This window comes from Paenibacillus solanacearum (assembly GCF_910593845.1).
Lineage (GTDB): Bacteria > Bacillota > Bacilli > Paenibacillales > NBRC-103111 > Paenibacillus_G > Paenibacillus_G solanacearum.
Window position 1 is genome coordinate 1 of record NZ_CAJVAS010000016.1, and the last position, 55,889, is coordinate 55,889.

The 55,889-nt window shown below is 55.7% G+C and carries 60 protein-coding genes and 1 rRNA gene (1 of these 61 running past the window's edge); 25 read left to right on the forward strand and 36 right to left on the reverse strand.

All coding sequences use genetic code 11. From position 1 onward, the window contains the following. The 7 genes from KXG62_RS17750 to KXG62_RS17780 all read right to left on the reverse strand — a co-directional run. Positions 1-71, reverse strand: a 16S ribosomal RNA gene (locus KXG62_RS17750); the annotation flags it as partial. Positions 72-633: 562 nt separating this feature from the next. Then, on the reverse strand, positions 634-1,494 hold the full coding sequence (locus tag KXG62_RS17755) for an inositol monophosphatase family protein (protein WP_218093340.1): 861 nt from the start codon (positions 1,492-1,494) through the stop codon (positions 634-636). Positions 1,495-1,885: 391 nt separating this feature from the next. Further along, positions 1,886-2,653, reverse strand: coding sequence for an enoyl-ACP reductase FabI (gene fabI, locus KXG62_RS17760; protein WP_218093341.1), 768 nt, complete (start codon positions 2,651-2,653; stop codon positions 1,886-1,888). A 123-nt stretch (positions 2,654-2,776) separates the two neighbouring features. Next, the gene (gene uvsE / locus KXG62_RS17765; protein ID WP_218093342.1) at positions 2,777-3,781 is read right to left on the reverse strand and encodes a UV DNA damage repair endonuclease UvsE; all 1,005 of its coding nucleotides are present in this window, start codon (positions 3,779-3,781) and stop codon (positions 2,777-2,779) included. 145 nt (positions 3,782-3,926) lie between these two features. Further along, entirely contained in the window at positions 3,927-4,244 is a 318-nt protein-coding gene (locus tag KXG62_RS17770; protein ID WP_218093343.1) for a hypothetical protein, read from the reverse strand. A 79-nt stretch (positions 4,245-4,323) separates the two neighbouring features. Further along, a complete protein-coding gene (locus KXG62_RS17775) occupies positions 4,324-5,448 on the reverse strand; it encodes a D-alanine--D-alanine ligase (protein WP_218093344.1) in 1,125 nt (374 codons plus the stop codon). 84 nt (positions 5,449-5,532) lie between these two features. Then, positions 5,533-6,552, reverse strand: coding sequence for an amidase domain-containing protein (locus tag KXG62_RS17780; protein ID WP_218093345.1), 1,020 nt, complete (start codon positions 6,550-6,552; stop codon positions 5,533-5,535). Positions 6,553-6,791: 239 nt separating this feature from the next. Here KXG62_RS17780 and acnA point away from each other — a divergent pair, with 239 nt between their 5' ends. Continuing rightward, positions 6,792-9,500 carry an aconitate hydratase AcnA gene (gene acnA, locus KXG62_RS17785; RefSeq protein WP_218093346.1) on the forward strand — a complete coding sequence of 903 codons (2,709 nt, stop codon included), beginning with the start codon at positions 6,792-6,794 and terminating at the stop codon, positions 9,498-9,500. A gap of 248 nt (positions 9,501-9,748) precedes the next feature. Here acnA and KXG62_RS17790 read toward each other — a convergent pair whose 3' ends face one another. Then, entirely contained in the window at positions 9,749-10,492 is a 744-nt protein-coding gene (locus KXG62_RS17790; protein WP_218093347.1) for an IclR family transcriptional regulator, read from the reverse strand. 348 nt (positions 10,493-10,840) lie between these two features. Between KXG62_RS17790 and KXG62_RS17795 the strand changes: the two genes are divergently transcribed. Together KXG62_RS17795 and KXG62_RS17800 are read left to right on the forward strand one after the other, a co-directional pair. Continuing rightward, entirely contained in the window at positions 10,841-11,872 is a 1,032-nt protein-coding gene (locus KXG62_RS17795; protein ID WP_218093348.1) for an alpha/beta hydrolase, read from the forward strand. Between the two features lie 82 nt (positions 11,873-11,954). Then, positions 11,955-13,229, forward strand: a complete 1,275-nt coding sequence (locus tag KXG62_RS17800; RefSeq protein WP_218093349.1) for a Fe-Mn family superoxide dismutase — start codon at positions 11,955-11,957, stop codon at positions 13,227-13,229. A 283-nt stretch (positions 13,230-13,512) separates the two neighbouring features. On the opposite strand, the gene folE is transcribed toward KXG62_RS17800, so the two are convergent. From folE to KXG62_RS17840, 8 genes are all read right to left on the reverse strand, one after another. Further along, complete coding sequence (gene folE, locus KXG62_RS17805) at positions 13,513-14,103, reverse strand: GTP cyclohydrolase I FolE (protein WP_218093350.1); 591 nt, start codon at positions 14,101-14,103, stop codon at positions 13,513-13,515. Positions 14,104-14,163: 60 nt separating this feature from the next. Next, positions 14,164-14,376 (reverse strand): YneF family protein, encoded by a 213-nt coding sequence (locus KXG62_RS17810; protein WP_218093351.1) that lies wholly within the window; start codon positions 14,374-14,376, stop codon positions 14,164-14,166. Positions 14,377-14,490: 114 nt separating this feature from the next. After that, positions 14,491-15,522, reverse strand: a complete 1,032-nt coding sequence (locus KXG62_RS17815) for an HD-GYP domain-containing protein (protein ID WP_218093352.1) — start codon at positions 15,520-15,522, stop codon at positions 14,491-14,493. Beyond that, entirely contained in the window at positions 15,519-16,052 is a 534-nt protein-coding gene (locus tag KXG62_RS17820) for a methylated-DNA--[protein]-cysteine S-methyltransferase (protein ID WP_246627504.1), read from the reverse strand. Before KXG62_RS17820 ends, KXG62_RS17815 begins: the two co-directional genes overlap by 4 nt. Beyond that, positions 16,033-17,259, reverse strand: coding sequence for a tRNA epoxyqueuosine(34) reductase QueG (queG, locus tag KXG62_RS17825; protein ID WP_218093470.1), 1,227 nt, complete (start codon positions 17,257-17,259; stop codon positions 16,033-16,035). The genes KXG62_RS17820 and queG overlap by 20 nt, the downstream gene beginning before the upstream one ends. A 17-nt stretch (positions 17,260-17,276) precedes the next feature. After that, the gene (lepB, locus tag KXG62_RS17830; RefSeq protein WP_218093353.1) at positions 17,277-17,873 is read right to left on the reverse strand and encodes a signal peptidase I; all 597 of its coding nucleotides are present in this window, start codon (positions 17,871-17,873) and stop codon (positions 17,277-17,279) included. A 1-nt stretch (position 17,874) separates the two neighbouring features. Next, positions 17,875-18,426: a DUF402 domain-containing protein gene (locus KXG62_RS17835; RefSeq protein ID WP_218093354.1), complete on the reverse strand. Its 552-nt coding sequence runs from the start codon at positions 18,424-18,426 to the stop codon at positions 17,875-17,877. Between the two features lie 219 nt (positions 18,427-18,645). Further along, a complete protein-coding gene (locus KXG62_RS17840) occupies positions 18,646-19,083 on the reverse strand; it encodes a GNAT family N-acetyltransferase (protein WP_218093355.1) in 438 nt (145 codons plus the stop codon). Between the two features lie 397 nt (positions 19,084-19,480). Here KXG62_RS17840 and KXG62_RS17845 point away from each other — a divergent pair, with 397 nt between their 5' ends. Both KXG62_RS17845 and KXG62_RS17850 read left to right on the forward strand, forming a co-directional pair. Then, positions 19,481-19,693 carry a hypothetical protein gene (locus tag KXG62_RS17845; RefSeq protein ID WP_218093356.1) on the forward strand — a complete coding sequence of 71 codons (213 nt, stop codon included), beginning with the start codon at positions 19,481-19,483 and terminating at the stop codon, positions 19,691-19,693. An 80-nt stretch (positions 19,694-19,773) separates the two neighbouring features. Then, entirely contained in the window at positions 19,774-20,388 is a 615-nt protein-coding gene (locus KXG62_RS17850; RefSeq protein WP_218093357.1) for a superoxide dismutase, read from the forward strand. 169 nt (positions 20,389-20,557) lie between these two features. On the opposite strand, the gene mutY is transcribed toward KXG62_RS17850, so the two are convergent. Beyond that, positions 20,558-21,694 carry an A/G-specific adenine glycosylase gene (gene mutY / locus KXG62_RS17855; RefSeq protein ID WP_218093358.1) on the reverse strand — a complete coding sequence of 379 codons (1,137 nt, stop codon included), beginning with the start codon at positions 21,692-21,694 and terminating at the stop codon, positions 20,558-20,560. Positions 21,695-21,775: 81 nt separating this feature from the next. On the opposite strand from mutY, the gene KXG62_RS17860 reads away from it, so the two are divergent. The 3 genes from KXG62_RS17860 to KXG62_RS17870 all read left to right on the forward strand — a co-directional run bounded on the left by KXG62_RS17860 (position 21,776) and on the right by KXG62_RS17870 (position 23,797). Next, complete coding sequence (locus KXG62_RS17860; protein ID WP_218093359.1) at positions 21,776-22,630, forward strand: AraC family transcriptional regulator; 855 nt, start codon at positions 21,776-21,778, stop codon at positions 22,628-22,630. A 162-nt stretch (positions 22,631-22,792) separates the two neighbouring features. Next, a complete protein-coding gene (locus tag KXG62_RS17865) occupies positions 22,793-23,407 on the forward strand; it encodes a hypothetical protein (protein WP_218093360.1) in 615 nt (204 codons plus the stop codon). Next, positions 23,408-23,797, forward strand: coding sequence for a c-type cytochrome (locus KXG62_RS17870; protein ID WP_218093361.1), 390 nt, complete (start codon positions 23,408-23,410; stop codon positions 23,795-23,797). Between the two features lie 159 nt (positions 23,798-23,956). Here the strand turns inward: KXG62_RS17870 and tatC are convergent, their stop codons facing one another. The 10 genes from tatC to KXG62_RS17920 all read right to left on the reverse strand — a co-directional run bounded on the left by tatC (position 23,957) and on the right by KXG62_RS17920 (position 31,116). Continuing rightward, on the reverse strand, positions 23,957-24,682 hold the full coding sequence (tatC, locus tag KXG62_RS17875; RefSeq protein WP_218093362.1) for a twin-arginine translocase subunit TatC: 726 nt from the start codon (positions 24,680-24,682) through the stop codon (positions 23,957-23,959). After that, complete coding sequence (tatA, locus tag KXG62_RS17880; protein ID WP_218093363.1) at positions 24,679-24,927, reverse strand: twin-arginine translocase TatA/TatE family subunit; 249 nt, start codon at positions 24,925-24,927, stop codon at positions 24,679-24,681. Before tatA ends, tatC begins: the two co-directional genes overlap by 4 nt. A gap of 23 nt (positions 24,928-24,950) precedes the next feature. Further along, a complete protein-coding gene (locus KXG62_RS17885) occupies positions 24,951-26,612 on the reverse strand; it encodes a PhoX family protein (protein ID WP_218093471.1) in 1,662 nt (553 codons plus the stop codon). A 215-nt stretch (positions 26,613-26,827) separates the two neighbouring features. Beyond that, a complete protein-coding gene (acpS, locus tag KXG62_RS17890) occupies positions 26,828-27,253 on the reverse strand; it encodes a holo-ACP synthase (protein ID WP_218093364.1) in 426 nt (141 codons plus the stop codon). 20 nt (positions 27,254-27,273) lie between these two features. Continuing rightward, positions 27,274-28,083, reverse strand: a complete 810-nt coding sequence (gene nadE / locus KXG62_RS17895; protein ID WP_218093365.1) for an ammonia-dependent NAD(+) synthetase — start codon at positions 28,081-28,083, stop codon at positions 27,274-27,276. A 119-nt stretch (positions 28,084-28,202) separates the two neighbouring features. Continuing rightward, entirely contained in the window at positions 28,203-28,637 is a 435-nt protein-coding gene (locus KXG62_RS17900; protein ID WP_218093366.1) for a BrxA/BrxB family bacilliredoxin, read from the reverse strand. Between the two features lie 84 nt (positions 28,638-28,721). Then, entirely contained in the window at positions 28,722-29,186 is a 465-nt protein-coding gene (locus tag KXG62_RS17905) for a DUF3905 domain-containing protein (protein WP_218093367.1), read from the reverse strand. A gap of 33 nt (positions 29,187-29,219) precedes the next feature. After that, on the reverse strand, positions 29,220-29,363 hold the full coding sequence (locus KXG62_RS17910) for a hypothetical protein (RefSeq protein WP_218093368.1): 144 nt from the start codon (positions 29,361-29,363) through the stop codon (positions 29,220-29,222). A gap of 174 nt (positions 29,364-29,537) precedes the next feature. Then, positions 29,538-30,785 (reverse strand): DUF445 domain-containing protein, encoded by a 1,248-nt coding sequence (locus tag KXG62_RS17915; protein WP_218093369.1) that lies wholly within the window; start codon positions 30,783-30,785, stop codon positions 29,538-29,540. A gap of 160 nt (positions 30,786-30,945) precedes the next feature. Further along, on the reverse strand, positions 30,946-31,116 hold the full coding sequence (locus KXG62_RS17920) for a hypothetical protein (RefSeq protein WP_218093370.1): 171 nt from the start codon (positions 31,114-31,116) through the stop codon (positions 30,946-30,948). A gap of 774 nt (positions 31,117-31,890) precedes the next feature. On the opposite strand from KXG62_RS17920, the gene KXG62_RS17925 reads away from it, so the two are divergent. Both KXG62_RS17925 and KXG62_RS17930 read left to right on the forward strand, forming a co-directional pair. Beyond that, positions 31,891-33,216, forward strand: coding sequence for a hemolysin family protein (locus tag KXG62_RS17925; protein WP_218093371.1), 1,326 nt, complete (start codon positions 31,891-31,893; stop codon positions 33,214-33,216). Positions 33,217-33,377: 161 nt separating this feature from the next. Continuing rightward, the gene (locus KXG62_RS17930; protein ID WP_218093372.1) at positions 33,378-34,646 is read left to right on the forward strand and encodes a BaiN/RdsA family NAD(P)/FAD-dependent oxidoreductase; all 1,269 of its coding nucleotides are present in this window, start codon (positions 33,378-33,380) and stop codon (positions 34,644-34,646) included. A gap of 37 nt (positions 34,647-34,683) precedes the next feature. On the opposite strand, the gene KXG62_RS17935 is transcribed toward KXG62_RS17930, so the two are convergent. Next, positions 34,684-36,378 (reverse strand): ankyrin repeat domain-containing protein, encoded by a 1,695-nt coding sequence (locus tag KXG62_RS17935; protein ID WP_218093373.1) that lies wholly within the window; start codon positions 36,376-36,378, stop codon positions 34,684-34,686. Between the two features lie 285 nt (positions 36,379-36,663). On the opposite strand from KXG62_RS17935, the gene KXG62_RS17940 reads away from it, so the two are divergent. The 4 genes from KXG62_RS17940 (at position 36,664) to KXG62_RS17955 (ending at position 38,517) form a co-directional block, all read left to right on the forward strand. Next, positions 36,664-36,888 carry a PspC domain-containing protein gene (locus KXG62_RS17940; RefSeq protein ID WP_218093374.1) on the forward strand — a complete coding sequence of 75 codons (225 nt, stop codon included), beginning with the start codon at positions 36,664-36,666 and terminating at the stop codon, positions 36,886-36,888. 44 nt (positions 36,889-36,932) lie between these two features. Beyond that, positions 36,933-37,631 carry a PspA/IM30 family protein gene (locus tag KXG62_RS17945; RefSeq protein WP_218093375.1) on the forward strand — a complete coding sequence of 233 codons (699 nt, stop codon included), beginning with the start codon at positions 36,933-36,935 and terminating at the stop codon, positions 37,629-37,631. Positions 37,632-37,851: 220 nt separating this feature from the next. Next, positions 37,852-38,154 carry a ferritin-like domain-containing protein gene (locus KXG62_RS17950; protein WP_218093376.1) on the forward strand — a complete coding sequence of 101 codons (303 nt, stop codon included), beginning with the start codon at positions 37,852-37,854 and terminating at the stop codon, positions 38,152-38,154. A 12-nt stretch (positions 38,155-38,166) separates the two neighbouring features. Beyond that, a complete protein-coding gene (locus KXG62_RS17955; RefSeq protein ID WP_218093377.1) occupies positions 38,167-38,517 on the forward strand; it encodes a spore coat protein in 351 nt (116 codons plus the stop codon). Between the two features lie 107 nt (positions 38,518-38,624). On the opposite strand, the gene KXG62_RS17960 is transcribed toward KXG62_RS17955, so the two are convergent. After that, positions 38,625-39,053 (reverse strand): SgcJ/EcaC family oxidoreductase, encoded by a 429-nt coding sequence (locus KXG62_RS17960; protein WP_218093378.1) that lies wholly within the window; start codon positions 39,051-39,053, stop codon positions 38,625-38,627. A gap of 145 nt (positions 39,054-39,198) precedes the next feature. Between KXG62_RS17960 and KXG62_RS17965 the strand changes: the two genes are divergently transcribed. Next, positions 39,199-39,690, forward strand: coding sequence for a MarR family winged helix-turn-helix transcriptional regulator (locus KXG62_RS17965; protein ID WP_218093379.1), 492 nt, complete (start codon positions 39,199-39,201; stop codon positions 39,688-39,690). Positions 39,691-39,932: 242 nt separating this feature from the next. Further along, on the forward strand, positions 39,933-40,817 hold the full coding sequence (locus tag KXG62_RS17970) for a putative RNA methyltransferase (protein WP_218093380.1): 885 nt from the start codon (positions 39,933-39,935) through the stop codon (positions 40,815-40,817). A gap of 146 nt (positions 40,818-40,963) precedes the next feature. Here KXG62_RS17970 and KXG62_RS17975 read toward each other — a convergent pair whose 3' ends face one another. From KXG62_RS17975 to KXG62_RS17985, 3 genes are read right to left on the reverse strand one after another with little or no spacing between them, the layout of a single operon-like run. Beyond that, complete coding sequence (locus tag KXG62_RS17975) at positions 40,964-41,635, reverse strand: MgtC/SapB family protein (RefSeq protein ID WP_218093381.1); 672 nt, start codon at positions 41,633-41,635, stop codon at positions 40,964-40,966. Between the two features lie 25 nt (positions 41,636-41,660). Next, the gene (locus KXG62_RS17980) at positions 41,661-42,131 is read right to left on the reverse strand and encodes a hypothetical protein (protein ID WP_218093382.1); all 471 of its coding nucleotides are present in this window, start codon (positions 42,129-42,131) and stop codon (positions 41,661-41,663) included. A gap of 18 nt (positions 42,132-42,149) precedes the next feature. Next, on the reverse strand, positions 42,150-43,502 hold the full coding sequence (locus KXG62_RS17985) for an ABC transporter substrate-binding protein (protein WP_218093383.1): 1,353 nt from the start codon (positions 43,500-43,502) through the stop codon (positions 42,150-42,152). 138 nt (positions 43,503-43,640) lie between these two features. Here KXG62_RS17985 and KXG62_RS17990 point away from each other — a divergent pair, with 138 nt between their 5' ends. Then, the gene (locus KXG62_RS17990; protein ID WP_246627505.1) at positions 43,641-45,473 is read left to right on the forward strand and encodes a cache domain-containing sensor histidine kinase; all 1,833 of its coding nucleotides are present in this window, start codon (positions 43,641-43,643) and stop codon (positions 45,471-45,473) included. After that, positions 45,466-46,242 (forward strand): response regulator transcription factor, encoded by a 777-nt coding sequence (locus KXG62_RS17995; RefSeq protein ID WP_218093384.1) that lies wholly within the window; start codon positions 45,466-45,468, stop codon positions 46,240-46,242. Before KXG62_RS17990 ends, KXG62_RS17995 begins: the two co-directional genes overlap by 8 nt. Before the next feature lie 65 nt (positions 46,243-46,307). Here KXG62_RS17995 and KXG62_RS18000 read toward each other — a convergent pair whose 3' ends face one another. Then, positions 46,308-46,676 (reverse strand): winged helix-turn-helix transcriptional regulator, encoded by a 369-nt coding sequence (locus tag KXG62_RS18000; RefSeq protein WP_218093385.1) that lies wholly within the window; start codon positions 46,674-46,676, stop codon positions 46,308-46,310. 252 nt (positions 46,677-46,928) lie between these two features. On the opposite strand from KXG62_RS18000, the gene KXG62_RS18005 reads away from it, so the two are divergent. The 3 genes from KXG62_RS18005 to KXG62_RS18015 all read left to right on the forward strand — a co-directional run bounded on the left by KXG62_RS18005 (position 46,929) and on the right by KXG62_RS18015 (position 48,993). After that, complete coding sequence (locus KXG62_RS18005; RefSeq protein WP_218093386.1) at positions 46,929-47,471, forward strand: NAD(P)H-dependent oxidoreductase; 543 nt, start codon at positions 46,929-46,931, stop codon at positions 47,469-47,471. A 139-nt stretch (positions 47,472-47,610) separates the two neighbouring features. Then, positions 47,611-48,711 carry a WD40/YVTN/BNR-like repeat-containing protein gene (locus KXG62_RS18010; RefSeq protein ID WP_218093387.1) on the forward strand — a complete coding sequence of 367 codons (1,101 nt, stop codon included), beginning with the start codon at positions 47,611-47,613 and terminating at the stop codon, positions 48,709-48,711. A 6-nt stretch (positions 48,712-48,717) separates the two neighbouring features. Further along, positions 48,718-48,993 carry a MoaD/ThiS family protein gene (locus KXG62_RS18015; protein WP_218093388.1) on the forward strand — a complete coding sequence of 92 codons (276 nt, stop codon included), beginning with the start codon at positions 48,718-48,720 and terminating at the stop codon, positions 48,991-48,993. Between the two features lie 414 nt (positions 48,994-49,407). Here the strand turns inward: KXG62_RS18015 and KXG62_RS18020 are convergent, their stop codons facing one another. Together KXG62_RS18020 and KXG62_RS18025 are read right to left on the reverse strand one after the other, a co-directional pair. After that, positions 49,408-50,298: a cation diffusion facilitator family transporter gene (locus KXG62_RS18020; RefSeq protein WP_218093389.1), complete on the reverse strand. Its 891-nt coding sequence runs from the start codon at positions 50,296-50,298 to the stop codon at positions 49,408-49,410. A 317-nt stretch (positions 50,299-50,615) separates the two neighbouring features. After that, positions 50,616-51,038: a hypothetical protein gene (locus KXG62_RS18025; protein WP_218093390.1), complete on the reverse strand. Its 423-nt coding sequence runs from the start codon at positions 51,036-51,038 to the stop codon at positions 50,616-50,618. A 202-nt stretch (positions 51,039-51,240) separates the two neighbouring features. Here KXG62_RS18025 and KXG62_RS18030 point away from each other — a divergent pair, with 202 nt between their 5' ends. The 3 genes from KXG62_RS18030 (at position 51,241) to KXG62_RS18040 (ending at position 54,024) form a co-directional block, all read left to right on the forward strand. After that, the gene (locus KXG62_RS18030) at positions 51,241-51,579 is read left to right on the forward strand and encodes a magnetosome magnetite crystal formation protein family (RefSeq protein WP_218093473.1); all 339 of its coding nucleotides are present in this window, start codon (positions 51,241-51,243) and stop codon (positions 51,577-51,579) included. A 338-nt stretch (positions 51,580-51,917) separates the two neighbouring features. Next, positions 51,918-52,883 (forward strand): aldolase catalytic domain-containing protein, encoded by a 966-nt coding sequence (locus tag KXG62_RS18035; RefSeq protein ID WP_218093391.1) that lies wholly within the window; start codon positions 51,918-51,920, stop codon positions 52,881-52,883. A 316-nt stretch (positions 52,884-53,199) separates the two neighbouring features. Continuing rightward, positions 53,200-54,024 carry an SPL family radical SAM protein gene (locus KXG62_RS18040; RefSeq protein ID WP_218093392.1) on the forward strand — a complete coding sequence of 275 codons (825 nt, stop codon included), beginning with the start codon at positions 53,200-53,202 and terminating at the stop codon, positions 54,022-54,024. A gap of 4 nt (positions 54,025-54,028) precedes the next feature. Here KXG62_RS18040 and KXG62_RS18045 read toward each other — a convergent pair whose 3' ends face one another. Further along, the gene (locus KXG62_RS18045) at positions 54,029-54,925 is read right to left on the reverse strand and encodes a helix-turn-helix transcriptional regulator (RefSeq protein WP_218093393.1); all 897 of its coding nucleotides are present in this window, start codon (positions 54,923-54,925) and stop codon (positions 54,029-54,031) included. A 125-nt stretch (positions 54,926-55,050) separates the two neighbouring features. Between KXG62_RS18045 and melA the strand changes: the two genes are divergently transcribed. Then, positions 55,051-55,889, forward strand: the 5' portion of a protein-coding gene (gene melA / locus KXG62_RS18050; protein ID WP_246627506.1) for an alpha-glucosidase/alpha-galactosidase. 535 nt of this gene lie beyond the right edge of the window; only the first 839 of its 1,374 coding nucleotides appear in the window; its start codon is at positions 55,051-55,053; its stop codon lies beyond the right edge, outside the window.

Below are 55,889 nucleotides of genomic sequence, written 5' to 3' on the forward strand. Positions count from 1 at the left end.
GTCCGCTCGACTTGCATGTATTAGGCACGCCGCCAGCGTTCGTCCTGAGCCAGGATCAAACTCTCCATTAAGGTATCTTTTTCGGACCGAAGACCGAAATGGATACAAATTGCTTGCATAACCCGAAGATCATGTTCGCTATAATGTAAGCTGATTGAGCTCAAAATTTACTGCTAGCGAGAATTTGCATTCTCTATTTCACTCACTCGTTGTTCAGTTTTCAAAGGGCAATTCGTTTCATCGTCTTCAACTTCTTTTCTTACTTCCGTCGAAAGCGACTTTATTAATATACCACATTTCCTTTTCTTAATGCAAGTGTTTTTTTCATTCCTTTTTCTTCAAAAGCACTTGCATTCGCCTGCCTCAATCGGCCGGAAGACTAATTTACCACGCTTGTCCTGCAATGTCAACCCGGAAACCAAAAAAATCATCGCCAGCCCTTTAAGCGGTTTTGGGCCTGCTTCACACACACTTAATTACCACGGTAACTTCAAATAGAATCAATGACGGCATTCATTCAGGCGCTGCATACAACACCTCACCGTCTGCGATTTTGAGATTAATGTACTTTGCTTGCTTCAATAAAAAAAGCACGGACCGGAACGATCCATGCTTTTCGCACTAAAACTATAATTAAAACCCGGTTGCCCCTGCGTCGCCCAATTGCTGCGCAAACTCGTCATGAATGTGACCGTTGGAGCAAAGAAGATTTCTTACGCCCAAACTATACGGGTTTCCGAGCGTGTCCGTAACTTTTCCCCCTGATTCTGTAATCAATAGCACCCCGGCAGCCATATCCCAGGAATTCAGACCGATCTCCCAGAATCCGCTCAAGCGGCCTGCTGCCACATAGGCCATATGCAAAGCGGCCGAGCCGGCAACCCGAATATTGCGTACCTTCGGAGTGAGCCTCTGCAATCCTTGCAAGTTGATCGGCAGCGCATGATCTTTATCGGCCGGAAATCCCGTAGCGACGAGGCTATCAATGAGCAGCTTGTCGGATGAGACCTGCATCTTTTTCCCTTTCAGGTAGGCGCCTTTGCCTTTCTCCGCTACGTAAAGCTCATTATGAACCGGGTTGTACACTACGCCGACAATAACTTCGCCTTTATGCGCCAATGCGATCGAGACCGAAAAGAATGGGAAGCCGTGCACGAAATTCGTCGTTCCGTCCAACGGATCGACGATCCACAAATATTCTTCACCTCTCATCTGCTCCAAAGCCGATTGAGAAGCAGCCGGTCCCGGCTCGACGCCTTCTTCGCCCAATATGGCATGCGTCGGAAAATGCGTTTGTATCAAATTGCGAATCATCGTCTCGGCGCCTTTGTCCACTTCCGTTACCAGATCATGGGCCGAATATTTGGTCTGCAGGCTGTTAAAGTCGCCCAGCTTACTTTGTATCCATTCTCCCGTTTTGGAGGCGGTATTGATGGCAACAGCGGTAAAACTTTTGCTACCGACGGAATAGCGCGTTGTATTTTGATTCGACATTGGATCATTCCTTTACGAAATTCATTTCAATCGCCTATCTATTAAAATGATCTGCAATAAAGCTACTGGATTCATAAATAGTATAGTTAATATACGTAATTAATGCTACGTCGTTTCACCCAAAAAGGATCGTCGGTTTTAACAAATGAGTGAACTTATCCATCGTATAGACCGCCGCGTCAAGAATAAGATTCTGAAGGCAGGTCGCGTTGCGGCAGGCGCTCCGGCGGAACAAGCGGAATTCAGCTTCAAATGCAATCCAGCCCATATGCCGGACGATGCGTCCAAAGTACCGTCGATGTAGTATATCCAATAAGCCCCGATTTGTAAAAAAACATCCGCCGCAATAGGACGGATGTTTGGCCGGGAGCTCGCCGGTATGCCGTATGTTCTAAACGCCTACGATATGATAGCCGCCGTCGACGTAAATCACTTCTCCGGTAATGCCGCGGGACAAGTGGCTCATCAGGAACAAGGCCGTATCGCCCACTTCCGCGGTTTCGGTCGTGCGGCGGAGCGGTGCTTTTTCCTCCACGGTTTTCAGAATGGAGTTGAAGTCCTTGATCCCCTTGGCTGCCAGCGTACGAATCGGTCCGGCCGAAATCGCGTTGACGCGAATGTTGAATTGTCCAAGATCGTTCGCCAGGTAGCGCACGCTCGCTTCGAGAGCTGCTTTGGCGATGCCCATCACATTGTAGTTTTTCATCGCGCGCTCCGCACCCAGGTACGTCATCGTCATGATGCTGCCGCCTTCTGTCATAAGCGGATACAGCTTCTGTGCGACGGCGACAAGCGAATAGGCGCTAATGTCATGGGCCAGCGCAAACCCGTCACGGGACGTATTGACGAACAGGCCTTCCAGCTCTTCCGTACGGGCGAAGGCAATGCTGTGAACAATGCCGTGCAGCACGCCGAATTGCTCGCGAAGCGATTCCGCCAGCTGGTCGATATCCGCGTCTACGGTCACGTTGCAAGGCAGAATTGTCGCGTTCGGAATCGTATCGGCCAGCTTGCGCACCCGTTCCTCCACGCGCTCGTTCTCATAAGTAAACACAAGGCGCGCACCTTGGCTCGCCAAAGATTGGGCGATAGCCCATGCGATGCTGCGATCGTTGGCCACACCCATTACGACTATATTTTTACCCGCTACCAAATTCATATCAAAACGTTCCCCTCTCGCTCATAAAATAGGGCTCGGACATAGTTTCCCTCCTCAAATTACCTGATTTTCCCGAATATTTCAAGTCGCATTTACCGAGCTTATTCGCCATTTTCCGCAGCGCTATATTTCAAAAGAGGCTTGGGTCAATACGGTTACGCCGGACTCGCCGCGAATCGCCTCCATGAGTTGGAGCAGGGCGTCATCTTTTCGCTTCGCTTCCAGCATCATGTCCAGCCGCGGGGTTAGCGGTGCAATGGCGCGCAGAAATGTCATGAGCCGCGGCGCGTCCACATAGTCGGCATGGCTGCGGACATCCTTATCGCTCTTTGGGCTGGACACATGAATTTTGGGCGGCAACGGGGGCGCTGCATCAGACGGCGACGCATCTGGACCGGCTTGCATCTGCTGCCCGCTCCATGTATCTGCGATCCGCGGCCACAGTGCCTCCGCGGACTCCCCGCACGGGTTGACGTCATGATGATGCAGGTCCAGCACCATCGGCACGCCAACGTCTTCGCATACTTCGAGCGTCTCCAGCGCGTTGAACGTTTTGTCGTCGTTCTCCAGCGTAATGCGACGCTGGATGCGATCCGGCATGGCGCGAAAATGAGTGACGAACCGTTTCCCCGCCACTGCCTTGTTCCCGTAAGCTCCGCCGATATGGATGTTGCACTTGGCCGACTCATCGAGCCCCATGGCCTCCAGCATTTGCACGTGACGGTCGAGATCGGCGTAAGAGCTGGCCAACACGTCCTCGCGCGGCGTGCTGAGCACCGTGTAATGGTCGGGATGAAAGCTCAGCCGCATGCGATGCTCTCGGGCATAGCCTCCAAGCTCCGCGAAAGCTTCGCGAAGGTCGGGAATCGGATTCCACTGCCCCAGCAGCTCGTGACCGATTAGCGGAATCAGCCTGGACGACATGCGATACATTTCGATTTCATACGCCCGGTTATGCTTCAACAATCGCAGCGTATTATGGATATTCTCGGCGGCTAGGCGTTCAAGCTTGCGGATCGCCGCTTCCCGGTCCTCCACTTTCGCGAAGTTCGTCGCCGTCATCGTTTTGGAAGGGGAGGCATTGGCGACGAGCATGGACATCGCCACGTAGCCTAAACGAACAATCATGGTCGGATCACGCTCCTGTTCCAGTCTCCTTCGTGTAGCTTGCCCATCGCTGCACGGAAGTACCGTTGCGGGATAAAGAAAAAAGCACCGTTCCCGAGCTATCTCCGGGAATACGATGCTTGTCTTGTATTGCTTACAGGGCAGCTTAGCCTTTGGCTCCGAAAAACATTTCGTGAGCAAGCGCCGTCTGCACCCGCGACTCTTCTTCATTAAGCTTGCGGACGAGCTCCATCTCCACCTGGGTTACTTCTTCGCCCTGGAAATTAATTTCGGCAATGGAGGCGGCGATTTTGACGATCGCGATCGCCCGATTGTCCGGCGTATAGGCAATCACTTTTTGCCCCGTCGGAAACACGCGGAAGCCGCTTTTCATCATTTTGCCGCGGCCGTACTCGAGCAGCTCATACAGCTCTTGTTCGGATTTGAACTTGCAAACGGAGTTGAATTCGGTTTGAAATCCCATACACTCGCTCCCCTCAGCCTAGTCTTCTTAGCACTAGCATAAAGGATGGGCCAGGGCAAAAGCAACTGGCCGCCGACCGTTAAACTTCCGGTACGTCGAACGTATATTGCAGGCTCCGCTTCTCGGCATGACGCTGCAAGGCGAGCTGGATCAAGTCGTCCAACAGCTCGCTGTACGGCTTTCCGCTTTCGCGCCACAGCAGCGGGTACATGCTGAAAGGCGTAAAGCCCGGCATCGTGTTGATCTCGTTGATGAAAATTTTCGAATCTTCCTTACGCAGGAAAAAATCGACGCGGGACAGCCCCGTGCCGTCGATGGCTTGAAAAGCGCGTACGGCGAGGGCACGCATTTCGTCAGCCACCGCCTGCGGAATCTCCGCGGGAATGATCATCGAAGATTTGCCGTCGATATATTTGGCCTTGTAATCGTAAAATTCATTGGAAGAAACGATTTCGCCGACAACGGAAGCTTGCGGCAGGTCATTGCCGAGCACAGCGACTTCAAGCTCGCGGGCATCGATAAATTCTTCCACGACCACTTTGCGGTCATACTGAAACGCCGCACTTACCGCTCCCTCCAGCTCAGCGCGGTTTCTGGCTTTGCTGATGCCTACGCTGGAACCGAGATTGGCCGGCTTTACGAAACAGGGATAACCTACGGACACTTCAATTTCCAAGACATGCTCGTTCCTATCCTTGTCCCACTGCTTTTTCGTAAAATGGCGGAAGACGCACTGAGGGAGTCCTTCCTGGGCAAATACTTTTTTCATCATGGCCTTGTCCATGCCGACGGACGATGCCAAAACGCCTGTACCTACATAAGCGATGTCCGCCATTTCGAGCAGCCCTTGAATGGTGCCGTCCTCTCCGAACGTTCCGTGCAGCAGCGGAAAGACGACATCCAGCGGTGCGCCCGATTCCCGCGCGCCTTGGCCGGCTGCCTGAAGCGTGCCGAAGAAAGGCTGCAGCGCGAAAGAGCCAGGCTGCTCGGATTGCTCTTGGAACGTAAGCGCAGCGGCGGACGAAACCGGTCCGGTCAACTGCGGTCCCGAACGCCATTCCCCTTGCTTCGTTATGTAAAACGGCTGAACGTCGTATTTGTTCAAATCGAAAGCTTTAATAACGGCAAGTGCAGTTTGAAGCGACACCTCATGCTCCCCAGATTTGCCTCCGTAGATTAAGCCTACACGAATTTTGTCGCTCATAAGTACCTCCGGATGGATATGGTGAAATCGGTAAACTCTAATGAAATGAAATAAAGAAACCTAAATTAAGGAAATAGGGATCGTTCACATATCGACGATATGTAAAAACCGGTAGCGCGTTCGCTCGGTATAGGCCGGGGAATCCGTATAGCTCCAGTACCGGTGCTTGCTGCTGACCGTATGTGCGTTAACGAGCGGCATCCCGTTGGCGTCTTTGGCCGTTACAACTGTGCTGTGTTTGAATCCACTGGTGCCGTCCCAATCGTAGCTAATGACATCGCCGAGCTCCAGCTCCTCCGGCCGCTGCACTTCCCGCGCCCTAAGTCCGCTTCGGCTTGTCAGCAAATAAAATTGCAAACTGTCGGCCACCGCCCAGCTGAAGCTCCACAGCTCCTGTCCGCCGACGCGGCCTTTATACCACCAGCCCGCATTCCTTTTACCAGTATAGTTCATCGGCGCTCCCCCTGCAAAGAGGCACTGGGACACATAATTGCTGCAATCGACTTCAAAGGTCAAGTATGCAGGATTTCCTTTGTCCCACCACCGATCCGCATAACGCGCCGCTTCGATCCGGTTGTAAGGAGCGCGGGGCGCAGCATATTGAGACGACGGGAGGACATTATAGTTGAGGTATGGCACGGAAGGGGCACGCATCAAATCGACGGCCGTAAACGTGTCGTCGGCTTCCATCAAACCGCCAGCCGCCAAGTGGCGAAGGCGCAGCGTGTCTTCATGGTCGAGAAGTTCCACGCCCTCGATCCGATAGCCGCCGTCATCGGCGATCAAGGTGATCCGTTCTTTCTCAATTCGCTGCTCCTCATGGGACGTGTGGCGAATTTCGCCGACAATCGTGCGCTTCAATAAAATATCGGCAATCATGCGGCCTCGTTGTTCGCTAACGGAGGAGACAGACAGACGGGTTTCATGCTTGACTGGCGTAAGACCCCGCATTCGGTCGGATTGTTTGAGCCGATCCAGCCGCTTCGCCTGCGCCCGCAAAAACGAGGCGTCGCCGACTAGCGGCACCATAGGTTCGATAGAATAGTCCATATCGGTTTGATTGCGGCTGTGAACATAATGGTAAAGGGTCGTTTTCCAAGACATCGCCCCTGCCTCCTTCGCATAGTAACAAAACCATACAGGCGCATTGCCGAACTTCGTCATCCGGGTATAAACATTCTTTTCCAGTATATGAGGGCATTCATGCAAAAATGATTGAAATCAACCTTTACGAACAGGACCTAAAGCATGTATACTGTAACTAGAGCTAATAATGAAATCGCGTTTCACTATATGAAACAAGATGATTGCAGCTAACATATTTTCAAGGAGGAATAGCTACCATGTCTAAAAAAGACGCTTTTTCGGTTCGCAAGCAGCTGAGCGTTGGCGGCAAGTCGTTCAACTACTACAGCCTGCAAGCGTTCGAAGCGCAAGGCAACGGCACTATATCGAACCTGCCTTTCTCCATTAAAGTGCTGCTTGAAGCCGCGCTTCGCCAATTCGACGGCAAAGCGATCACGAACGAACACGTGAAGCAAATCGCAGGCTGGGCTTCCGAGCGCGACGCGAACAAAGAAATTCCTTTCATCCCTGCACGGATCGTGCTGCAGGACTTCACCGGCGTGCCGGTTGTCGTCGACCTTGCGGCCATGAGAGATACAATGAAACGCGCCGGCGGAGACCCAAAACGGATCAACCCGCTCGTACCGGTCGACCTCGTTATCGACCACTCCGTTATGGTCGATGCGTTCGGCTCCAAAGATGCGCTTGAATACAACGAGAAAGTCGAGTTCGAAAGAAACGAAGAGCGCTACCGCTTCCTGCGCTGGGCGCAAACGGCGTTCGATAATTTCCGTGCGGTTCCGCCGGATACAGGTATCGTTCACCAGGTCAACCTTGAGTACCTCGCATCCGTAGCCGCTACGAAAACCGTGGACGGCGAAACGGAAGTATATCCGGATTCTCTGGTCGGTACAGACTCCCATACAACGATGATCAACGGTCTTGGTATCGTAGGCTGGGGCGTTGGCGGTATCGAGGCGGAAGCCGGCATGCTCGGCCAGCCGCTCTACTTCGTTACGCCGGAAGTCATCGGCTTCAAGCTGACGGGTACGCTGGCAGAAGGCGCTACGGCAACCGACCTTGCACTGACCGTTACGCAAATGCTGCGTAAAAAAGGCGTAGTCGGCAAATTCGTCGAGTTCTATGGCCCGGGTCTTTCCAACATCAGCCTGGCTGACCGCGCTACGGTAGCTAACATGGCTCCGGAATACGGCGCAACGATCGGCTTCTTCCCGGTTGACACCGAGTCCTTGAACTACATGAGAAGCACTGGCCGTGACGAAGCGCAAATCGCGCTCGTAGAGGCTTATTATAAAGAGCAAGGCATGTTCCGCACGGACGCTACACCGGATCCGGTATTCAGCGACGTGATCGAGCTCGACCTCGGTTCCGTTGTGCCAAGCTTGGCCGGCCCGAAACGTCCGCAAGACCGCGTAGAGCTGACGAACATGAAAGAGTCGTTCAACTCGATCATTCGCACGCCGATCGAAAAAGGCGGCTACGGCTTGTCCGATGAAAAGATCGCGGAAATGGTGGAAGTGGATCATCCGAGCGGTGAAGCAAGCAAAATGGGTACAGGTGCGGTCGTTATCGCAGCCATCACATCCTGTACAAATACGTCCAACCCAAGCGTTATGCTCGGCGCCGGTCTCGTAGCGAAAAAAGCGGTAGCCCGCGGCCTTCGCAAACCAGGCTATGTGAAGAGCAGTTTGACTCCGGGTTCGCTCGTCGTTACCGATTACTTGACCAAAGCCGGCCTCATCGAGCCGCTGGAAGCGCTTGGTTTCCACGTAGCGGGCTATGGCTGCGCGACGTGCATCGGTAACTCCGGTCCGCTGCCGGACGAAGTCAGCAAGGCGATCGCCGATAACGATATGACCGTCGCTGCCGTTCTGTCCGGTAACCGGAACTTCGAAGGCCGCGTTCACGCGCAGGTTAAAGCCAACTACTTGGCTTCGCCGCCGCTCGTTGTCGCTTATGCTTTGGCCGGCACGGTCAACATCGACCTGGCAAACGACCCGATCGGATACGACCAGTCGAACCAGCCGGTGTACCTGAAAGATATTTGGCCGACGTCTCAAGAGGTGCAGGAAGCGATCCAATCCGCGATTACGCCTGAGATGTACCGCTCGAAATATTCCGACGTATTCCGTTCCAACGAGCGCTTCAACGCGATCAACGTGCCGGAAGGCGATCTGTACGCTTGGGACGAGAAGTCCACTTACATCGCTAACCCGCCGTTCTTCGCGAACCTGGGCGCGGATCTGAACGACATTGCCGACATTCGCGGCGCCAAAACGCTTGCGCTGATGGGCGACTCCGTCACGACGGACCATATCTCCCCTGCCGGTAACATCAAAGCCGACAGCCCGGCCGGTAAATTCCTGATCGAGCACGGCGTGAAGAAAGAAGACTTCAACTCGTACGGTTCCCGCCGCGGTAACCACGATGTCATGATGCGCGGTACGTTCGCAAACATTCGTATCCGCAACCAAGTGGCGCCTGGCACAGAGGGCGGCGTAACGACTTACCTGCCGACCGGCGAAGTAATGTCGATCTACGACGCATCCATGAAGTATCAAGAGCAAGGCACGAACCTCGTCGTTATCGCCGGCAAAGAGTACGGCACGGGAAGCTCCCGCGACTGGGCTGCCAAAGGCACGTTCCTGCTCGGCGTGAAAGCCGTTATTGCCGAGAGCTTCGAACGGATTCACCGTTCCAACCTCGTAGGCATGGGCGTACTGCCGCTGCAATTCGTCGAAGGGCAAAGCTGGAGTTCGCTCGGCTTGACCGGCCGCGAAACGTTCGACATCGTGGGCCTCAGCAACGATGTGCAGCCTGGCCAAAAAGTAACGGTCAACGTCACGCGCGAAGACGGATCGACTTTCAGCTTCGAAGCGATTGTTCGTCTGGACAGCTACGTGGACGTCGATTACTATCGCAACGGCGGTATTCTGCAAACCGTATTGCGCCAAATTATGGCGTAATGACGGGTTAAGCTTATGTAAAACGACCGCTCGGACCGAACGGTGCGATGCGGTATAACAAGAACCCCCGAATCTCGATTCGATCGAGACTCGGGGGTTCTTTGCCATGCGGGCGGGCGCGCGCTCGCGCAATCGCTTATGCTGCGCGCCGAGACCGGCCGGCGGGCGCATTGGGCGCGAAGAGCAGCCGCGTACCAGTCGGCGGCGAGCCGCAGCAAGCGGGCGTGCCCGGGCCGCGGGGCAAGATGCTACTTCAGCATCTTGCCCATACGCCGCGCCGCTTCCATCAAGAGCGGCGCGAATTCTTTCATCTTCTCCACCGTGAGCCGGTTGGAGGGGCCGCTTACCGCGAGCGCGGCGATCAGCCGCCCGCCCCGCGCCAGAATGGGCGCGGAGACGGCCGCTGCGCCGGGCTCGCGCTCTTCGACGCTGGTCGCATAGCCCAGCGTCTTCACTTCGTGCAGCTGCTGCAGGAACGCAGCTGTGGCTACCGCCTGCGGCCAGTCCGGGTCGCGCAGCAGCGCCAGCTGCGCATCCGGCGCCTCGAAGGCGACCAGCACTTTGCTCGACGCGCCGACGTACAGCGGCAGTCTCGCCCCGATCGGAGCAACGCGGCGGATCGCCTGGTTGCTCTGCACCGCCTGGACGCGGACCCGCTCCAGACCGTCGCGCACATAGAGGCTGATCGTCTCGCCGAGCTGGTCGCGCAGCCGTTCCATCTCCGGCAGCAATATGAGCGCCGGATCGTCGCTGTGCGTCAAATTCGCGGACAGCTCCCATATCCGAAACCCGAGCCGGTACCGCTCCGAGGCCGGATCGCGGATAATGAAGCCTTTGCCCTCCAGGGAAGCAAGCAGCCGGTGCACGGTGCTCTTGTGCAAACTGACCCGGCCGGATATTTCCGTCAAGCTGAGGTCTTCCGCTTCTGCAAAACAAAGCAATATATCAAGCGCGCGTTCCACCGCGCGTACGGTTAATTTGCCGTCCTCCACCGATACCACTCCTCGAAAAAACGTTTCACTGGTTGAAATCTATTATAGCCCATTTTTGATCATTTTAGTAGAAGGTTTTGCAAATGTCATGTCTGAGTTTTAACTGATAAGCCGCTTTCTTTTTATTAGCAGATTACAGTTTGTTTACATTTGCTGCATATGGGTTGACTCCGCACGCAGGCCGTTTTACTATAAAATAAGCAGGATCTCTATCCTTGAATGGCCGGAATCGATCTATCCCCGGACCGTAACGGTGGAAACCGCATGAGCGTGAAGCGGGAAGCTCTTTCCGTTCCGAACAGTCGTCCGTCGCACACAGTCATCATTGTTATCAAGGGGGAGATTACGATGGAAACCAACTCTTACTCATCCGTACCGTTGAATCAATCCGCGGTTGCAACCGCTGTCAAACGAAGCTCTTTTATACGCCGCCATAAGATGTTCCTCATCATTCTGCTGTCCGCCCTTCTTCTTCTGTTCAGCTTGACGATGGCCTTCCACGCCTTCGTCGCCTACACGCTTGCCAGACCGCATATCGACCCGCTTCGCTCCAATCCGGCCGCCGCTTTCGGCGCCGCTTACGAGAATATTCAATTCCCGAGCGTGACCGGCTCTTCAACCTTATCCGGCTGGTACATTCCCGCATCAACCGCTGCCGTCCTCCCCGGCAAGGAGCAGCAAACGATCGTATTCTCGCACGGCTACGGTGGCAACCGGGAGGAAATTTGGGTGCCCATCTACGATCTGGCCAAAGCGGCGAACCAGATGGGCTTCAACGTCGTCATGTTCGATTACGGCTACGTTCAGCCGCAATGGAATTTGACCGGCGGACTTCGTGAATCGGAAGAGCTGCTCGGCGCCGTAAAATATGCGAAAGACCGCGGAGCGAAAAAAGTGTTCGTCTGGGGGTTCTCGATGGGAGCGGGCACTGCGCTGCAAGCCGCCCTGCAGACGAGAGACATCGACGGGATGATTCTCGACAGCACGTTTGTGCTGGAGCCGGACACCTTGTACCATAACATGAAGCAGGAAGCGAAATTGCCTGAGTTTTCCCAGCCGCTGGTCCATATGTTCTTCCCGCTGATCAACGGGGTCAGCTTCAAGCAAATTCCGTATCAAACCGTAAAAGAAACGCAATACTCCATGCCGATCTTTTTCATCCACGGCAAGCAGGATCTGAAAGCGCCGTACGACATGGCGGAAAGCATCTTCGCGCATCAGAAAGCAGATTCGGGCTCGCAGCTGTGGCTGCTGGAAAACGACGGGCATGAGCTAATCTACCGTGCGCACAAAAAAAGTTATTTGCAGCTGACGACCGGCTTCCTGAAGACGTTATCCGAAGCTCCGCCCAAACCGATCAAATACAGCGGCGCGCGTTAAGCGACATAGACAACAGCCTTCCCGAATACAATGTCTCTTAAAGCCCGGTCCCCCGGGCACGAGACGGCGGGGAGGTTTTTTCATGCTGCGCGTATACGGTCCTTTGATGCCGCTAAGGGTGTTGGAGGAAATCCGCTTTTGGAAAATGCAGGAGAGGGAACATACAGTCGTCATTCGGGAGCTAGCCCCGGCGCTGGAAGCTTCGTATGCGGCGCTGATGCGGCAGTGGGAAGAAACGTTCGGCCAAACGGAAGCGGAAGCGCAGCAGTGGATCGAGACGGTCGTGCAATTGCAGCCCCCGGTCAGTCCATACATCGACGGGCGCATTCGGAATTTGCTGCATGCTGCGGCAGCGGAGTCCCGCGAGTTCATTCGGCAGTTGTTTCTCCTCATGCAGCATAGCGCTCCGATCCAGGCGAATCCGGTCATCCAGACGGTCGTGATGCACATTATCCGGGAGTCGGAATATTTCCTCGGGGTGCTGCATGCGGCTGAGCAGCACAGCCCGCCCGAAGCAACGGTCGCCCGACCCGAGCTCGAAGCGGCAATATCGGCGCCCGCTTCGTTCGCTCCATCCTCCGCCGTGGATGCCTCCGCCGTTCCTGATGAGCCGGAAGATGCCGATGCGCCGCCGTATCCTTCGCCGGCCGAGGAAGATCGCGCTTCCGAGCTGACCGCTACACAGGAAGGCGTCTGGTCGTTCGGCACGGCGCCGGACACAGGCGCTGCGGCGGTTCCGATCGGAGGTCACCGCTTGCCGGCGCTGCCCTATGCCTACAACGCGCTGGAGCCGTACATCGACACGGATACGATGAGGCTGCATCATGACAAGCATCACCAGACGTATGTCGACGGCTTGAATAAAGCGGAGAAAAAGCTGGCAGCCGCACGGGCGTCCGGCGATTACGAATTGATCAAGCATTGGACGCGCGAAGCGGCGTTTCATGGCGCCGGGCATTACTTGCACACGATTTTCTGGGAAAGTATGAAGCCGGAAGGCGGCGGCAAGGCGACTGGCGGCATCGCAGCGGAAATCAACCGGTCCTTCGGCAGCTTCGAAGCATTCCGGCGGCAGTTCAGCGCCGCTGCGGACAAAGTGGAGGGCGGCGGCTGGGCTATTCTGGTCTGGAGTCCGCGCAGCGGCCGACTGGAGCTGCTTCAAGCAGAAAAACACCAGAATTTGTCCCAGTGGGATGTCATTCCGCTGCTGCCGCTCGATGTATGGGAGCATGCGTACTATCTCAAATACAAAAACGCGCGGAGCGCCTATATCGAAGCGTGGTGGCATACCGTGAACTGGGAACGCGTCAATGAGCGGTTCGACGCTGCACGGCGCCTAAGATGGCCGCCCTATTAAGCCGTAAGACACGGACCCACGCAACTGCTTCTGCTGCAAAACAATGAAGACCCTCCCTTTCGATCCTCTGCCAAACCTCCATTAAGACTGTGTTGTGACTGCGATAACGAATGCACATTCGTATTTACGTTATTCTCGCATGCCGAGGTCACTCGCTGCATGGAAGGTATGCACAGCACAAAGAAGCGCCCTTCGCCTCCCTCGAAAGGGAAAGCGAAGAGCGCTTGCGCTCCGGTAAGCGCTCAGCTGCACCGGGCAGCCGACACCCGAAGCGTTCGGCCGTTTACTGTTTGATCAATGACAAAAATTCCGAACGCGATGCCGCTTCCTTGCGGAATATTCCGCGCACCGCCGAGGTGACGGTTTTGCTTCCCGGCTTTTTCACGCCGCGGGCGCACATGCACAAATGCTCCCCTTCCACCACGACCATGCAGCCGTGCGGCTCGAGCACTTCCTCAATAATGTCCGCAATCTCGGACGTTATGCGTTCCTGCACCTGCAGACGGCGGGTGACGGCTTCCACCAAGCGGGCAAATTTGCTCAGCCCGGCGATTTTGCCGCTTGGAATATAACCGATGTGAATTTTACCGAAAAACGGCGCCATATGATGTTCGCACTGGCTGTAATAGACGATATCTTTCACGATGACAAGCTCTTCATGCTTCTCATCAAAGGCTACGCCCAATATTTCCTTCACGTCGGCTTCGTATCCGCCAAATATTTCTTCATACATGCGAGTCACCCTCGCAGGGGTTTCGAGCAACCCTTCCCGATCGACATCCTCGCCGATCAACCGCAAGATTTCGCGTACATGGTGTTCTACCAGCTCGCGATTTTCGGCTACCCGGTTGTTTTTGTATTCCTTCGCCGGCATGCGCATTCCCTCCCCTTGTCCGTTTCCGAGAAGAAGCCTGCAAGTCCGATTGTCAGGCGTTTACGGACGAAACTTTTTGTTTTTCATCATTTGCTGCATCTTGCCCATCTGCTGCTTGTTCAAGTTGTAGCCCATCTGCTTCGCCATCCGCTGAAGCATCTCGGGATCGCTTTGCATTTTCTCCATCTGCTTGCGCAAATACATGACGCCGATAAAAAATCCTCCGACCCCGCCTGCGATTAAGGCGACAATGGCTGTGACCGCATACCACATAATCTCATATCCACCCCAAAAAATTAATCATTGTCCATCATAGCACGACTTCCGCCCCGTTACAATCGGCACCTGTTCCGCCAGAACGTGCAGCCTTCAGGGACATCACCCGGCTTACATCAGTACATTCTCGATGAATAGCGTCGTATGCTTCGCCAGATCGATTTCTTTGACCGCAAGCTCCCGGTCCCCGCTGTTCTTCACGATGCGCACGACCGGCCTTCCCGGCAGCCCGCGATGCTGGCCGACGACCACGCCGGTCTCCTTCGTGGACAGGCGAACGGATGTGCCTGTGGGGTAAACGGAGACGCTGCGCAAAAATTGAATGACCGCCTCGCGGTCGAGCTTTGTCCCCGCCAGCGCCATCATATATTCGCAAGCTTCATGCGGCAGCATCCGCCGCCCCTGCGACAGGTCGAACAGTAAATTATCGTACGTGTTCGCCACCGCTACGATCCGCGCGTACAGGTGGATCTCCTCCTTCGCCAACCGGCGCGGCTGCCCTTCCCCATCCATCGTCTCATGATGCTGGAAGGCGACGTGCGCGCTAAGCAAGCTGAGCTCGCGCTTGTTCTTGAGCACATCGAAGCCGCGCCATGCATGATGCCGGCGCGGATCGCCGCTCACATCGTCGGCCGTCAGCTCCAGCTTGCCGACGTCGTGCAGCAAAGCCCCGATGGCCAGCTCGCGCAGCTGGCTTACCGGAAGGCCCATGTTGATACCGATCAGCGTGGACATCATGCAGACATTCACCGCATGCACGTACATTTCATTGTCCTTGGATCGGATGTCCGACAGCTGCACAAGCACATCCTTGTTCTTCATGATCTCTTCCAGCAAAGAATCGACGCTCTGGAATATGGTTCTGGAGTTGATCTCTTTGCCCGAACGGATCGATTCGAACGTTTCGCACATGCGCTGAATGACGACCCGTTTCGTTTCCTCCGAGACCAGCTCCGGAATTTCCACGTCGTCGAACTGCGCGTCCTTGATGAAAATCATCGTGGCGCCGATCCGCCTCAGCGTGTTGATCATATAAACCGTGAGCTGCACGCCTTCCGATAACAGAACCGCTCCGTTGCTCGAGAAGATCGTCCGCCCCAAATATTGGCCGGATTCGACGTTCTCGATGTCCACATATCTCATGAAGCGCCCCCGCTCCGTATGCCTTCGTGGTCTAGCAAATACGTCTTGATGTCGAGCCCGCCGCCGTAGCCCACGAGCGCTCCGCCCGCGCCGATCACGCGATGGCACGGGACGATCAGCGGCACCGGGTTGCGGTTATTCGATCCGCCGACGGCGCGAACCGCCTTCGGCGAGCCGATCCGCTCGGCAATCTGCTTGTAGGAGCGCGTCTCCCCGAACGGCACTTCGAGCAGCGCCTGCCATACCTTTACTTGAAACGGCGTCCCGCGCAGTGCAAGCGGCACGTCGAATTGCTGCCGGCGCCCGGCAAAGTATTCCTGCAGCTGTGCCGCAGCCAGTGCCAGCGCCTCGGGGTCGCGCTCCCACTCGGCGGTGCCGTACCAGCGCTTCGACCAGTTGCGCAGCTGATGCGCCGTGTCTGCGAATCCACCGAATTCCAGATGGCACAGCCCCGGCTCTGCTCCTCCGCTCCACCCCAGCGTCAGCGCGCCGATCGGCGTTACGATCTCATCATACTTCATCGTTTCCATGCTCATTCACCCGCCCGCTTTCGTTCAATGTATGCAGCGCCTTCCCGATCTCGCGGCGTGCGGCCTCGTCGCCCTCCCGTTCCAGCGCGACTGCAAGCGCCTCGCGCGCCGACTCTCCGCCGATGCGGCCGAGCGCCCAGGCCGCCGTCGCCCGAATCTCGGGACGCTCGTCCTTCCGCAGCAGCTCCGCAAGCTGCGGCACGCTGCTGGCGTCCCGGAAATTGCCCAGCGCGAGAATCGCGTTGCGCTGGATCGGCTTGCGGCCGCGCCAGGAGGCCGAGCTGGTGCCGAACCGCTCCTTGAACTCGCGGTTCGACATGAACAGCAGCGGCTTCAGCAGCGGCTTCACCTGCTCCGGGTCGGGAACAAACTCAGGATGATGCCCGAAGTGCACGCCTTTGTTTTTCGGGCATACAATCTGACAGGTATCGCAGCCGTACAGCCGGTTGCCGATCTTCCGCTTCAGCTCGTCGTCCTCGATGATGCCTTTCGTCTGCGTCAAATACGAAACGCAGCGCTGCGCATTGAGCTGCCCCGGGCCGACGAGCGCGCCGGTCGGGCAAGCATCGATGCACAGCGTGCAGTCACCGCAGCTTTCCGTGACCGGCTGATCGGGCGGCAGCGGGATGTTCGTAATCATTTCGCCGAGAAATACCCACGAGCCGAATTCCGGCGTAATGACGGAGCAGTTTTTGCCGAGCCAGCCGATGCCGGCTCGTTCGGCGACCGCCCGGTCGACCAATGCGCCCGTGTCAACCATGCTCTGCACCCGCGCGCCCGGCACGCGTTCGACTAGCCACGCTTCCAGCCGCTCGAGCCGGTTGCGCAGCACATGGTGGTAGTCCATCCCCCAGGCGGAGCGGGACAATATGCCGCGGTAGGCCCCCGGCTCGGAGCGCGGCGGATCATGCAGCTTCGACGGATAAGCGATCGCGATCGACAGGATCGACCTTGGTTCGGCCAGCGTTAACGCGGGGTCTACCCGCTTCTCGATGTCCTTCTCCTCAAAGCCCGATTCATGCCCTTTCTCGCGATGATTCAACAAAATTTGCTTCAATTCGGTAAACGGTTCGGCGCTCGCCACCCCAAGCTTATCGATGCCGAGCTCCGGCAGAGCGGCCTTCAGCTCCTCTTTCAGCTGCCGCCAATCGCCTCGCAGGCTCCCGTCCGGTACCGCGTTCCGATGTTCATCCGAGCGATTCATCATAGCTTTATGTTTACGCCTTACAGGCTCCTCCACTTCTGCGGCGGCCACACGATCCATTCCGCCTTCCCTTCCACCTGGCCGACCGAAACCGCCCCGAAGCTGCGGCTGTCATAGCTGGCATACCGGTGGCGGTTGTCGCCCATGACAAACACATGTTCCCTGGCGACGGTATAAGGCTCGAAACGGCCGTCTTCGATGGCGGAATCCGTGTACGCCTCCTGCACTTCTTGGTCGTTCACGTACAGTTTGCCACTGCGGACCGACACTTCATCCCCTGCGACGGCAACAACCCGCTTCACGAGATACGGGTGCGTTGAAGCGTTGCCATCCGCCTCCTTGATCACAATGACATCCCCGCGATTCAGCGCGCTGGAAAACCGGACCGTTTTGTTAATAAAGAGCCATTCTCCTTCTTCCAGCGTCGGCTGCATGGAAGCTCCGCGCACTGTGGACAAGTGAAACCCGAATTGATGTATAACGACCACTGCAATCAAAGCAATAACGATCGACTTCATCCAATCCCATACTTCAAGCAGCAGCCCGGTGCCCTCGTCTTCGCCCACTTGGGCGCCGGAAAATTCGCCGCTGCTTTTTTTAGGAGAAAACAGTCGCATCTTATCCCTCCGCTCCGCGTTCTCTCCATTCATTATAATAGAAATGCACCAGTTCGTCCTGAAACGGCGAGCGGCCCGCTTTGACAAGGGCAAGCAGTTCTTTAAGCCCTTGCTTGACTTTGGCGTCGACAACGGACGAGTAATGGTAGCTTAGCTTATGCCGCTCGTATTCTTCCTGGTCGACGACATACACTTCGCCCCCGGGCAGGCGGATCACGTCGAGATCATAGTCGATATAAGTGATGACGTTGCCGTTCACGTAAGGAGGCGACGCGACATTGCAGTAATACCGCACGCCGTTGTCCTCGATTAACGCCACGACGTTAAACCATTGTCCCGGAATAAAAAAAGAAATGCCCGGGATGCGGCTAACCCATTCCTTGCCGTCGGCTTCGACGATTTTGGTTTGACTGTTGATCAGAACCATCATCGACTCCGCCAGATGCGATTCGTGCATCAGCGATTCCGGAACGAGCCAGTTTTGAAGCCACATCCGGTGCAGATGTCCGTCATGCTTAAAACTTTTAATAACAAACGAGGAAAAAGTCGTCATGAGGTCCAAACCCTTCTACATACGGTTTCGGCTAAAAGCGGCGAGCGGTATCGATTGGTTCACGCTCCGTTTGTCTTGCTACTAGCATAAACGTAAGCGCCCCCGCTTTCAAGAGCAGCGCGGCCGCAGGGTCCAAACAGAAAAAGCATAACCACAGCAAGCGGGCAGCGCTTCGTGTTATGCTCAATAGATTGAAAATGATAGCTTGCGGTTCGCGTATTACCCGTTCACGATCTGGAGACGGTGCGTCGTCCGGGAAAAGTCGCTTGCCTGATAGCCTGCCTTCTCGTATACCGGTATCACAACTTCATTGTAGGCGTCCACGGTCACGAGGATCCGGCGCACTTTGCGCTGCAGGAACTTCTGTCTCAGCGCCTCGATCAGCTTCTGGCCGATGCCGCGCCGTTGATGCTTCGACTGCACCGCAATGCGGTAATAATATCCGTTCTGGTTATCGATGGTGCCCACGATGACTCCGACAATATCGCCGTTCTCTTCGGCGACCATAATCAGCTCGCTATCCCAAGACAGCTGTCTGGCGAATGCGGCCATCGTTTCTTCATAACATATCTCGGACAACACGTCATTCAAAAGCGCCGTGACCGATATATAATCCGACAGTTGAAACGGACGAACTTGACAGGAATTTTCAGACATGTTCGACTCTCCCCGCAGCATAAATTCATCATAACTTTAAAATTACGACAAAAATCGAAATATTCCTGCTAAATTGTTAAAAAAAACACAGAAATTCATCACATTTTATTCATATCCTCTTGAAAGCGCTTATTTTGAAGCGTTTTCATCGAATTACTATCGCTGAACGCCTTTTCATTTCTTCGATTCTATAATTCTATATGCTCGGCTCGGCCGATTATTGCCATCATTCGAATGCATCATGACTCAACCGGCTTCTGCATAGCGCCGGTCTACGAGCCCGGGATTCACCTGTACCGAAGAACCGGCTGCATAAAAAAAGCGGCGTTGTGAAACGATACTCATTGGGATTTTTGCGCAATTCCAACGACAACCATAGCAGGAAAGGATGACGCATATGACCGCAAGCGAAACCGGTTCGGTTCGGCCCATTCACCAGTTGAACGACCTCAAAACCCTAGATTGGAATTCCGAGGAGCTTCATTACCATCAGCGGGTCATGAGCGACTTGTCGCCCTGGCTCAATGCCCAAGGCACCGCCATACTAGGACAAATCATTACGGAGATCGAGCTGCGCGGCGGCGAGAAAGGAGAGAACACGAATACTTAATATACATAAATGTTGATTTTATATAGTAAATAGGAGATAATAGAAAAGGAAATTACATATTTCATAGGAGGTTTTTGAAGATGGCACACCAATTACCAGCACTTCCTTACGCAAACAACGCGCTCGAGCCTCACATTGACGAAATGACTATGATGATCCACCACGATCGTCACCACAACACATATGTAACGAACCTTAACGCTGCGCTGGAAGCTCATGCTGACCTGCAAGCGAAAAGCGTGGAAGACCTGATCGCCGATCTGAACAGCGTTCCGGAAGCGATCCGCACTGCCGTTCGCAACAACGGCGGCGGCCATGCGAACCACTCCCTGTTCTGGGAAACGATCGGCCCGAACGGCGGCGGCGCGCCAAGCGGCAAGCTGGCTGACGCGATCAACAGCGAGCTGGGCGGCTTCGACAAGTTCAAAGAAGATTTCGCCAAAGCGGCAACGACTCGTTTCGGTTCCGGCTGGGCGTTCCTCGCTGTCGGCAAAGACGGCAAACTGAAAGTGTACAGCCTGCCTAACCAAGACAGCCCGATCATGGAAGGCGAAACGCCGCTCCTCGGACTGGACGTATGGGAGCATGCATACTACCTGAAATATCAAAACAAGCGTCCTGACTACATCGCCGCTTTCTGGAACGTAGTGAACTGGGCGGAAGTTGGCAAACGTTACGAAACTGCTGCGAAGTAATAACGGCTTAAGCTCTCCAAAGGCTTGGTTCCCGCTTGGGAACCAAGCCTTTTTTCGTTGTTCCTGCATCTTGCCGCCCCCGCTGCACCGCTTCGAAGGATCGGCTACATGGACAATGCCGCAAGCCCCGCTGTTCCGGCTAACCGGACTGCGGGGCTTATGTGCTCGGCTACGCTTTCTGCCGAAAATACGTATTCAGTATGCGCAGGAAGACATTCGGGAACGCAAGCTGCGCCATGTCCTCCGGGCCGATCCACCGGTAGTGGGACGGCAGCAGCGCCGGATGATCCGGCAGCAGCGCCGAGCGTTCCAGACGGCATACATACACGTCCAGCTCCCAATGAATATGGCTGAACGTATGCTCCGCCTGCATATACCAGGAAGCCGGACCGATCGCCAGATTGTCTTCCTCGAGGTGCGCTGCAAGCACGTGCTGCGCCAGCGACGGGTCGTCCTGCACCGGGACGACCGACGCCTCAGGCGGCGCCATGGCATGCGGCAGCTCCCACATCCGGGCAAGCAGCCCCTCCTGCGGACGCTGCCGGACGAGCAGCCGGCCCGCCTGCTCCCCGTCGCCCTCCACCAGAGCGACGAACCGATGCTCCGGGCGCGGCGGCTTCGCCTTCTTCTTGACCGGCAGCGCCTCCTCCATGCCCGCTTCTCGGCCCATACAGTGCTCCATGACCGGGCAAGTCAGACAGCTCGGCGATTTGGGCGTACAGACCATCGCGCCCAGCTCCATCAGCCCTTGATTGAAGTCGCCCGCCGCCCCTTCGGGGATCAGCTCCTTCGCCAGCTTCTCCATCGTCACACGCGTGCTGCCTTTCATAATATCGTCTTCGATCAGGAAGTAACGCGACAGCACGCGCATGACGTTGCCGTCCACCGCCGGCTCGGGCTTGTTATACGCAATGCTCAGGATCGCTCCCGCCGTATAGGGGCCGACTCCTTTGAGCGAGAAGACGTCCTCCTTCGTATCGGGCACGACGCCGCCGTAGTTCTCGCGCACTTCGCGCACAGCGCTTTGCAGATTGCGGGCTCTGGAGTAATAGCCTAGCCCTTCCCACATCTTGAGCACTTCTTCCTCCGGCGCTTCGGCAAGCGCCTCAACGGTAGGAAACTTCTCCACGAACCGGTTGAAGTACGGAATGACGGTATCCACTCTTGTCTGCTGCAGCATAATTTCAGACACCCAAATATGGTACGGATTCCGGCTTCTTCGCCAAGGCAGGTCGCGCTTATGCCGGCGGTACCAGGCCAGAAGCCCGGTTGAAAAAAATTGTTTTTTTTGTTCCAGCAGATTCATGATTGCTCCTTCTGTTGCACACGGTTTCGATATATAATGATTCATGACAAATTGATACGTTCACGAAAGGGGCCGCATCCGATGCTGACTCCCGGCGAACTCGCCTCGCGGCTGAACAAGATGGTCATCTCCATCCTGCTCGTCGGTCATCAAAAATGCGAAGACAACTGGCATCAGAAGCCACGCACCATCAAATATCAGTCGATCTGGCTCATTATACGAGGAAAAGGCACGTTCACGATTAACGGCACGCATTATCCGGCGGAGGCAGGCAGGCTGTTCTCGTTCGCTCCCGGCATGGTTGTAGAGCGCTCGTCCGATCCCGAGCAGCCGCTCGAATACTACTTCCTCCGTTTTCATTATACGGAATGTTACGAGGAGAAGGAACAGTGGATTTACCGCAGCGCCGCCGAGTCGCGGTTTCCGCTGGAAGGCATGTACACGGTTACCAACACGCCCCAGCTGATTTATTTGTTCGAGCAGCTTGACACGCTATGGAAGCGCAGAGGCCACATGACGGCCATGCGCCGCAAAATTATTATACAGGAGCTGCTGCTGACGCTCGTCGCCGACTTCCGCACGCAAAAGGCGGAGGGCGATACGACGGCCGCCATCGAGCAAACGCAGGACTACATGGTCAGCCATTACCAGGAGCCGCTGACGCTGGAGAGTCTAGCGCAAATGGCCGGCCTTAGCGTCAGCCATTATTCGCGCTTGTTCAAGAAATATGTCGGCTACAGCCCGATCGACTATTTGACGCATCTGCGAGTCGACCGGGCGAAAGAACTGCTCGTCTTGTCCGAATACCGGCTCAAATCCATAGCCGGCAGCGTCGGCTACACGGACGAATTTTATTTCAGCCGCATCTTCAAAAAAGTGACCGGCTTTTCCCCAAGGGAGTACGCGAAGAAACACCGGTTCACACCGGATCATTAATCGTCCTGCGAAGCCCGCAGCGCCGCCGCTGCGGGTTTGACTTGCGCCCTTGGAAAGTGTACGCTACCTGTAACTATGCGGATTTCGGATGATCCGGCAGCGGGCTCGCTCAGGCGGCTCTTGCCGGATATCGTTACGTTAAGGAAGTAATGGGGTGATACGATGAACAACATCCATTCGGCTGCCGGCTTAACCGGCGGGGAGGCTGGCAGCCGGTCAAGCCGCGGAAGGCTCGGGCGAGCGCTCGCGGAACGGCGGGCTGCGGCAAAACCTTACGCCGTCTGGCTCTACGTCTGGGGAGCGGAATGGCTGCTATCCGCGGCGATCTCGTTCTTCGACCCGGGCGACGCGTATGCCGCCTGGCGTCTAGGTGTGCTGGTCGCTGCGGCCGTCGCATCCGCCGCCGTGTGGCTGCTGCGCAGACGACATGCGGGCAAGCCGTCCGCTGTCGGGTATGCACCGGTACGCGCGGTCCTCCCTGTGCTGGCCTGCGCGCTGATCGCAGCTGTGCTCGTGCGAACCGGGACCGTCAGCCCTGCCTACACGCCTTTGTTGAAAGGCATCGTTCTCGCCGCCGCGTACGGCGCGCTATGCACGACGCTCGGAAGACCGCTGCTCTATATGAGCTTATGGATGCTGGCGCTTACGATTACGGTCGCTTATGCCTACCTTGGATACGCTTCCGTACTGCTCGGCGGCTTCGGTGGGCTCAGCCTGCTCACGCTTGGCCTTCTGGTGAACTTATGGCATACGTTATGGAAAAGGAGAATGTTATAGATGCGCATTCGAATCGAATGGAAACGTCTGGGGATCATGTTCATAGCGGCGGCTGCAATCGCGGCGCTGGCCGCCTGCAGCCCGAAAAACAGCCCGGAACCATTCGGCGGCAAAACGGGACAAGAAGGAGCCGCCAACAGTTCCGCCATGACCGGAGCGTCTGAGCAGGTGCAGGCTGTATACAAGCAGCGCTGCTTGTCCTGCCACGGCAACGCGCTGGAAGGCAAAATTGGACCGAAAACGAACCTGCAAAAGGTCGGCGGACATCTGTCCAAAGAGCAGATCGTAAAGCAAATCAACAGCGGCGGCAACGGCATGCCGGGCTTCGCCGGGCAAATCAAACCCGAAGAGGTAGAAGCGCTCGCGAGCTGGCTGGCCGAGAAAAAATAACGGGATATGCAAAAGGACAGCCTGCAGGCTGTCCTTTCCTTGTTTGCGCGCTGAGTTTCCAACTCCGATAAAGCGGAGGGCCGCCTGTAAAACGAGGTGTCACCCGCACCCATTTGCGATTTTACGGCTTTTTTCAAGAGTCCTGGGCGTCGTGTCTCTTTATTGTACGCCCGGGACACCGGCCGAAAGCTTTTTCCTATACACCCACTTCGATAGCGATATGCTGATCTCATATAGGATCAGTAGCGGTACGGTCACGAGAATATCGGAGACGAAGTCCGGCGGCGTGATGGTAATCGAGATGACCACGAGCAGGAAGTAGGCCATCTTTCTCGCTTTGGCCAGCCGTACCGGGTTCAGGATGCCCAGCCGGGTCAAAAACATGACAATGACCGGCATCTCGAACAGCAGTCCGAACGGAACGGTCAAGTTGATCATGAACCGGAAATACTTGTCCGCCGTATACAGCAGTTGCACTTGATCCTCCGCCATCGCCTTCAAGAAACTCAGCACCATCGGAAACAACACGAAGTAGCCGAAGCAGATCCCTCCCGCAAACAGCACGGCCAATGCCGGAATAAAGCCAAGCGTCGCTTTCTGCTCGTCCAGGCTCAGCCCCGGCTTCACGAACTTCCAAATCTGATAGCCGGCTACCGGAATCGTGACCGCCATCGCAAATACACCTGCAATCATCACGTAAACCCACAGCAAATCTGTCGGCCCCAGCACCGCCAGCTGCCCGTCAAACCCGCTGACGAGCCACCGGTAAATCGATTTGGCATAAAGAAACGCGCCGCATAGCGCGACGAGGAATGAGACGAGCGTAAACAAGAGCCGCCTTCTCATTTCCTCGAGATGTGCTACGAATTGCATTTCTTGATTCATTTGCGTTCGTCCAAGGAAGCGACTTTGCCCGAAGGAACAACCTGTACCGTCGGCGGAGCCGGCTTCTCTTCCGCCGGTTTGCTATCGTCTTCCGTGCTCATCAAGTTTCTAGTGGCGCTCTTGAATTCGCTCAGTGTACGTCCGAACGCTCTTCCCAGCTCCGGCAGCTTGGACGGCCCGAAGATAATCAGCGCAATAATAAGAATGAGGATTAAGCCAGGCAGTCCGATATTTCCAAATGGCATCGGATGTCATCTCCTTATGCGGTTTAGTTGAAACGGAATCCGCTGATCGCGACAACGGCGCAGCGCGCCTTGGAGTCGCCTTCGCGATGCGGCCACAGGCTCGTCGGCTTGCTCAGGTCGGTCGTATTTTCGCCCGGATGCTGTACTGACAGGAACAGCGTGCGCTCGTCAGGCGTAAAAAACGGACCTGTCAGCTCGCAATCTTTCGGCCCCGAAGCGAACTGCATGGCAGCCCCTTTGCTCGGCCCCGCGGTCGGAATGACGAACAATCCGTTATTCATGAACGCAGTGTACACCCCTTGATTGGTGCTGCTGCTGGAAATGTCCGTCACGACCCACAGGTTGCCCCTCGAGTCGAAAGCCAGGTTATCCGGAGAGCTGAACCCCGACTGGCGGCCGCCAGCAGCAAAAATCTCGAAATCGAACTCCAGCGAACCGAGGTCGTTGTCCGTTTCGAAAATGCGCGTAATATGCCCGTGAATGTTGCCGTGCGCATCATTATTCGTATGGCAAATAAACACGGTGTTGTCAAATGGCGAAATTTCGATATCCTCCGGACGGTCCGTCGGCATGCCGCCTAACATCAACGCCGCTTCATGGCAGTTCGTCACGACGTCGGCCTGGCTCTGGTACTGCTTCATCAGTTCTTCTCGGGATCCTTTTACACCGGCAGGCGCCTTGAATTTCTCGCTTGCCAGCACTTTGGAGAGCGCCTCGTATGTCACCGGGATCCATTTGCCGTTTTTCAGATTGGCCACGTACAACGTGCCGTCTGTGAGAAGTGCCGAGTTGCTCCGACCTTGTTCCGGAACGTACTTTCCATTGGAAATGTATTTGTAGACGCACGCATCCTTCTTGTCATCGCCCATATACACGACGATCCGTCTGTCTTTGGTTAGTCCCATCGCCGTGTTTTCATGGTTAAACCGGCCCAGCGCCGTATGCTTCTTCAAAAAGCTGCCATCGAACGGATCGATTTCGACGACCCAGCCGTAATGCGTGGATGGCAGCTTGGACGCCTCTGCCGTTTCGCTGAAGTTCTCTTCACAGGACAGAACGGTATTCCAAAACGTGACGCCACCGGAACAGTTGGCAAACGTGCCTTGCGCTGTGGACGCATGGTTCAGCGCCGACGATCTGTTTGCCGGACCGGTAAACTCGAACGTGGTGAAACCGTTGATGCGGCGTGCGTACTTGGAGGACGTATCCATTTGCCATACGCCCGATTCGTCCCGGAGCACTTCGATGACGGACATGCCTTGGTAGTACAAATTTTTTTCCAATTGATCCTGCGACATTTTGCCGCCTACAATCGGTCCGAGACCGAAGATGTTCGTGTATTCGTGGTTATTCACAAGAAGACCGTGTACGTTGGAACCGTTGATCGGGAAAAAAGCGTTGTAATCCGAGCCTTGGCCGAACTTCTCTCCCGCTTCGTTAATGATGTCATCGAACGCCGCAACGACATCATACTTAAATCCATTCGGCAGGATGAGCTCGTCTGCTTTGGAAGGCTCGATCGGGTCGAAATAACCGCTGACTTGATTCGTACGATAACCGAATAAATGATCTGCAGTCGGAGACATCGCGGAAGCTTTGCCCTCCAGCGTCCCCAGCCCGGCCGATGCGGCGGCCAGCGCGGCGGCTCCGGTGCCCAAATACGATAAAAACGTACGTCGATCCATATTTTGGTTCAATGCGTACACTCCCCATTCTTGTATTGAGTTGAGTATCCACATAAAGCATAGGCGCGAATTGTCAAAAGGGAATTACACCGGTATGGTGTTTTTGTAAATCCGGGAGATCTGCAATAGGACCGTAAAATGGCAAAAAAAGAACCCTTGCTAGCGTTAGCGCAAGGATTCCTTTGCCGAGTATCGATTACTATGAGCCGCAAGCTTTACCGCTGCTCCACCACCGCATAAGCCATAGCCATCGTCTCGGTATGCGTGATGCTTAAGTGAATATGCAGCCGTTCAGGCGAGCCGCCTTCCGCGCAGAGCGCTTCTTGGCCTGCGGAGTGCACAAGCCGCTCCCACGCTGCCGCCGACACGCGGCATAACGGCTTTCCTTTCGCATCGGGGAGCACCTCCACGTCGCGGAACGTCACTTCCTTCCCGATGCCGCAGCCGAGCGCCTTCACCACGGCCTCCTTGGCCGCGAACCGTCCGGCCGCAAATTCGGCCAGCCGCCCGCGCTTCTCGGAAGCCAGCTCCCGTTCCTTCTCCGTGAGCACACGCTGCAGAAACCGCTCGCCTGAAGGCTGTGCCAAGATCGCCTTCATTCTGGCGATTTCCAACAAATCGGTGCCGATGCCGATGATCATGCCCTCGTTCCTTCCTCGCGTTAAATGCCGGGAATCGGCGCGCGCTTATGCTCGGTGCGCAAATACTGCTTCTCGAGCTTCTCCTTCGCTTCCGCCGGGATGTCCTTGCCCTCCAAATAGCTGCTGTTGTCATCGTACGTAATGCCCAGCTCGTTCTCGTCGGTTTGCCCTTCCCACAGCCCGGCTGTAGGCGCCTTGTCGAGCACGCTTTGCGGGACGCCGAGATTCGCCGCCAGCTGACGCACCTGCCGCTTGTTGAGGGAGCTGAGCGGCGTAATATCGACGGCGCCGTCGCCGTACTTCGTGAAGAAGCCGGTGATCGCTTCCGAAGCGTGGTCCGTTCCGACCACCAGCAGGTTCAGCTCAAACGCCAGCGCGTACTGGATGACCATGCGCGTGCGCGCCTTGACGTTACCTTTGCCTCCACGGCTCAAATGCTGATGAATGCCGATCGACTTCAAGCCGTATTCGGCTTCCAGCGCAATCTCATTCACGGCTTCCTCGATATTCGTCTCGATCCGGTACTTGAGGTCGAACGCCTCCGCCGTCGCGTAGCTGTCGGAAATGTCGACCTGCTCCCCGTAAGGCTGGAACACGCCGATCGTCTTGTATTCGCGCCCCTTCTCGGCCGTCAGTTCATCGGTCGCGAGCTTGCACAGTCCCGTTGCGACCGAGCTGTCAATCCCGCCGCTGATCGCGATCAGCAGACCGTCGACGCCAGACTTCAACACATATTGCTTCAAAAAGTCGACGCGCTTGCGAATCTCTGCATCGACATCAATTACAGGCTTCACGCCCAGCTTGGCGATAATATCTTGCTGCAGGCTCATCCGTTGTACACTCCTGTCGTGGAATATTTTCTCACATTATATCATGCCGCAGCTCAACAAAAAACTCCTGCGTCGCTTGGAGAAGCGGTGCAGGAGTCGGATCCGGTACGGCGACCGGATTATTTGCAGTAATGGTCGAACGCGCCGATCAAATCGCCGGCGATCATCTCTGCCGAACGGTCTTCAATCTGGTGGCGTTGAATGAAATGCACCAGCTGGCCATCTTTGAACAATGCAATGGATGGCGAAGACGGCGGGTACGGAGCCAAATATTCACGGGCTTTCGCCGTCGCTTCTTTATCCTGGCCGGCGAAGACGGTGTACAGCTGATCCGGCTTCACTTCGTTTTGCAATGCGCGCGCAACGCCCGGACGGCATTGCCCGGCGGCACAGCCGCAAACGGAATTGATGACGAGCAGCGCCGTGCCCTTGGCATTCTCCAGCGCTTCGGCCGCTTCCTCCGGCGTGCGGAGCTCCTGGATCCCGATCCGCGTAAGCTCATCCCTCATGGGCTGAACCATATCTTTCATATATGACTCAAATGACATAGACATTGTTCGCTTTCACTCCTTTTTCAACATAAAGGTATACAAACTTTGTTATGTCCATTATACAACGGGCGGGAGTGAAAGCAAAGCTTATTTCTTCTTCGAAGCCGAGCGCGACGCGGGCTGCGATGGCTGAGCGCCTTCCGCGGTATCGCTATCCTCGTCGAACGTTTGGTACGCTACGTCTTTATCGGGATGCAGGAACGGGTGCGCTTGAGGCGGTATATTTTGCTCGAACAGCTCCCGGTTCTCGGTCGTTTGAAAGCCGACATCCTTGAACGGATGCACCCACTGGTCTCCCGACATGATCGATGGGTCCGTCTCCTCGCTCCATTGCTGCAGAGGGGAGTTATCCGACTCGTACTGGTGATCGCCGATCAGCACGCCGTGTTCGTTGACGAACGGCTCCCGCGGGCCGCGTCCCTGCTGATGCTCGGGCAAAAAATTAATTTCGAACGGATCAAGCTCCGCATCGTTCTTCTCATTATACCGAATATTCGTGTCGACCTTATCGTAGGACGCCGTGTCGTTGCTGCGCTTAGGTTGTTCGCTCATAACGGGCTGGACTCCTCTCCTGGCATGATTCGTTCAAACGGACGGACGGTTCGGGCCGCTTAGCTTTTTATCGTAGCCCGCTGCCGCAGGATCGGTCTTCTGCTGTGCCTGCTTATTTTCCTTTGCCTGAAGCTCCTGCTCCTTCGATGCGTTCGCGTTGGAATCGTATTGTGCCATGCCCAACATCTCCTTTGGCTGTAGAATATAAGCTTAGTATGCTTCATTGCACAGCAATCCACTCACGACCCACGAGAAAGGCCGTTCGGCCGCGCGATAATGCCCCTGACAAAGAACCGGTCTGTACATGGCAGCACGCATGACAGACCGGTTGTCCGGCCGTACCCTATGAACCTACAGCAACGCTTTCAAGCCTTCAAGTATGATGCCGATCAAAAAGCCGCATAACGCTCCATTCACCCGAATCCACTGCAGATCGCCGCCGATCTTGTCTTCCATCAGCTTGATCAGCGTTTCGTTGTCGAACCGGTCGATATTCTCGCGAATCAGCGCGCCAACCTTCGAATGGTTGGCCTCGATCCACCGGTTCAGCTGCTCCTGAATCCAGCGTTCCAGCTTCGCCATCAGCTGCTCGTCGCCGCGCACGCGTCTTGCCCCTTGCTCCAGCAGCGGTACAATATAGTGCTCCGCGAAGTCCGGCTCACGCACCCATTCGAGCAGCCGCGCATGCAGCTGCTCCACCCAGCCGGCCGACAGCTCCGCCAAGTTCCACTGCGACAAGAGCCGCTGCTTCCACTGCTCCAGCGATTCTTCCGTCTTCGGGTCTTGCGTCAGCCCGTCAATCCGCTGCCGAACGGCCTTCAGCAGTGCAGCCCGGTTGCTGTCCCCGCTTCGCTTCAAATCATATAAGGCGGAGAGCAGGAACTGCTGGATCATGCCGCCCAGCTTGTCCTCACTGTAAAAGCCCAGAAACGCATTGATCGCCATCTGCATAAATCCGTTCGTCTGCATCCGGCTCATGGCCTGCCCTGCCATCGCGCCAAGGCGCAGTCTCGTCTCAGCGGTCAGCGTCCATTGCTCGGCCAATTCGAGTACGAAGTCGAACGCCTTCTCGTCGTACTTATGCTCGTATACGATGCCGACTACCGCCTCAAGCACCTGCTTGGCATCCAAACGATCGAGCCGCTTGCGGATTTCCCGCTCAAGCAAGACGGCCGCCTTCTCCTTCGGTATCGATTCCAGCAGCGTAACAGCCGCCTGGCGGATGCCTTCCTTGAACGGATCCGTGCCGATCTGCCGCATCACGCCGTCGAGCAGACGCTCGGCAATGCGGAACTGCTCCAGCTTGCCGCGGATGCTCTCCTTGCTGAGCAGGTCTTCCTCCACCGTCTTGACGAGCGCGCTGGTCACCTTCTGGCGGTTGCGGGGCAGCAAAGCGGTGTGCGGAATCGGAATGCCGAGCGGATGCCGGAACAGCGCCGTCACTGCGAACCAGTCGGCCAATCCGCCGACGAGGCCCGCTTCGAAGCCGCTCTGTACGAATCGAACCCAAGGAATATCAAGAAAAGGCATCGTAGCGACGAATCCCGCTCCCATGACGCCTAATGAAATCGCTGCCGTATATCTGGCCTTGCCAGCCATAAGCTCACCTCTAACCGTCATCTTTACTAGGTATCATATCGTAATTCGACATAAAAAAACAATGTGCAGCGGCAAGAGACTTCCTTCTTTACGCGGCACATTCCATCACAGGTTTAAGCCCGGTCGCAACCGGCGCCGGGCTTTCTGGAACGATGTCGAATTACGATTCGGATTTGCGGCGCTCCTCGCGCATTTGCTCGATCGCTTCATGCGTGTCGATCTGGTCCGGGAACAGTGAATTGACGAAGGCGACCGCTTTCGTCTGCCGCAGCATCGCATCCTGTAAGTTATCGAGCACGGTCCGCTCATCTTGCGGGTTGTTTTTCTTCACATGCTTCTCCTCCTGTTCAAGCAAGATAAGTTTCCTTTATATTGCGCAGCTTCCGGCTGGGATAAACGAAAAAGACTTCTGCCGATGTTTCCCGTAATCGGCGGAAGTCCCTGTGCGCAGCTTGCGCTTGTTTTCAACCTATGCTGTCGATGCTGACAGCTTCTTGCCCCTTGATTGCGTAATGGTTCTCATGATATTGCTGCCTAACTAAAACAATGAAAGCCCTACCTCTCTTTCATCCTTGCGGCTCCGATGACCGCGCCAGTGTGAATCAGTATTCTTACAGTCTGTTTCATGGAAGCTTTACCGATAACGATAGCGGGAAAAATCTGACGATTCTCTGGAGGAATTTCGTTAGGGGCATTGCGAGGTTGTTGCTCTTATTAGAGCTTCAAAATAGTATACATCCGATTCCCCCAAAAGTCAAACGATAGCCTTCGTGGATGATGAAATAAGAGCGCATTTTGTGTCCAATTATTGTATACATGTTTGCGCCGAATCATGAAACCGTTTCATGCGCATGTGCCCGCGAAAAACGTAAATATGCTCGTTTTGCGACAAAAACGGGCAAAATCGAATCAGACGGGTGGAATTACGGGGAAAGCTCTTAATATATGGCTTGCCGTGCGCCGTCAATTCCCCTTAGTACCCCCTTCAATATTTGAGCGCACTTTTACAATCCTTTATAATAAAATAAGAAGAACTTATAATTTCATATCTGAAAGATCGAGGGAGGTGTACCTATCCGTCTGACTCAGGCGAGATAGGGATTGATTGAGTAGTGACCCGTTACCCTTATTAATCAACGTTGTATTAATTTTGGTTTTGGTGCTGATTAACGGTTTTTTCGTTGCCGCGGAATTCGCAATGGTGAAGGTTCGAGGCAGCCGCATTGAAACGCTGGCGCAAACCGGCAATATGCAGGCCCGATTCGCCACGATGATTACCAATAACTTAAACGCTTACTTGTCCGCATGTCAGTTAGGTATTACTTTGGCATCGCTCGCCCTCGGATGGCTCGGCGAACCGACGATTGCCGCTATTTTGGAGCCCGTGCTCAAAGGCACGCTCGGCTTAAGCGATGTTGCCCTTCATACGATTTCATTCATTATCGCGTTCTCGATTATGACAACCTTGCACATTACGCTCGGGGAGCAGTTCCCCAAAACCTACGCCATCCGCCAATCGGAAAATGTGACGCTCTGGTCATCCATTCCGATGATCATCTTTTACAAGCTGATGTTCCCGTTCATTTGGCTGCTTAACGGCATGTCCAATGGTATGCTGAAGATGGTGGGGATTGAGCCGGCTGAAGAGCATGAATCGGCTCACACCGAAGAAGAAATACGCGTCCTGGTGAAAGAAAGCCATAAAAGCGGGTTCATCGACAACACGGAACTCACGCTTTTTGACAATATATTCGAGTTTACGGAAACGAACGCGCGGGAAATCATGATTCCCCGTACGGAAATGAATTGTCTGTACGCGAACCTTACTTTTGAAGAAAATATGGAAATCGCACAAAGGGAAATGCGTACGCGCTATCCGGTCTGCGATCCCGATAAAGACAATATTATCGGCTTCCTGCATATCAAGGATTTGCTCAAGCATCAGAATGAGCTGACCGATATTCGCCACATCACACGGGCGATCACGAAAGTGCCTGATTCGATGCCGATCAGCAATCTGCTCAAGCTGATGCAGAAGAAGAAAGTACAAATGGCCATTCTCATCGACGAATATGGCGGTACTTCCGGCCTCGTCACGCTGGAGGATATTCTTGAGGAGATCGTCGGCGAAATTCAGGATGAGTTCGATCTGGAAGAACGTCCGAGCATCGAGAAGAAGGATGAGCTGGTCCATTCCATCGACGGCCGCCTGCTGATCGACGAGGTGAACGACTATTTCGGAATGGAAATTCAGTCGGAAGACTACGACACGATCGGCGGTTGGATTTACGCCCAGGTCGAGCTTCCTCCGAAAAAAGGCCAGAAGGTCAACTATACCGACCAATATGAATTCGTCATTGATGAAACGGATGAACTGCGGATCTCCCGACTGATCGTCCGAAAGATCCAGCCGCAAACTCAAACCGCGTAACGCTACCAACCCGGCCCATGGCCGGGTTGTTTTATCGTTCACGGCATAGGAGGCATGCCGCGCCGGTCTTTGCCTCCTATCTCGGGGATGCGCTTCATTTTTAAACGAAACGAAATCATGATATGATCTAGAAAAAAAAGCATGGCGTAGGGGTTGTGTTCATGAAGTACGATGTAATCATCATCGGCGGAGGCTCGGCGGGATTAATGGCCGGCGTCGCTGCCAGCGAGAGCGGGGCGAAAGTGCTGCTCATCGATAAAGGGGACAAGCTGGGGCGCAAGCTGGGCATTTCCGGCGGCGGCCGGTGCAATGTCACCAACAACAAAGAGCTGGATGAATTGATCAAATATATTCCCGGCAACGGGAAATTTCTATACAGCGCGCTTTCGAACTTCGGCAACAAGGACATTATCGCGTTCTTCGAGCGGCTGGGCATTCGCCTCAAGGAAGAGGATAATGGCCGCATGTTTCCGGTCACCGACAAAGCCAAGACGGTGGTGGACGCGCTGATTCGCCAGATTCGGCAGCAAGGCGTCGACATCCGGATGAACGCTCCGGTCGACGAAGTGCTGTACGAGCAAGGCCAAGCGACCGGCGTGCGGCTGAAATCCGGCGAAACGCTGCGCAGCCATGCAGTGATCGTCGCATCCGGCGGCAAATCGGTCCCGCATACAGGCTCGACCGGGGACGGGTATGCTTGGGCCGAGCGGGCAGGGCACATGATCACGGAGCTGTTTCCAACGGAGGTGCCGCTCACTTCCAAGGCGCCGTTCATCCGCAGCCGCGAGCTGCAGGGGCTTTCCTTGCGGGATGTCTCGCTGACGGTATGGAATGCAAAAGGGAAAAAGCTCGTGTCTCACCAAGGCGACATGATCTTTACGCATTTCGGCCTGTCGGGGCCGATCTCCCTCCGCTGCAGCCAGTTCGTCGTGAAGGAGCTGGCGAAATCCGGCGCAGGCGAAGTGCTGCTGACGATCGACCTCCACCCGGATCAATCGGCCGACGAGCTTTACGAACAGACGCTGCAGTTGATGAAGGACGAGCCGAAAAAAGCGGCCAAAAACGTGCTGAAGAGCCTGTTGTCCGACCGCCTGATTCCGCTATTGTTTCAAAAAGCCAATCTGGACGAGCATCTCACGTATGACCATATTCCGAAGCAGCAATGGCTAGAGCTCGCCAAAGGGATCAAGAGCTTCCCCGTTCCCGTGAACGGCACGCTGTCGATTGAAGAAGCGTTCGTCACCGGCGGCGGCGTTCACCTGAAGGAGATCGACCCGAAGACGATGGAATCGAAGCGGATGCCCGGCTTGTATTTCTGCGGCGAAATTCTCGATATTCACGGCTATACGGGCGGGTACAATATTACGGCGGCTTTCTCTACCGGCTACGCTGCTGGCAAAAGCGCAGCGGAGTACAGCGCCTCCCTCTGATGACGATGGCTTCAATGCAAGCCATCGTCTTGCTATATTACCGTTTGGAACGAAGCAGCTCCGCGATCTCCTCATACGCTTTTCTCTCCGCCCAAGCCAGCGGCTGCGACCACGGCTCATCGGCTGGCAGCGCGACATCCGCCCCCCTATCCAGCAGCAAGCGGACCAGATCGGTCTTCCCGTATTTGGCCGCCCAGCCGAGCGGTGTCGTACGATATTCGTCATCGATGGCATTCAGATCGGCACCGTACTCGAGCAGCAGCTCCGCCCATTCGGCATGTCCAAGCCAGGCCGCTTTGTGAAGATAAGTGACGCCCAGCCAGTTGGCATGGTTCGGATCGGCCCCGGCTTCCAGCAGCAGCCGCGCCATGCCCATGCCCGCGTCTACGGCATAGCCCATGTAATTGTTGGCATACCACGGCGCATTCAAGTCGGCTCCGGCCCGCAGCAGCAGCCGAACGATATCGGTGTGCCCCCCTCCCGCCGCCATGCAGAGCGGACCGTAATCACCCCCGGTATGGACCTGAGATGGATCGGCTCCTACGATTTCGCCGGCCAGATCGATTCTCCCGAGCCAACAAGCCGCATCCAGCTTCAACGTTGCCCCATGGGCATAGAGCAGTGATATGAGCGAGTCGTATCCCTTGCTCATGGCAATGCCCAGCGGATTGCTGCTCGACTCCAGCATCGCGTTCGGATCGGCCCCGTGCGCCAACAGCAGGTTCACGCACTCGCCGTGATTGCCGGCAACGGCATGCCACAGCGCGCTTCCGCGCGGAGCGTCGCGTTCCGGAGCGTTCGGGTCGGCGCCGTGCGCGAGCAGCAGCTTCACCGTATCGACATGCCCGCTTCGGGCTGCGTAGCCAAGCGGTCTTTTACCGATTTCGTTCGCAGCATGGATTAGCGACGGATCGGCTTCCAGCATCGATGCAAGATAGGCGGCATCTCCGACAGCCGCTGCTTTGCAAGCGTCATATTCGGCGCCTTTGGCGATCAAGTAGCCGAGAAGAAACCGCTCGTCGCGCAGCGCCTGCTTGTTCAAATCCCGTTTAGCCCGAAACCAGTAGTCGCCCTCGATGGCCAGCAGCGCAGGCGTCGCTCCATCCGCCCTCTTCGCCTCCAGGTCCGCCCCGCGGCGCAGCAGCTCATCGATTAAGCCGAGCTGCCGCGTGAGGACGGCCCAGTGCAGCGGTGTATTGCCCTGCTCATCGCCCGCGTGAACGCGTTCTGGAGCCTGATCCAGTGCACGCCATAGCTCGTCGATGCATCCTTCCTTGATCCAACGGGCCAGATCGCTGCCTTCCGGCGAGCTGCGAAGCCGTTCGGCCAGATGCCGCTCCAGCAGCTCCGCCATATCCACGTATCCCCGGTCCCTCGCTTTCGTCAGCATGTCGTCCTGCCAGCCGAGCACTCGCTGGGTCGCATCCGCCCCATGGTCGAGCAGCAGTCGTACCGCTTCGACATTGCCGGACCTGACGGCAAAATGAAGCGGCGTAACGTAGCCCCAGCTGCAATTGGACAGTCCCGCGTCACGCTGCAGCAGCTCGAGCATCGCCGAGGTGTCGCCGGACATCGCATGGACCAGCATGTCCCATACATCCGTCCCTCTCCCCCCGCTGAAGGCAACAAATTCGTTCGTTTGCAGCGCCGCTGGTGCTTGGTGATCTACCGCAGCGCCTTGATCTGCAGCCTGTGCGAGCGGCGGTCTTCCAACATGACGTTGATTGTCCATAAGCGATCCTCATCCTCCCGTTGTCGATGCAGCTCACGCCGCCGATTGCGCTTCGCCCCGCAGTTCGTTGTTTGTCCATGCTGCGCTGATCGAGCGGTGCATAATACCTCTACTTTAAATCAGTTAGTCCCAGGTAGTAAAGCGTCCCCGCCTAAGGTCCAGTCTCAAAAACCGCCACAAGTCGGTTTCGATAAAAGCCCGCTGGCCCTACAATAAAGACATGAAGTTCAAGTAACGATCCGGTTAACACCGAGATGACATATAGGTTGAGAGGAGCCATTTCAAATGAACAAATTATTCCGTTCCAGAACAAACAGCCGATTGACAGGTCTTTGCGGAGGGCTTGCCGAGTGGATGAACTTCAGTCCCACCTTCATTCGCTTGGCCGTCGTGATTGCCGCCTTTTGCAGCTTCGGTACGGTCCTGTTGATCTACTTTATCGCCAGCTTGATCATCCCGAAAGAGCCGTACGGTCACTACGATTTTCATCAAACGCATCACAACTACTAATACGGCCTGGACGAGCCGACACAAACTGAAGGAGTGGATACGCAATGGGAGTATTTGCGAGAATTTTCGATATGTCGAAGGCAGCGGCGAACGAGGCGCTGAACAAGCTGGAGGACCCGGTGATGATGCTGAACCATTATCTCCGCAGCATGAAGGAGGAAATCGATACCGCGCAGCGTTCCTTGAGCAAACAAGTCGCGGCCGAGCGCGTGCTGAAACAGCGCATCGATGAATATAACGAGCTGGCGGCCGAGTGGGAGCGCAAGGCAGCCGAACTCCTCGCAAGCGGGCTGGAAGCGGAAGCGCGTCACGCCTTAAGCACCAAGCTTCATTATGTGGATAAAGGGCTTGCATGCGCTGAGCAGTACGGAGCGGCAAGGCTGCATACGGAAGAAATAGTTCAACAGCTCGAGCGATTGAAATCCGAATATGCCGTCATGCAAGAGAAACGTACAGAGCTTGCCGCACGCGCGCAAAAAATGGCGTCGCAGCAAGCGAAGTCGTCCGCTGCTTCCGGTCACTACCGCTTTGAAGGCGGATACGCAGCGAGCGGCTTCCAACGGATCGAGGAAAAAATTATGCAATGGGAAGCGCAGACCGAGCTGGCCGGCCAATCGTACGGCCGTGGACAAGGACCATACGCCGCATCCGGCGCCGACCCGTTGTCCGAAGCAAACCGTGACGCGCGGATTGAGGAACATCTTGCAAGGCTCAAGCAGCAATCGCCGGCAAAGGGGCAATAATTACCGCTTACAGCAATCAGGCGTCTCCCCACCTCTCCGTGGCGGAGATGCTTTTTCATTTTCGGAAGCCGCGTCGCGTTACATCACGTTCCGCTTCGATCCCGTACGATCCCCGAACATTTCCATCGAAGAAGACCCGCCTGCGAGGCATACTCCTTGATATATTGCTCATTCTATAAGCTGAGCAGCACATTCCACCGATCACGAAAGGAGCTTCCCTATGTCGATTACGATGAACCCCCCGGCTCCGCAGGCACAAGTGCCGATTCCTGTGCCGCCGCGCGTCATTACGACTAAAGATTTGATGTACCTGAAAGACGCGCTCTCCTGGGAGCTGAACGCATTTAAGAAATTTCACTTTTACGCGCAGCAGGCGACGAATCCGCAGATCAAGCAGACGCTCGACAAGGCGGGACAAATGCACCAGCGCCACTACCAGAAGCTGTTGACGCACCTGCAGGTCGACAACAACGCCGCCATGGCCAAGCTGCCTTCGCAGTCGTCGCAGCAAACGTCCCACTAAAGGAGCGATCTTATGCAATCACAACAATGGCAAAACAATCAGCAAATCGCAAATCCCCAAACCGGCCAGCTGCCTCAAGTGAAAGGGCCGGAAATGAACGACCGCGACTTCTTGAACGACGGTCTGGCAACTTGCAAATATTTGACCGACAGCTTGACTGATGCGGTGCGCGAAGCGAGTCATGAGCAGCTTCATGCCGACATGCTGCAAATATTGACCGAGACGCATCAATGCGCGCGCGAGCTGTATAATGTCATGTTTCAGAACGGCTGGTACAAGCTCGAAGCGGAAGAGCAGCAAAAAATCCAGCAAGCACAGCAGCAGTTTAGCGGCTATTCCTCACAGTTTCCATATTCGGTGTAGCGGACATCGGATAAACGCAGCAGCGCGCCTTCTCTTGAGGAAGGCGCGCTGTTGTTATGATCCGCGGGCTCATACGTATGCAAGCGCGGTGAAATATTGCACTTGATTTACTTGCGTCCTTGAGGCATTTCCTGGATACGGCAGTTGTGGAACGCAGTAATTTTCCATACTCCGTCTTGCTTGACCACAACATTCGTATTGATCGAAGCCCGGCCGGTGGCATCCTGCGAAGGGTCAGCCAAGTTCGCCTCGCCAATCCCGTGCAGGACGGCTACCTGCGGGTCTATAAAGCGGGGATGCGGCTGTGAAGGAAGGCCGGATGTCAGCTTGGAGCCTTTAAGCGGCCCGTCAAACAACCATTGATGCACGTCGGCAATTTGCTGTCTTCCTTTCAAATGCTGTCCGTTGAACGTGACATAATCTGCGTCTTCCGTGAAGCATTCGCCGTAAGCTGCACCATCGCCGTTATTCCAGGCTTCGCTTAATACCGTAAACAGCTCGCCGATCGCATGAATGTCCTGCTGTTGATTGTACATAATCAATCCATCCTCTCGTATAAAATGGTGAGGCTCTCCAGGCTGTGATATACTTGACGATATTACCTTAATCAGAAAATAATCTTAGTAAACTATATATCTTAACAAATTAAGGTATATTCATCTTAGCACTGGAGGTTTCGCCGTGTCAACCGAGAATCGCCAACCTTCGTCTCATGAGCTTACCGCGCTGCAGTGGGAATTGCTGCACGAACTGCGTCACAACAGCTCACGTGCCGTCATGCTCCATCAAATGATCGCAGACCGGCTCGGCTTGAATGCTACAGACCATAAGTGCCTCGATTATTTGAACCGTTCCGGACCGGTCACCGCCGGACAGCTGGCCGAATTAACGGGACTTACTACCGGAGCGATCACCAACGTCATCGACCGGCTGGAACAAGCCGGCTATGTAATCCGCGATAAAGATCCGAACGACCGCAGACGCGTTGTCGTCAAGCCGGCCCCCGCCGCAACCGGCCATATGTCTCCACTGTTCGAGTCTCTGTTTCAATCGACGCTTGCCCTCGTATCCCGTTACTCGGAACAGGATGCTCGCCTGATCGTCGACTTTCTGCAACAATGCAACGCGATCGCATTGGAGGAGATGAACAAGCTTAAGGAGCAGCGCCCGTAACGTCGCTTCACTCCTCGTTCCCATGAACGGCAATTTCATTTATAGCCCCTCTATGCTATGATTAAACGGTCAACATCTCATCTTTCACGAGGAGTTTATTATGATCATCCAATTCATTCGTTACAGGTAATGTGAGGCACAGCGCATGAAACCCCGCCTTTTTTCAAAAAGCGAAGGCTGAGGGTTTATTTGTCTGTGCCTTTATTCATTCACCGATTACGAATGAATGGGGTGTTTTTGCTTTGTCTGCAAATAAAATAAATTCGTCTGCCGACCGCCTGACGGAATCCAGCGGCCTGTTCCGCTGCCCGCTTTGCTTCCGGCCCATGCATGTGTTCGAACGAAAAAGTCTGGTTTGTGCCGAACGGCATAGCTTTGATCTGTCCCGGTACGGGTATGTCAATTTCGTCTCCCGGCCGGTCAAAGCCAAGTACGATAAAGAGCTGTTTGCCTCGCGTAAAATGTTAAGCGATCACGGCTTCTTCAAGCCGCTCGATACGTTCATATCCGAATGGATCCTGCGCGCGCTGCCGCCAGGGCGTTCACCCGTTCAAATGTTCGACGCCGGTTGCGGGGAAGGCTCCCGGCTGTCTTCCATAACGAAGCTCGTTTGCGATCAGACAACGAGAAGGGTAACCGCCGTCGGATTGGATATTGCCAAAGAAGCGGTGGCCATGGCGGCCAGGCATGATCCGCAATCGGTCTGGTGCGTCGGCGATCTGGCCCGGTGCCCGCTCGCAAGCGAACAATTTCAGTTCATAGTCAATCTACTATCCCCCTCCAATTACAGCGAATTTCGGCGCATGCTGGTGGAAGACGGGACGATGATCAAGGTCGTACCCGGCGCCCGTTATTTACAGGAGCTGCGCGCGCTCGTATACGGCGCTGATCGCAGGCCTGCGATTAGCAGCGATACGCAAGCGCTGTTCGAAAGGCACTTTGACCCGCTGCATAAAGAACGGCTGCAATATGCCGTTCGTGTAGAACGACCGCTCCTTGCGCACCTGGTTCGCATGACGCCGCTCGCTTGGGGAGCGACGGATGAAGCGCTGCAGCAAGTGCTGTCGCTGGACCTTATCGATATGACAGTCGATTTGACGGTGCTGATCGGGCGTAAAGGAACATAACCGCATGCCTCCCTGACAGCCATTAACGCCAAAGACCGGAGACGCCTCTCGAGGCTCTCCGGTCTTTGTTTTGTTCACAACACGGACTCACAATCCATGCCATGCCGCTGCTTCTTTCCGTGCCGCTCCGGCCGGTAATCGGCTGCTCAATGCGGCTGCACTTCGATCGTCTTGACAGTCGATATTTCCTGAATGAAGGGCATTAACTGCTCCAAGCCGAAGTTTCCCGGCAGCTTAATCTGCAGATCGAGGAACAATTCGGATTCGTCCGTTCCTCTGCTCTCGACATGGAAGCTGAGCAGTGCAATGCCTTTCGCTTGGAGTGCCTGCTGCACATACGCCACGCTGCCCTGCTCATTGCGGATTTGCATCGTCAAGTGCTCCGTCCTTGGCGTCGCCAGCCAGTTGTACCGGGTATGCAGCACGATTTGGGCGATCAAGATGACGAGCGTGACGCCGATGCCGAGCAGGTACAGCCCCGACCCGATTGCCATCCCCATTCCGGCCGTCGCCCAAACGCCCGCCGCGGTCGTCAGCCCTTTCACCGTCTGTTTCTGCATAAAGATCATGCCTGCGCCAAGAAAGCCTACGCCGCTAACCACCTGCGCCGCGACCCGTGAAGGGTCGAGCGATAAATTGGACCAGCCGATCTGGTCCTGAAAGCCGTATTTCGAAATGACCATCATCAGACTGGCGCCCAAAGCGACGACAAAATGCGTCCGGATGCCCGCCTCCTTCATCCGATTTTTGCGTTCGTATCCGATCAATGCGCCGCAAAGGCCGGCCACGACGACCCGCAGCAAATAATCCCATTCCATGAGAGTTCCTCCCGATCCATAATACTCATTTCTCTTGATTCGACCGGAGCGATACCGGCAGCTTGACAACCAGCACGCCGATCAAGGCGCATAGTACCGCGCATTCATAAAACCCGTCTCCGGTGCAAAATCCGATCACCATTGTAACGAACAGCTGGCTTACTTCTTCCATATCCTTGCCGAGCGGCACCACGCCGAACAACAGCCCCCCGGCCATAAATCCGATGACGCTGATTACGGCCCCGTATGCATGCGCAGAGAAGAAATGAACCAGCGCCCCCGCCTCGCTTAACGCGGCCATTCCGTACACACACAGCAGCATGACGGCGGCCGACAGCAAGCAGACGGAGACGCTCGCCAGTACCCAGACAGCGGCACCGCGGCGCTTGACCCTTCCGGTCACTCCCAGCATTCCCCCCAGCAGGACGGCAGCAGCCAGCCGGAATACAACTTGACCTAACGTAAGATGCCCCGCGGCAAACGGGATGACTGCCATACGATCACTCCCTTCATTCTAGTCGCTCCCGCTCCCGGCGCTTACGGGCGAAGCAAACGGCGCAAGCGCCCGATCAGCTTCCTCCTGCGCCGTGCGCAAAGCTTCCTCGGGCGCGGCCTTTCCCGTTAACGCCCGCTGGATGCCGTCACTTAACGCTTTCGTCACCCGGTCGTTGTTATGCGTCGAAAGCTCGGCTTGCGCGTAATGAAGCTGCTGGCGTCCAACCAGCGCCGCCGGAAACGCGCGAATGTATTGTTTCATGCTTTCCGTCTCGTAAGCGGATTTGCGGACGGCCACATACCCGGTATCGATGCTCCACTTCGCAACGCGTTCGGGCTCGGTCATCCATTTGATGAATTTCCATGCCGCTTCCTGGTTTTTCTTCGGAATGCCTTTGAAAATAAAAAAGTTGCCTCCGCCGGTCGGCGTACCGAGCCGCTTGTTTTTCGGCGGGGCGCTGACGCCGAAGTCGAACGGCGCATTCAGCTTGACGTTCGCCAAATTGCCGGTCGTGTGGAACATCATGGCTGTCTTGCCCTGCAAAAAGTCGCGGGGCGCCGTCTCCCAATCGATGATGGAGGCGGGCATCGCCTGATGTTTTCGGGACAAATCGAGCCAATACTGCAGCGATTCCCGGTTTTCCGCCGTGTCATAGTACACGGCCTTGCCGTCCTCAGACATCAGATTGCGGCCGTTTTGCAGCGCCAGCGCCTGCAGCATCCAGGTCGAGACCGTCGGCGCCGACGACGGGATTTCGATCCCCCACCGCCCAGGCCGAGTTAGTTGCTTCGCCATCGCCGCCAGCTGCTCCCAGGTCTCGGGAGGCCGGCCCGGATCCAGGCCGGCCGCGGCGAATGCATCTTTATTGTAATAAAGCACGACGGTGCTTCGCTGAAACGGAATGCCGTACGTCTTGCCTCCGGTCTGCGCGTTCGCCAGCAGCGCCGGGTAGAAATCGGACAAGTAGTCCGATCCTTGTTCCTGGGATATAAATTCGTCCAGCGGTACGATCGCATCCATGTCGAGCAGCGTGAACAGCTCTGTTGCCCGGAGAATCGCCACATCGGGCGGATTTTTCCCCTGGATGGCCGCCTCCGTCTTCACGGTCGTGTCATCGTAATTGCCCGTGTACACCGGTCTGACCTTCACCTTCGGATTCGCTTCCATGAACTCGCCGACCATACTCTCGATGGTCGGGGTCAGCGGACCGCCCACATCGACGGGATAATAAAACGACATCTCGATGATGTCCTCCGCCGGGTCGCCGCCGCGCCCCTCAGCGGATCGGTCGTACCCGGAATCCGTACCGCAGCCCGAAAGAACCGCGGCCGCCCACACAGCGACGAGCACTGCCGCCAACTTCGCCCTCATGTGGCTCCCTCCTCGAACGTACATTTAGTCTATCGGAATGGCTCGCTGCACGAAACCAAGCAGCGTTAAGATATAGTTCGAATTATTAAGGTATGATAAAATAAACAAACGATTTTTGAAACGTAGAAGGTGCTGACCTTGTCCAAACAAACTAAAAGCAAACGGAATCTGTTTCAGCGGATGACCCTGCGCACCAAAATCGTCATCCTGTTCGTACTGCTGATCGGCGTGCCGCTTAGTGTGCAAGGCATCATAACGTATATCGACTTTTCTTCCTCGGTGGAACGAAGAACGATCGACTACACCGGCCAAATCGTGCGCCAGATGAGCCGGAGCCTCGATCAAATATTACGGGAGGAAATGCAGAAAATATCGCTCCTGCCGCTGTACCATACGGACGTCATGAGCATATTGGAAAAGTACGTTGATTCGGCACCCGGCACCGCCGTCCCGTCGCCGGAAGAACGAAACAAAATGTTCCATTATATCGCCGGCTCTACGTATTACCGCCCCGAAGTGCGCGGCATACAGCTGATCGCGGGCAACGGTTATATTTTTACCAATCGCGATCCGTATTTAATCCGCTCATTTATTCGGCCGGAACGCGAGGACTGGTACGCCGGCGTCGTGCAGGCGGGCGGAGCGTGGGTGATGATCCCCCAGCACCATCCCGACTATATGTCCGGCGAGGCGGCGACCGAAGCCTACGTGTCCGCGGCCCGGTTAATTCGCGATCCAGGCTCGTCGCAAGTCGTCGGCATGATGGTGATCGACTTCGGCTTGGACATCTTCGGTCAAATCTCGGCGAACGACCCGTTCGGCCACGTCGGCAATTTATTCGTGCTCGGGGAGCAGAACGAGCTGTTCTACGAACAAAACAACGACGGGCTGGAATCGGCGACGAAAGCATCCTTACTCAAATCCGTTGCGCCGAAAGAAGACGGAAGCAAACGATGGGAGATCGGGGGCAAGCCGTATTTGACCGTCTCGGACTATTCCTCCTATTCAGGCCTGAAGGTCGTCAGCCTCATTCCCGTTGCAGCGCTGCGCAAAGAAACGGAAGGGTTCCGGGCGTTCACCGCGATCACATTCACCCTATGCCTGCTTGCCGCCAGCGGGCTGGCTGGATTTTTCTCGTTCCGGCTCAGCGAACCGCTGACCCGGCTTACGCAAAAAATGCAGCTCGTCGGAGAGGGCCAGTTCAAGCAGCAGGTGCCTGTGGATAGCGAGGACGAGATCGGCCGGCTCAGTCAAGGCTTCAACCAGATGACCGGCGAAATCGACCGGCTGGTGAACGAAGTATACGGCCTTCGGCTCAAAGAACAGGAAGCGCAGCTATCCGCCCTGCTCAGCCAAATGAATCCGCATTTCATCTACAATACGCTGGAATCGGTCAACATGATGGCGATCCGCAGTCAAATGTACGACATTTCCGACATGGTCTCGGCCTTGGGCTCGCTGCTCAGGCATTCGGTCGGGCCGTATGACCGTCTGGTGCCGCTGCAGGAGGAGCTTGATTCAGTCGCGGCTTATGTCCGCATTCAGCAGCTGCGGTACGGCGACCGTATCAAAGCGGTGATCCAGGCGGACGAAGAGCTACGGCCGCTGCATGTTCCGCGGCTGATGCTCCAGCCTTTGGTGGAAAACGCAATCTACCATGGGCTCGACGAGCTGGAAGCCGGCGGGACGATCTGGATTTCGGCGGACCGGTTCCGTGACGAGCTGCTGATTACCGTGCGGGATAACGGCCGGGGGCTGTCGGAAGCGGACATCGAACGGCTGCGGCAGTCGATGGCATCGGACGAACAAGAACCGTGGGAAGGACACGGTCTGGCGCTGCGCAACATTAACCGGCGCCTGATTCTGATGTACGGAGCCGATTACGGCCTGGACATGGATGGAAGCCCTGGCGCGGGCGCCTCGTTTACGATCACGATACCTTTGCTCGAAAGGAAGGATACGCTTGTATAAAGTACTGCTGGTGGAGGATGAAGCCTTGATCCGCGAAGGTATCGCCAAAATGATCGAGCAGTGGACCGCCGACTTCGCCGTCGTGAAGGAAGCGGTTCACGGCAAAGAGGCGCTGGCCTACTTGAGCAGCGACATGCCCGACCTGGTCATCACCGATATTCGGATGCGCGAGATGAATGGACTTGACCTGATCCAAAAAATCCGCGAGCGGTACGCCGATCTGCCGATCGCGATCATCAGCGGCTACGGCGACTTCGCTTACGCCCAGCAGGCGCTTCGCTGCGGCGTCGAGGATTATTTGCTGAAGCCGGTCAACCGCATGGCCTTCGTCTCGATGATGGACAAAATTCGCGACAAGCTGGATAAAAAGCACGGCCGCAGCCGCATAGCGGAAGAGCCGCCCACGGACAGCGGGGAGGACAGCCTCCCGGATGACACGCCCAAAGACCATCGCCTCGTGCGGAAAATAAAAGAATATATCGCCGCCAATATTGAGGGCGATTTAAGCTTACAGGCGATCGCCGATGTCGTCGACCTGCACCGCGTCTACTTAAGCCAGTTGTTCAAACAGGAAACGGGGCTCAATCTGTCTGATCACATAACAGAGGTGCGCATGGAACGGGCCAAATATTTGCTGACCCATACCCAGCTCAAAATTTACGACGTCGCGCGGCTGTCCGGCTATCAAAGCCCGAAGCATTTTTCGCTCGTGTTCAAGCAGCACACGTCGAGCACGCCGGGCGCTTACCGGACGGAAACGAGCGGCTAGACGAGGCCTCTCGCGGAGCGGGCTGCACCCGGATCACGTGCGCGGCACCATCGTTTGGCGATTGTTCACGGTGAAACGCCCGGCTTCTTCTGCTCCGAGGAATGGCTCATATATTCGATGTGCTTGAAACCCCATCCGCACATATCGTGCAGCACGGTGCTTAACGTGGTCCCGTGATCCGAGAGCGAGTATTCCACCTTCGGCGGAATTTCCTGATACACCTTGCGCACGATCAATCCGTCCTGCTCCAGCTCGCGCAGCTGGTTCGTCAGCATGCCCTGCGTCACGTTCGGCAGCAGTCTCCGCAGTTCCCCGAACCGCTTGGTCCCTTGATTCAGCAAAATAAATAAAATGAGCGGCTTCCACTTGCCTCCGATCACCTGCAGCGTCGTCAGTACGCCTTGCGGCACCCCTTGATCTTCATGCTCGTTCATCTCTTCAACTCCCGTTCCATACGTGCTAACCGTTCCTTTATGCGTTACTTTATCAAAGTATACGGATGTTTTACAGTACTATTCATTTTCATACTTAGTATGTTTTATCGTACCGATCGCTCCATACCGCAGCGGCGCATCGTACGTTTCTCCGTACAAAGTATGAAAAAACGGCGTACTTTTCAAATGCGGCAATCTCAACAATAATGGGGGTGTGAACGACGACACTGTACGATAGAGAGGAAGACGATAATGAAAATCATGGTCATCGCTGCGCATCCGAACCTGAATGAATCCCGTGCCAACCAAGCTTTTGTCAAGAAGGCTGCGGCGCATACCGGCGTGGATGTCCGCGACCTGTATCAAGCGTATCCTGACTGGCAAATCGATGCGGCCCAAGAGCAGCGGCTTCTGCTTGAATATGACCGGGTGGTATTCCAGTTTCCGTTCTATTGGTACAGCTGCCCGCCCTTGCTGAAAAAATGGTTCGACGACGTGTTGACGTACGGCTGGGCCTTCGGGCCCGGAGGCGATCACTTGAAGGGCAAGGAGTTTATCGTCGCGACGACGACCGGCGGCTCGGAGAACGGCTACCGCTCGGGCGGGTACAACGGCTTCACGATCAGCGAATTGATACGGCCGATTCAAAATACGATCGTCCGCTGCAACGGAACGTTCCTGCCGATCTTTGTTACGTATAACGCTAACGAGGCCCCGAACGACGAGTTGCACCAAGAGGCCAAGCGATACGCGGCGTATATTCAGCAGCCTTCGATGGTGCTGTCTGCGCATTAAGATTTGGCTACCAGCGTAAAGAACCCCGCTCGCTCATTTCGGCAGTCGATGCTCTCGGCGGACATTAGGCGCTCAGGAAGGATTCCACTCCCCATTTGTCGTATTCAGTAATATCTGTAAAATTTGAGGAGGGAATGCATTGAGCAAGCGGGTCATTTTGCTGGTCGGTACGAACAAAGGCGCTTTTCTGTATACATCGAATGAACAACGCAAGGAATGGAATCTGAAAGGTCCCTTCCTTCCGGGATGGGAAGTATACAGCCTGCTCGGGGATAGCCGCAGCGGCCACCGGTTGATGGCGGGCACGTCGCATGCCGCTTACGGCGCTACGATTCGCATCAGCGATGATTTCGGTGAGACGTGGAGACAGATCGAGCACAGTCCGCAGTTTTCAACTGAAAGCGGTTTCTCCCTTGCCCGCATCTGGCAGCTTGTACCGGGTCATTCGTCCGAACCGGATACGGTGTTCGCCGGGACGGAGGAAGCGGGCTTGTTCATCAGCCGCGACCGGGGCGAGACATGGAACGAGCTGGACGCCTTAACCAAGCATCCGTCGCGGCCGGGATGGTTCGGCGGCGCAGGCGGTCTGTGCTTGCATACGATTCTGATCGACCCTGCGAACAAGCAGCGGATGTGGGTGGCCATGTCCGCCGTCGGCGTGTTCCGCACCGAAGACGGCGGCGCAACATGGGAGCCGTGCAACAACGGCCTTGCCCGCGTCCCGACGGGACAGCCGTACCCGGAAGTCGGCTACTGCATTCACAAGATGGCAGCCGATCCGGACGATCCGAACACGCTGTACATGCAGGAGCATGGTGGCGTATTTCAATCGGCGGACGGCGGCGACTCGTGGGTGGCGATCGAGGAAGGCTTGACGCTGCGCGGCGAGGACAAGCCGTTCGGCTTCCCGATTGTCGTCTCTTCCGGCGGGGACTTGTTCCTGCTGCCGCTGGAGAGCAGCGAGGTGCGCTCCACGCGCGGCGGCAGGCTGCTCGTATACGGCAAGCACCGCAGCGAGAGCGGCTGGGAACCTATCGGTGACGTGCTGCCGGAGGAACAGCGCCATGTGAGCGTGCTGCGCGACGCAATGACGATCGACCGGCTAGACCCGTACGGCCTCTACTTCGGCACCACCTCCGGCGAAGTCTTTTGCTCCACGGACCGCGGCCGTACCTGGGATAAGCTGCCCGGGCAGCTCTCCCGCATTTTATGCGTGAAGTCATGGATCGTGGAGGATTAACATACGATGAGACTGGAAGTCAGCGTGCCTTCGCTGCTGCGAGACTGTACGGGCGGGCAAGTGTCATTCCCGCTGGAGGCAGCCACGCTGCGGGAGGCGCTGGGTGCGCTTCTGGCAGCATACCCGCTGCTCCGGCGGCATCTATTCACGGAGCAGGGCCAACTGCGGAAGCATGTATTGATCTATTATAACGAAGACAGCCTCGCCTGGCTCGACGACTGGAACATCCCGCTGCAGGAAGGCGACCGGCTGCAGGTGCTGCAGGCCGTATCCGGCGGGTAATACCGCTCCGCTGGGCTGCTGCGGGCCAGCGGAAAGAAGAAGAGGGTAACCGGCTGCGCCGCCAGGCGCAGGGTTACCCTCTTGTCGTTGTATGCCAGCTCTCTTATCCGATTAGAGCTCCGTAAATAGTTGAATGAGGTAGTATGGCAGCATTCCGATCGAGATGAAGGCGAAGAAAAAACCTCTTACAAAAGCAGTTACATATTTCATATTGCTTGCCTCCTCCTTGCTAATTATGTCCAATCTGTGAACTTCCTACAGCATACTCCTCAATTATTACGAAAAGCTGAAAGGAACCTGAAAATTACATGAAAAAAATGAAAAGCCTTACATGCCGCATGCCTCTCGCTGCGGTGCAAGGCTTGTTGACGTATCCTTCTCAGCTTGGCGCCGAATACCGGGCTGAAGCGGTATTTACCGCTGTTTTCTCGTTTCCGGCTCCACATACGGCTCGATATGCACGTGAACGTTAACGATCTCGTGCTTGTCGAGCATTCGTTTCTCGATATGATCGCTGATCTCGTGGCTTTGTTCGACGGACAGCTCTCTGCCTACTTCAACAACCACATCGAGCAGCACATGGCTGCCGTGGACGCGGGCACGAATATCCTTAATACGCCGGACGCCCGGCGTTTCCTTCACCGTCTGGCGAAATTCCTTCAGACGCTTCTCGTCGAAGCCGTCGGTCAACGCGTGCGACGCCTCGCTGAATATATCCCATGCGGTCTTGCAAATGACGATACCGACCGCAAACGCCGCAGCCGCATCGAGAATCGGATAGCCGAAGCGCGATCCAATAATGCCGACCGCTGCGCCGATACTGACGAGCGCGTCCGACCGATTGTCGTGCGCAGCCGCCATCAGCGACTGGCTGTTCACCCGCTTCGCCAAGTTGCGGTTGTACATGTACACGCCGTACATGACGACCGACGATCCGAGCGCAACCCATGCCGCCGCCATATTCGGCGCCGTATGCTCTCCGGACAGGAAGCTTTTCCCCGCCTGAATAACGACCTGCAGCCCTGCGGCCGCCATAATGAACGAAGCAACCATCGAAGCGATCGTCTCAGCCCGCCTGTGGCCGTACGGATGGTCCGTATCGGGCGGCTTCCGCGAAATGCGCAGCCCGATCAATACAGCAACCGAAACGATAATATCCGTTGTATTGTTAACGCCGTCGGCGGTTAACGCCTCCGAGCCGGTCACATAGCCCATGCTAATTTTGAACAAAGATAAGAGAATGTACGTGACAATGCTCAGCCAGGCGCCCTTCTCTCCTTCTTTTAAAGAACCGTACGTTTCCACAATGTAATACCTCCGCCTATGACTTCATAGCTGGCCGATGACAAAGCAGCCGGCTTGCAGTCTTTTCCGCCGCCGGTCGCCTTGTTTCTTAAGCTCCAGAATATCGTATCAGACGAAATCCGTGTGGGTCTACAGAAACAGTGTTTTCCCTTCTTATAAAAATAGGACCGGTGCAACTTTGTTATATCCGGCAAATGTTGTAGGGCTTATCCAAAAAAGAAGCAGCGCTCCGCCGCAAGCTGCCGCTTCCCATGGAATGAAAGCCTCAGTCTTGCGGAAAACCGCTGCCTGTTCGATCGGCCAAGCCCTTCGCGCGTTTACAGATGTACGCCCGGATCAAAGCCGTTGTAATCGCTGCCCGAGGGGTCAAAGGGCGGGTTCGCATCGTTATAGGCGCCGCTCGATTTGTTGACGTACTCCGAAGAAGACAGGTCCGGCTCATCGGCATCCGGTTCCTCCCCGACCAAGTGCGCCGGAATCGGAATGAGATCCTCCTGATTGTAGGCCATCGCGTACGCCGATGTTTCGCCTGGAGAACCTTCGTATTCGACGATAAGCCCGCCGTACGCCTGAACGATTTCGAGCGCCGAGGTCAAATCATGCCGGTCCACGGTCACATGCAAGAGGGGCTGCGCTTCTTGACCGAGACTCGCCCGGTACCCTAGCTCGTCCAGCATATTCCGGGCCAGACGGGCCGACTCCGCCGTTTCGAATTGGAAAAATATTGGTGCGCTGCTCATTGATCTATCCTTCCTGCCTGTGATAAATTTGAAGTATCAGCATTAGCATACCCACAAGGACAGGAAGCTTATTCCTTTCATGCGCCCGGCATCCTTCATCGTTCTGACATAGCGACTTCTCTTGCAGCATAGGATGGTAGCAGCATCAAGGATACTCCGTCCCGGAACCGACATTTTGTAAAATGAGGTGAGTTCTGTGTCCATGTTCCCGCCGGATCAGCCCGGCACCGCTTCGCAAGAGGATGTGCAGTCGAACAAATGGATCGCCGCCGCCGCTTACATTTTATTTTTCCTTCCGCTGCTGGCGGCCAAAGAATCGCGCTTTGCCATGTATCACGGCAATCAAGGGCTTGTGCTGCTGCTGACTTCGATCGCAGCCAACGTAGTGCTCGGCCTGATCCCGCTGCTCGGACTGCTGCTCGTGCCCCTCGCCAATTTGGCGCTGCTCGTGCTCGCGATCATCGGCATCATGAACGCCATCAACGGAACCATGAAGCCGCTTCCGCTGATCGGAAACGTTCGGATCATCAAAGTTCCATAAACCGGCCGCATCCTTACATAATGGCCACTCTCGTCCGAGCGAACGCTTGAACGTTCGAACGCAGTACATATACCGCCCTCCGGAATGCCCTGCAAGGGGTGCTTCGCAGGCTGCGGTTTTTTTGTTTTCTTCATCAAAGTTTAATACATTTGCCGGTTGTGCAAGGAATTGAAATTTGTTATTCTTGACAAAATGAATGGGATATGTAATATTTAGTAGTACTAGTTCCACTTTACCGCTTAAAAGCTTAAAAGCCACGAAGCGCATCTGCTATGATCATTCATTTTGGAACCGAAGCCGGGTCCACCGACCACGGCTACATGAGAGGAGTATTATTCATGACCAGAGACAACCACAGCATTCTGGACTGCACCATCCGCGATGGCGGATTAGTAAACAACTGGGACTTTAGCGTCCAATTCGTTAAAGACATGTATTACGGACTTAGCGAAGCTGGCGTTGAATATATGGAAATCGGCTATAAAAACTCCGCGAAGCTGCTGAAGGGTGCAGAAGCGGGTCCTTGGCGCTTCTTGAACGAAGACTTCCTGAAAGAAGTCATCACGACCAAGACCGATACGAAGCTTTCCGCGCTTGTCGATATCGGACGCGTCGATGAGAAGGACATTTTGCCCCGCGAGCAAAGCATGCTCGATTTGATCCGCGTAGCGACTTACATCAAAGACGTGGACAAGGCGCTGGATCTCGTTCATAAGTTCAACGGATACGGCTACGAAACCTCAATCAATATTATGGCGCTCTCCCATGTAATGGAGAACGATCTGAACGAAGCGTTCGAAGAGATCAACAAAAGTCCGGTAGACGTTGTATACATCGTCGATTCGTACGGAAGCATGGACTACAAGGATATCGACTACCTCGTATCCAAATTCCAGCGGCTGTTGCCTGACAAGAAGCTTGGCGTTCACATGCACAACAACATGCAGCTCGCCTTCTCCAATACGATTATGGGCGCGAGCAAAGGCGTTCAGTTCCTTGACACTTCCGTATACGGCATGGGCCGCGCTGCGGGCAACTGCCCTACCGAGCTGATTGTGAGCCACTTGAAGAACCGCAAATACGACGTGCGTCCGGTGCTCGGCATTATCGAGAAGCATATGATCGAGATGCGCGAGAAATGGGAATGGGGCTACATTATCCCTTACATGATCGCCGGCGTATTGAACGATCACCCGCGTTCTGCAATGGCGCTTCGCTCCAGCGCAGACAAAGACAAGTTCGTCGAATACTACGACAAGCTGACATCGCCTGAAGTGATGCCGGCGAATCATCATTCCGACTAATCGCTCGCCGATCGCGCGAATGAACAGCCCGGCTCTCGTTCCTAACCCAGGAACGGAGCCGGGCCTTACTTATTTTATTACGCAGACCCGCCGATCCTCCGGCTCCCGGCCGGCAGCCCTTGAACTATAGACTGCATGCAACAATCGCTTAACCGTCTCTCCACCCTCCGATCCGCACAAGAAGACCGCCCATCTCGCACAGCCTGATGGTTCGTTCATCACGGCTTGCTTAACGCTGTTCATTTCGTTCCGTACGGCGTAACGCCGACCGGACCGACGACTGTCCCCATACCGACGATAAAGGAGTGTGTCTTCCATGACGCCGAACGTCGCTTATACAACCCCGAAGCAGCTGCTGAACCCGGCCAGCGGTTATTTGACAGGCTACAGCCATACGCTCAATCCGTATGTCGGCTGCGCCTTCGCCTGTTCCTACTGCTATGTCCGCGAAATGCCGGTAGCGAAATTTCGCGGCGAGCCGTGGGGCACTTGGGTCGACGTGAAGCAGTCCGCCGCCACGCTGCTAGCCAAAGAACTCGTAAAGGCGAAGCGGAAAGGCCCGGTGACCGTCTTCATGTCCTCGAGCACCGACCCGTACCAGCCCATCGAATACAAGACGCAGCTTACCCGCTCGCTGCTTGAGCTGATGGCCGGTCAGGAGACGCCCGATTTCCTGCTCGTCCAAACGCGCAGCCCACTCGTGACGCGGGATATCGACCTGCTGCAGCGGCTCGGCTCGCGCGTCCGCGTCAGTCTGACAGTCGAGACCGACCTTGAGCCAGTGCGCAAGGCGTTCTCTCCGGCGGCGCCACCTATTGCAGCCCGCCTGCAAGCGCTCCGTCAGCTGGTGCAGGCCGTCGTGCCGGTGCAAGCGTGCGTCTCCCCGGTGCTGCCTAGCAGCGAGCGGTTCACGGAGACGCTGCTCGCGACCGGCGTCAGCCGGTTCTGCATCGACGACTTCTTCATGGGCGACGGCAGCTTGGGCAAGCGCACTGAGCGGCTCGGCATTCGTCATCTGTATGACGAGCTTGGACTTCAAGAATGGTACGACCGCTCCGCCTACTTACGGGTAGCGGAACGGCTCAAGCAGCTCGTTCCCGAAGAAAACGTCTACGTGAGTCAAGCCGGTTTCCTGCCGTAATCTTCTATGGCTCTACCCGAAGGAAGGAGACCGGATCGACTTTTTTGCCCGACCGGTAATCGTTCGGCGTTACGCCGACAAGCGTGCGAAATACTTTGATGAAATAGTTGGCGTACTCGAATCCGCATTCGGCGGCAATCGTTTGTACCGTTTTATCCGTATGCCGCAGCAGCCACGCCGCCTGTTCCACCCGAACCTTCCGCAAATATTGACTCGGCGTCAAGCCTGTCTTCTTGTGGAACTGGCGGCAAAAATGGTATTTGGTCAGTCCGGCGGACGAAGCCATATCGTCAATGGACAAATCGTACCGGTAGCTGCTCTTCATCAGCTTGACCGCCGCACGGATCGGCCCTGGCAGCTCCTCCGTCGCCCGCACGATCCCTCTTCCTTCCGCCAGCCGATGCAGCCCCATCATCCATTCGTACAGCCGCGCCGAAATCGTGAACTTATCGAGCTGCGGGTCTTCATATATGGCCCGGTACAGCCGGCTGAGTGCGGCGACAGGCTCCGGATGCTCGCGGAAATTCAGCACCGGTCCCATCTGCCGAATCATCTCCTTGCAGTGATTCAAGGCGTCGATCCCGTGAATCACGACATACAGAAACTCCCACTCCCCCGCGTCTTCAGGCAAATAATATTCATGATCCCCTGGCACAACGGTCAAAAATCCGGTATCCTTCGTCAACGCATAATACGTTTCCCCGTCCCGCAGCATCCCTCGCCCGGCAAGTGTGTATTGAAATACAGCATAGCCGCCTCCCCGCCGTTCGCCGTGCCATCGATAGGCCGGCGACGTGACCCGATCCCAGCCGATATTGATTAACCGGATCGGCAGACCGGCGCCGCTCAAATATTTGAAGCCGAAGCTGGACCGGCTGCACGACTCATGAGGATAGAGCAATATTGTCGCATCCTTTCGATAATATGTTATCATTGTAAGCCCTCGCGGATTTCCTATATTATGAAATTGCTTGGAGCGGCATGTCAATGGCCAATCCTATTTCTATGCAAATGTGGAGGGAATGAATGATGTTGCAAATTGCCATGATCGGCGCGGGGAGCATCGGCTTCACCCGCAGGCTCGTGATGGACATCTTGGCGGTGGAAGCCTTCCGGGATGCGCAATTTCGTTTCATGGATATTAACGAGGAAAGTTTGAAGATGGCTGTGGACTTGTGCCGGCACATGATTGAGCACTATCAGCTGCCGGCGACCATTACAGCGACCACGAACCAGCGGGAGGCGATCGCCGGCGCGGACTACGTATTCTGCACCGCACGCGTCGGCGGGCTCGAAGCGTTCCGACACGATATCGAAATCCCGCTGCGTTACGGCGTCGACCAGTGCGTCGGCGATACGCTCGGACCGGGCGGCATCTTCTTCGCGCTGCGCACCATTCCGGTTGTGCTGGATATCGCCCGCGACATGCGGGAAGTGGCGCCGGAGGCGCTGCTGCTGAACTATTCCAATCCGATGGCCATGAATACATGGGCGCTGCGCCGGGCCAGCGGGGTGCGCAACGTTGGGCTATGCCACGGCGTACAGCACAGTCACGCGCTGATCGCCAAGGCGCTCGGGCTCCCCAAGGAAGAGGTCGATTTCACGGCGGCCGGCATCAATCACCAGACCTGGTTCGTGCGTGTATCGCACGAAGGGCGCGATCTGCTGCCAGATATTCTTCCTGCGATGGAGAACCATGCCGACATTGCCGAGCGAGAGCCTTGCCGTATCGATGTACTGCGCCGATTCGGTTATTTCTCCACCGAATCGAACGGTCATCTGAGCGAATATTTGCCGTGGTACCGCAAGCGTAACCCGGAAGAAACGGCGAAGTGGATTTACGATAAGACGTGGATCGGCGGCAA

Excerpts from the sequence above, each read along its gene's own strand:
- KXG62_RS17755 (WP_218093340.1), bottom strand. The coding sequence starts at position 1,494 with ATGTCGAATCAAAATACAACGCGCTATTCCGTCGGTAGCAAAAGTTTT.
- fabI (WP_218093341.1), bottom strand. The coding sequence starts at position 2,653 with ATGAATTTGGTAGCGGGTAAAAATATAGTCGTAATGGGTGTGGCCAAC.
- uvsE (WP_218093342.1), bottom strand. The coding sequence starts at position 3,781 with ATGATTGTTCGTTTAGGCTACGTGGCGATGTCCATGCTCGTCGCCAAT.
- KXG62_RS17770 (WP_218093343.1), bottom strand. The coding sequence starts at position 4,244 with ATGGGATTTCAAACCGAATTCAACTCCGTTTGCAAGTTCAAATCCGAA.
- KXG62_RS17775 (WP_218093344.1), bottom strand. The coding sequence starts at position 5,448 with ATGAGCGACAAAATTCGTGTAGGCTTAATCTACGGAGGCAAATCTGGG.
- KXG62_RS17780 (WP_218093345.1), bottom strand. The coding sequence starts at position 6,552 with ATGTCTTGGAAAACGACCCTTTACCATTATGTTCACAGCCGCAATCAA.
- acnA (WP_218093346.1), top strand. The coding sequence starts at position 6,792 with ATGTCTAAAAAAGACGCTTTTTCGGTTCGCAAGCAGCTGAGCGTTGGC.
- KXG62_RS17795 (WP_218093348.1), top strand. The coding sequence starts at position 10,841 with ATGGAAACCAACTCTTACTCATCCGTACCGTTGAATCAATCCGCGGTT.
- KXG62_RS17800 (WP_218093349.1), top strand. The coding sequence starts at position 11,955 with ATGCTGCGCGTATACGGTCCTTTGATGCCGCTAAGGGTGTTGGAGGAA.
- folE (WP_218093350.1), bottom strand. The coding sequence starts at position 14,103 with ATGCCGGCGAAGGAATACAAAAACAACCGGGTAGCCGAAAATCGCGAG.
- KXG62_RS17810 (WP_218093351.1), bottom strand. The coding sequence starts at position 14,376 with ATGTGGTATGCGGTCACAGCCATTGTCGCCTTAATCGCAGGCGGGGTC.
- KXG62_RS17815 (WP_218093352.1), bottom strand. The coding sequence starts at position 15,522 with ATGAGATATGTGGACATCGAGAACGTCGAATCCGGCCAATATTTGGGG.
- KXG62_RS17820 (WP_246627504.1), bottom strand. The coding sequence starts at position 16,052 with ATGGAAACGATGAAGTATGATGAGATCGTAACGCCGATCGGCGCGCTG.
- queG (WP_218093470.1), bottom strand. The coding sequence starts at position 17,259 with ATGATGAATCGCTCGGATGAACATCGGAACGCGGTACCGGACGGGAGC.
- lepB (WP_218093353.1), bottom strand. The coding sequence starts at position 17,873 with ATGCGACTGTTTTCTCCTAAAAAAAGCAGCGGCGAATTTTCCGGCGCC.
- KXG62_RS17835 (WP_218093354.1), bottom strand. The coding sequence starts at position 18,426 with ATGACGACTTTTTCCTCGTTTGTTATTAAAAGTTTTAAGCATGACGGA.
- KXG62_RS17840 (WP_218093355.1), bottom strand. The coding sequence starts at position 19,083 with ATGTCTGAAAATTCCTGTCAAGTTCGTCCGTTTCAACTGTCGGATTAT.
- KXG62_RS17845 (WP_218093356.1), top strand. The coding sequence starts at position 19,481 with ATGACCGCAAGCGAAACCGGTTCGGTTCGGCCCATTCACCAGTTGAAC.
- KXG62_RS17850 (WP_218093357.1), top strand. The coding sequence starts at position 19,774 with ATGGCACACCAATTACCAGCACTTCCTTACGCAAACAACGCGCTCGAG.
- mutY (WP_218093358.1), bottom strand. The coding sequence starts at position 21,694 with ATGAATCTGCTGGAACAAAAAAAACAATTTTTTTCAACCGGGCTTCTG.
- KXG62_RS17860 (WP_218093359.1), top strand. The coding sequence starts at position 21,776 with ATGCTGACTCCCGGCGAACTCGCCTCGCGGCTGAACAAGATGGTCATC.
- KXG62_RS17865 (WP_218093360.1), top strand. The coding sequence starts at position 22,793 with ATGAACAACATCCATTCGGCTGCCGGCTTAACCGGCGGGGAGGCTGGC.
- KXG62_RS17870 (WP_218093361.1), top strand. The coding sequence starts at position 23,408 with ATGCGCATTCGAATCGAATGGAAACGTCTGGGGATCATGTTCATAGCG.
- tatC (WP_218093362.1), bottom strand. The coding sequence starts at position 24,682 with ATGAATCAAGAAATGCAATTCGTAGCACATCTCGAGGAAATGAGAAGG.
- tatA (WP_218093363.1), bottom strand. The coding sequence starts at position 24,927 with ATGCCATTTGGAAATATCGGACTGCCTGGCTTAATCCTCATTCTTATT.
- KXG62_RS17885 (WP_218093471.1), bottom strand. The coding sequence starts at position 26,612 with ATGGATCGACGTACGTTTTTATCGTATTTGGGCACCGGAGCCGCCGCG.
- acpS (WP_218093364.1), bottom strand. The coding sequence starts at position 27,253 with ATGATCATCGGCATCGGCACCGATTTGTTGGAAATCGCCAGAATGAAG.
- nadE (WP_218093365.1), bottom strand. The coding sequence starts at position 28,083 with ATGAGCCTGCAGCAAGATATTATCGCCAAGCTGGGCGTGAAGCCTGTA.
- KXG62_RS17900 (WP_218093366.1), bottom strand. The coding sequence starts at position 28,637 with ATGTCTATGTCATTTGAGTCATATATGAAAGATATGGTTCAGCCCATG.
- KXG62_RS17905 (WP_218093367.1), bottom strand. The coding sequence starts at position 29,186 with ATGAGCGAACAACCTAAGCGCAGCAACGACACGGCGTCCTACGATAAG.
- KXG62_RS17910 (WP_218093368.1), bottom strand. The coding sequence starts at position 29,363 with ATGGCACAATACGATTCCAACGCGAACGCATCGAAGGAGCAGGAGCTT.
- KXG62_RS17915 (WP_218093369.1), bottom strand. The coding sequence starts at position 30,785 with ATGGCTGGCAAGGCCAGATATACGGCAGCGATTTCATTAGGCGTCATG.
- KXG62_RS17930 (WP_218093372.1), top strand. The coding sequence starts at position 33,378 with ATGAAGTACGATGTAATCATCATCGGCGGAGGCTCGGCGGGATTAATG.
- KXG62_RS17935 (WP_218093373.1), bottom strand. The coding sequence starts at position 36,378 with ATGGACAATCAACGTCATGTTGGAAGACCGCCGCTCGCACAGGCTGCA.
- KXG62_RS17940 (WP_218093374.1), top strand. The coding sequence starts at position 36,664 with ATGAACAAATTATTCCGTTCCAGAACAAACAGCCGATTGACAGGTCTT.
- KXG62_RS17945 (WP_218093375.1), top strand. The coding sequence starts at position 36,933 with ATGGGAGTATTTGCGAGAATTTTCGATATGTCGAAGGCAGCGGCGAAC.
- KXG62_RS17950 (WP_218093376.1), top strand. The coding sequence starts at position 37,852 with ATGTCGATTACGATGAACCCCCCGGCTCCGCAGGCACAAGTGCCGATT.
- KXG62_RS17955 (WP_218093377.1), top strand. The coding sequence starts at position 38,167 with ATGCAATCACAACAATGGCAAAACAATCAGCAAATCGCAAATCCCCAA.
- KXG62_RS17960 (WP_218093378.1), bottom strand. The coding sequence starts at position 39,053 with ATGTACAATCAACAGCAGGACATTCATGCGATCGGCGAGCTGTTTACG.
- KXG62_RS17975 (WP_218093381.1), bottom strand. The coding sequence starts at position 41,635 with ATGGAATGGGATTATTTGCTGCGGGTCGTCGTGGCCGGCCTTTGCGGC.
- KXG62_RS17980 (WP_218093382.1), bottom strand. The coding sequence starts at position 42,131 with ATGGCAGTCATCCCGTTTGCCGCGGGGCATCTTACGTTAGGTCAAGTT.
- KXG62_RS17985 (WP_218093383.1), bottom strand. The coding sequence starts at position 43,502 with ATGAGGGCGAAGTTGGCGGCAGTGCTCGTCGCTGTGTGGGCGGCCGCG.
- KXG62_RS18000 (WP_218093385.1), bottom strand. The coding sequence starts at position 46,676 with ATGAACGAGCATGAAGATCAAGGGGTGCCGCAAGGCGTACTGACGACG.
- KXG62_RS18005 (WP_218093386.1), top strand. The coding sequence starts at position 46,929 with ATGAAAATCATGGTCATCGCTGCGCATCCGAACCTGAATGAATCCCGT.
- KXG62_RS18015 (WP_218093388.1), top strand. The coding sequence starts at position 48,718 with ATGAGACTGGAAGTCAGCGTGCCTTCGCTGCTGCGAGACTGTACGGGC.
- KXG62_RS18025 (WP_218093390.1), bottom strand. The coding sequence starts at position 51,038 with ATGAGCAGCGCACCAATATTTTTCCAATTCGAAACGGCGGAGTCGGCC.
- KXG62_RS18030 (WP_218093473.1), top strand. The coding sequence starts at position 51,241 with ATGTTCCCGCCGGATCAGCCCGGCACCGCTTCGCAAGAGGATGTGCAG.
- KXG62_RS18035 (WP_218093391.1), top strand. The coding sequence starts at position 51,918 with ATGACCAGAGACAACCACAGCATTCTGGACTGCACCATCCGCGATGGC.
- KXG62_RS18040 (WP_218093392.1), top strand. The coding sequence starts at position 53,200 with ATGACGCCGAACGTCGCTTATACAACCCCGAAGCAGCTGCTGAACCCG.